Origin of the sequence: Variovorax sp. OV084 (assembly GCF_900111625.1) — a bacterium.
Lineage (GTDB): Bacteria > Pseudomonadota > Gammaproteobacteria > Burkholderiales > Burkholderiaceae_C > Variovorax.
The window spans coordinates 55,288-111,785 of the sequence record NZ_FOII01000014.1 but is presented as its reverse complement, the minus strand read 5'-3'; the positions used below and the strand labels follow the sequence as shown (position 1 = coordinate 111,785).

Annotated in this window: 50 protein-coding genes, 1 tRNA gene and 1 pseudogene (2 of these 52 only partly in view); 16 read left to right on the top strand and 36 right to left on the bottom strand. The window is 66.1% G+C overall.

The genetic code is table 11. From position 1 onward, the window contains the following. The 3 genes from BMW87_RS26540 to BMW87_RS26530 all read right to left on the bottom strand — a co-directional run. On the bottom strand, window positions 1–556 hold the 5' end (the start) of the coding sequence (locus tag BMW87_RS26540) for an ABC transporter substrate-binding protein (RefSeq protein ID WP_256216924.1). Its footprint begins 593 nt before the window's first position; only the first 556 of its 1,149 coding nucleotides appear in the window; its start codon is at window positions 554–556; the stop codon falls past the left edge of the window. Window positions 557–669: 113 nt separating this feature from the next. Beyond that, a complete protein-coding gene (locus BMW87_RS26535) occupies window positions 670–1,377 on the bottom strand; it encodes an ABC transporter ATP-binding protein (RefSeq protein WP_093079937.1) in 708 nt (235 codons plus the stop codon). Continuing rightward, window positions 1,377–2,147: an ABC transporter ATP-binding protein gene (locus BMW87_RS26530; RefSeq protein ID WP_093079935.1), complete on the bottom strand. Its 771-nt coding sequence runs from the start codon at window positions 2,145–2,147 to the stop codon at window positions 1,377–1,379. The genes BMW87_RS26535 and BMW87_RS26530 overlap by 1 nt, the downstream gene beginning before the upstream one ends. Window positions 2,148–2,403: 256 nt before the next feature. On the opposite strand from BMW87_RS26530, the gene BMW87_RS26525 reads away from it, so the two are divergent. Beyond that, window positions 2,404–3,603 (top strand): AGE family epimerase/isomerase, encoded by a 1,200-nt coding sequence (locus BMW87_RS26525; protein ID WP_093079932.1) that lies wholly within the window; start codon window positions 2,404–2,406, stop codon window positions 3,601–3,603. A 56-nt stretch (window positions 3,604–3,659) separates the two neighbouring features. Here BMW87_RS26525 and BMW87_RS26520 read toward each other — a convergent pair. From BMW87_RS26520 to BMW87_RS26505, 4 genes and pseudogenes are all read right to left on the bottom strand, one after another. Beyond that, window positions 3,660–5,225, bottom strand: a pseudogene (locus tag BMW87_RS26520) (DHA2 family efflux MFS transporter permease subunit); the annotation flags it as partial. A 47-nt stretch (window positions 5,226–5,272) separates the two neighbouring features. Beyond that, on the bottom strand, window positions 5,273–6,607 hold the full coding sequence (locus tag BMW87_RS26515; RefSeq protein WP_093079930.1) for an HlyD/EmrA/EmrK family protein: 1,335 nt from the start codon (window positions 6,605–6,607) through the stop codon (window positions 5,273–5,275). Window positions 6,608–6,661: 54 nt separating this feature from the next. Next, window positions 6,662–8,137 (bottom strand): efflux transporter outer membrane subunit, encoded by a 1,476-nt coding sequence (locus BMW87_RS26510; RefSeq protein ID WP_093079927.1) that lies wholly within the window; start codon window positions 8,135–8,137, stop codon window positions 6,662–6,664. Then, the gene (locus tag BMW87_RS26505) at window positions 8,130–8,666 is read right to left on the bottom strand and encodes a MarR family winged helix-turn-helix transcriptional regulator (protein ID WP_093057837.1); all 537 of its coding nucleotides are present in this window, start codon (window positions 8,664–8,666) and stop codon (window positions 8,130–8,132) included. The genes BMW87_RS26510 and BMW87_RS26505 overlap by 8 nt, the downstream gene beginning before the upstream one ends. Window positions 8,667–8,743: 77 nt before the next feature. Between BMW87_RS26505 and BMW87_RS26500 the strand changes: the two genes are divergently transcribed. Next, a complete protein-coding gene (locus BMW87_RS26500) occupies window positions 8,744–10,528 on the top strand; it encodes an ABC transporter transmembrane domain-containing protein (RefSeq protein ID WP_093079925.1) in 1,785 nt (594 codons plus the stop codon). A 22-nt stretch (window positions 10,529–10,550) separates the two neighbouring features. Here BMW87_RS26500 and BMW87_RS26495 read toward each other — a convergent pair whose 3' ends face one another. The 26 genes from BMW87_RS26495 to BMW87_RS26370 form a co-directional block, all read right to left on the bottom strand. Then, a complete protein-coding gene (locus BMW87_RS26495) occupies window positions 10,551–11,000 on the bottom strand; it encodes a DUF1178 family protein (RefSeq protein WP_093079922.1) in 450 nt (149 codons plus the stop codon). A gap of 7 nt (window positions 11,001–11,007) precedes the next feature. Further along, window positions 11,008–11,619 (bottom strand): NUDIX domain-containing protein, encoded by a 612-nt coding sequence (locus tag BMW87_RS26490; protein ID WP_093079920.1) that lies wholly within the window; start codon window positions 11,617–11,619, stop codon window positions 11,008–11,010. Window positions 11,620–11,629: 10 nt separating this feature from the next. Next, window positions 11,630–11,935, bottom strand: coding sequence for a DUF2818 family protein (locus BMW87_RS26485; protein ID WP_093079917.1), 306 nt, complete (start codon window positions 11,933–11,935; stop codon window positions 11,630–11,632). Between the two features lie 14 nt (window positions 11,936–11,949). Beyond that, a complete protein-coding gene (gene nuoN / locus BMW87_RS26480) occupies window positions 11,950–13,437 on the bottom strand; it encodes an NADH-quinone oxidoreductase subunit NuoN (RefSeq protein WP_093057842.1) in 1,488 nt (495 codons plus the stop codon). Between the two features lie 24 nt (window positions 13,438–13,461). Further along, the gene (locus tag BMW87_RS26475; protein ID WP_093079915.1) at window positions 13,462–14,940 is read right to left on the bottom strand and encodes an NADH-quinone oxidoreductase subunit M; all 1,479 of its coding nucleotides are present in this window, start codon (window positions 14,938–14,940) and stop codon (window positions 13,462–13,464) included. 24 nt (window positions 14,941–14,964) lie between these two features. Beyond that, a complete protein-coding gene (nuoL, locus tag BMW87_RS26470) occupies window positions 14,965–16,998 on the bottom strand; it encodes an NADH-quinone oxidoreductase subunit L (protein ID WP_093057844.1) in 2,034 nt (677 codons plus the stop codon). Between the two features lie 7 nt (window positions 16,999–17,005). After that, window positions 17,006–17,314 (bottom strand): NADH-quinone oxidoreductase subunit NuoK, encoded by a 309-nt coding sequence (nuoK, locus tag BMW87_RS26465; RefSeq protein WP_019653383.1) that lies wholly within the window; start codon window positions 17,312–17,314, stop codon window positions 17,006–17,008. Continuing rightward, a complete protein-coding gene (locus BMW87_RS26460; RefSeq protein WP_093057845.1) occupies window positions 17,311–17,961 on the bottom strand; it encodes an NADH-quinone oxidoreductase subunit J in 651 nt (216 codons plus the stop codon). Before BMW87_RS26460 ends, nuoK begins: the two co-directional genes overlap by 4 nt. 38 nt (window positions 17,962–17,999) lie before the next feature. Beyond that, window positions 18,000–18,521: an NADH-quinone oxidoreductase subunit NuoI gene (gene nuoI / locus BMW87_RS26455; RefSeq protein WP_042579825.1), complete on the bottom strand. Its 522-nt coding sequence runs from the start codon at window positions 18,519–18,521 to the stop codon at window positions 18,000–18,002. Window positions 18,522–18,538: 17 nt separating this feature from the next. Then, a complete protein-coding gene (gene nuoH / locus BMW87_RS26450) occupies window positions 18,539–19,618 on the bottom strand; it encodes an NADH-quinone oxidoreductase subunit NuoH (protein WP_371127400.1) in 1,080 nt (359 codons plus the stop codon). Next, window positions 19,615–21,786, bottom strand: a complete 2,172-nt coding sequence (nuoG, locus tag BMW87_RS26445; RefSeq protein ID WP_093079912.1) for an NADH-quinone oxidoreductase subunit NuoG — start codon at window positions 21,784–21,786, stop codon at window positions 19,615–19,617. Before nuoG ends, nuoH begins: the two co-directional genes overlap by 4 nt. Before the next feature lie 20 nt (window positions 21,787–21,806). Next, window positions 21,807–23,147: an NADH-quinone oxidoreductase subunit NuoF gene (nuoF, locus tag BMW87_RS26440; RefSeq protein WP_093057847.1), complete on the bottom strand. Its 1,341-nt coding sequence runs from the start codon at window positions 23,145–23,147 to the stop codon at window positions 21,807–21,809. After that, the gene (gene nuoE / locus BMW87_RS26435) at window positions 23,147–23,686 is read right to left on the bottom strand and encodes an NADH-quinone oxidoreductase subunit NuoE family protein (protein WP_093079910.1); all 540 of its coding nucleotides are present in this window, start codon (window positions 23,684–23,686) and stop codon (window positions 23,147–23,149) included. Before nuoE ends, nuoF begins: the two co-directional genes overlap by 1 nt. 10 nt (window positions 23,687–23,696) lie before the next feature. Then, window positions 23,697–24,950 carry an NADH-quinone oxidoreductase subunit D gene (locus tag BMW87_RS26430; protein WP_093057849.1) on the bottom strand — a complete coding sequence of 418 codons (1,254 nt, stop codon included), beginning with the start codon at window positions 24,948–24,950 and terminating at the stop codon, window positions 23,697–23,699. A 1-nt stretch (window position 24,951) separates the two neighbouring features. Further along, window positions 24,952–25,563, bottom strand: coding sequence for an NADH-quinone oxidoreductase subunit C (locus BMW87_RS26425; RefSeq protein WP_093057850.1), 612 nt, complete (start codon window positions 25,561–25,563; stop codon window positions 24,952–24,954). Between the two features lie 13 nt (window positions 25,564–25,576). Then, complete coding sequence (locus BMW87_RS26420; RefSeq protein ID WP_007837763.1) at window positions 25,577–26,056, bottom strand: NuoB/complex I 20 kDa subunit family protein; 480 nt, start codon at window positions 26,054–26,056, stop codon at window positions 25,577–25,579. Between the two features lie 12 nt (window positions 26,057–26,068). Next, entirely contained in the window at window positions 26,069–26,428 is a 360-nt protein-coding gene (locus BMW87_RS26415; RefSeq protein ID WP_012748607.1) for an NADH-quinone oxidoreductase subunit A, read from the bottom strand. Between the two features lie 67 nt (window positions 26,429–26,495). After that, window positions 26,496–26,580: transfer RNA gene (locus BMW87_RS26410), tRNA-Leu, on the bottom strand. A 119-nt stretch (window positions 26,581–26,699) separates the two neighbouring features. Next, window positions 26,700–27,101, bottom strand: coding sequence for a preprotein translocase subunit SecG (gene secG / locus BMW87_RS26405; protein WP_093079907.1), 402 nt, complete (start codon window positions 27,099–27,101; stop codon window positions 26,700–26,702). A gap of 36 nt (window positions 27,102–27,137) precedes the next feature. Continuing rightward, complete coding sequence (tpiA, locus tag BMW87_RS26400; protein WP_093079905.1) at window positions 27,138–27,926, bottom strand: triose-phosphate isomerase; 789 nt, start codon at window positions 27,924–27,926, stop codon at window positions 27,138–27,140. Continuing rightward, window positions 27,920–28,918 carry an NAD(P)H-quinone oxidoreductase gene (locus tag BMW87_RS26395; RefSeq protein ID WP_093079902.1) on the bottom strand — a complete coding sequence of 333 codons (999 nt, stop codon included), beginning with the start codon at window positions 28,916–28,918 and terminating at the stop codon, window positions 27,920–27,922. Before BMW87_RS26395 ends, tpiA begins: the two co-directional genes overlap by 7 nt. Window positions 28,919–29,008: 90 nt before the next feature. Continuing rightward, window positions 29,009–31,312 (bottom strand): polyribonucleotide nucleotidyltransferase, encoded by a 2,304-nt coding sequence (gene pnp, locus BMW87_RS26390; RefSeq protein WP_093057854.1) that lies wholly within the window; start codon window positions 31,310–31,312, stop codon window positions 29,009–29,011. Window positions 31,313–31,518: 206 nt separating this feature from the next. Further along, window positions 31,519–31,785: a 30S ribosomal protein S15 gene (rpsO, locus tag BMW87_RS26385; RefSeq protein WP_007837783.1), complete on the bottom strand. Its 267-nt coding sequence runs from the start codon at window positions 31,783–31,785 to the stop codon at window positions 31,519–31,521. A gap of 88 nt (window positions 31,786–31,873) precedes the next feature. Beyond that, window positions 31,874–32,809, bottom strand: a complete 936-nt coding sequence (locus tag BMW87_RS26380; RefSeq protein WP_371258859.1) for a DMT family transporter — start codon at window positions 32,807–32,809, stop codon at window positions 31,874–31,876. A gap of 81 nt (window positions 32,810–32,890) precedes the next feature. Next, window positions 32,891–34,063 (bottom strand): pyridoxal phosphate-dependent aminotransferase, encoded by a 1,173-nt coding sequence (locus BMW87_RS26375; protein WP_093079897.1) that lies wholly within the window; start codon window positions 34,061–34,063, stop codon window positions 32,891–32,893. A 30-nt stretch (window positions 34,064–34,093) separates the two neighbouring features. Further along, window positions 34,094–35,386, bottom strand: a complete 1,293-nt coding sequence (locus tag BMW87_RS26370) for a branched-chain amino acid ABC transporter substrate-binding protein (protein ID WP_093079895.1) — start codon at window positions 35,384–35,386, stop codon at window positions 34,094–34,096. Between the two features lie 124 nt (window positions 35,387–35,510). On the opposite strand from BMW87_RS26370, the gene BMW87_RS26365 reads away from it, so the two are divergent. Beyond that, window positions 35,511–35,882 carry an Hsp20/alpha crystallin family protein gene (locus BMW87_RS26365; RefSeq protein ID WP_093057925.1) on the top strand — a complete coding sequence of 124 codons (372 nt, stop codon included), beginning with the start codon at window positions 35,511–35,513 and terminating at the stop codon, window positions 35,880–35,882. 188 nt (window positions 35,883–36,070) lie between these two features. After that, window positions 36,071–36,805 (top strand): alpha/beta hydrolase-fold protein, encoded by a 735-nt coding sequence (locus BMW87_RS26360; protein WP_093057858.1) that lies wholly within the window; start codon window positions 36,071–36,073, stop codon window positions 36,803–36,805. Here BMW87_RS26360 and tsaD read toward each other — a convergent pair. Further along, the gene (gene tsaD / locus BMW87_RS26355; protein ID WP_093057859.1) at window positions 36,762–37,802 is read right to left on the bottom strand and encodes a tRNA (adenosine(37)-N6)-threonylcarbamoyltransferase complex transferase subunit TsaD; all 1,041 of its coding nucleotides are present in this window, start codon (window positions 37,800–37,802) and stop codon (window positions 36,762–36,764) included. The genes BMW87_RS26360 and tsaD overlap by 44 nt on opposite strands. 119 nt (window positions 37,803–37,921) lie before the next feature. On the opposite strand from tsaD, the gene BMW87_RS26350 reads away from it, so the two are divergent. From BMW87_RS26350 to BMW87_RS26335, 4 genes are all read left to right on the top strand, one after another. Further along, window positions 37,922–39,184, top strand: a complete 1,263-nt coding sequence (locus tag BMW87_RS26350) for a nitrate regulatory protein (RefSeq protein WP_093057860.1) — start codon at window positions 37,922–37,924, stop codon at window positions 39,182–39,184. 346 nt (window positions 39,185–39,530) lie between these two features. Further along, on the top strand, window positions 39,531–40,775 hold the full coding sequence (locus BMW87_RS26345; RefSeq protein WP_093079892.1) for a CmpA/NrtA family ABC transporter substrate-binding protein: 1,245 nt from the start codon (window positions 39,531–39,533) through the stop codon (window positions 40,773–40,775). Between the two features lie 10 nt (window positions 40,776–40,785). Then, complete coding sequence (ntrB, locus tag BMW87_RS26340) at window positions 40,786–41,709, top strand: nitrate ABC transporter permease (protein ID WP_093057862.1); 924 nt, start codon at window positions 40,786–40,788, stop codon at window positions 41,707–41,709. Next, window positions 41,706–42,515 carry an ABC transporter ATP-binding protein gene (locus BMW87_RS26335; RefSeq protein ID WP_093079890.1) on the top strand — a complete coding sequence of 270 codons (810 nt, stop codon included), beginning with the start codon at window positions 41,706–41,708 and terminating at the stop codon, window positions 42,513–42,515. The genes ntrB and BMW87_RS26335 overlap by 4 nt, the downstream gene beginning before the upstream one ends. Before the next feature lie 28 nt (window positions 42,516–42,543). Here the strand turns inward: BMW87_RS26335 and BMW87_RS26330 are convergent, their stop codons facing one another. Then, window positions 42,544–43,821: an ANTAR domain-containing protein gene (locus BMW87_RS26330; RefSeq protein WP_093080014.1), complete on the bottom strand. Its 1,278-nt coding sequence runs from the start codon at window positions 43,819–43,821 to the stop codon at window positions 42,544–42,546. Between the two features lie 266 nt (window positions 43,822–44,087). Here BMW87_RS26330 and BMW87_RS26325 point away from each other — a divergent pair, with 266 nt between their 5' ends. Next, a complete protein-coding gene (locus BMW87_RS26325; RefSeq protein WP_093057865.1) occupies window positions 44,088–45,347 on the top strand; it encodes an MFS transporter in 1,260 nt (419 codons plus the stop codon). Between the two features lie 20 nt (window positions 45,348–45,367). Here BMW87_RS26325 and BMW87_RS26320 read toward each other — a convergent pair whose 3' ends face one another. Beyond that, window positions 45,368–47,089: a bifunctional protein-serine/threonine kinase/phosphatase gene (locus tag BMW87_RS26320; protein WP_093079887.1), complete on the bottom strand. Its 1,722-nt coding sequence runs from the start codon at window positions 47,087–47,089 to the stop codon at window positions 45,368–45,370. A gap of 64 nt (window positions 47,090–47,153) precedes the next feature. Here BMW87_RS26320 and nirB point away from each other — a divergent pair, with 64 nt between their 5' ends. From nirB to BMW87_RS26285, 7 genes are all read left to right on the top strand, one after another. Next, entirely contained in the window at window positions 47,154–49,634 is a 2,481-nt protein-coding gene (nirB, locus tag BMW87_RS26315; protein WP_093079885.1) for a nitrite reductase large subunit NirB, read from the top strand. 11 nt (window positions 49,635–49,645) lie between these two features. Then, window positions 49,646–50,044 carry a nitrite reductase small subunit NirD gene (gene nirD / locus BMW87_RS26310; RefSeq protein ID WP_093057868.1) on the top strand — a complete coding sequence of 133 codons (399 nt, stop codon included), beginning with the start codon at window positions 49,646–49,648 and terminating at the stop codon, window positions 50,042–50,044. Between the two features lie 3 nt (window positions 50,045–50,047). Next, the gene (locus BMW87_RS26305) at window positions 50,048–52,846 is read left to right on the top strand and encodes a nitrate reductase (protein WP_093079882.1); all 2,799 of its coding nucleotides are present in this window, start codon (window positions 50,048–50,050) and stop codon (window positions 52,844–52,846) included. A gap of 62 nt (window positions 52,847–52,908) precedes the next feature. Continuing rightward, window positions 52,909–53,814 (top strand): DNA-binding protein YbiB, encoded by a 906-nt coding sequence (ybiB, locus tag BMW87_RS26300; RefSeq protein WP_093079881.1) that lies wholly within the window; start codon window positions 52,909–52,911, stop codon window positions 53,812–53,814. Next, window positions 53,811–54,620 carry a uroporphyrinogen-III C-methyltransferase gene (gene cobA / locus BMW87_RS26295; protein ID WP_093079878.1) on the top strand — a complete coding sequence of 270 codons (810 nt, stop codon included), beginning with the start codon at window positions 53,811–53,813 and terminating at the stop codon, window positions 54,618–54,620. The genes ybiB and cobA overlap by 4 nt, the downstream gene beginning before the upstream one ends. A gap of 86 nt (window positions 54,621–54,706) precedes the next feature. Beyond that, window positions 54,707–55,828: an ABC transporter ATP-binding protein gene (locus BMW87_RS26290; RefSeq protein WP_093057872.1), complete on the top strand. Its 1,122-nt coding sequence runs from the start codon at window positions 54,707–54,709 to the stop codon at window positions 55,826–55,828. 70 nt (window positions 55,829–55,898) lie between these two features. After that, window positions 55,899–56,498: the start of an ABC transporter substrate-binding protein gene (locus BMW87_RS26285; protein ID WP_093057873.1), read on the top strand. The gene runs 669 nt beyond the window's last position; only the first 600 of its 1,269 coding nucleotides appear in the window; the start codon lies at window positions 55,899–55,901; its stop codon lies off the right edge, out of view.

The following is a 56,498-nucleotide window of genomic DNA, read 5'->3' as shown; positions in this document are numbered from 1 at the left end:
GCGGATGGCGCACCGCGCCCACCACCGTGCCGCCCTTTTCCTTCACCACCTTGGTGGTGTCGGCTTCGAGCGCGTGGCCGAAGGCGTAGTCGGCCGTCAGGAAGAACCAGCTCTTGCCGCCGCGGTCTACAACCGCCGCGCCGGTGCCTTTGGCCAGCGCCACGGTGTCGTAGGCGTAGTGGATGGTATAGGGGCTGCACTGCTCGTTGGTGAGCACCGAGCTGCCTGCGCCGTTGTTGAAGTACACGCGCTTCTTCTCTTCCGCAACCTTGGCGGTGGCCAGCGCGGTACCGGAGTTGGTGCCGCCGAAGACCATGGTCACGCCGGCCGTGTCGATCCATTCGCGGGCCTTGGAGGCGGCGATGTCGGCCTTGTTCTGGTGGTCGGCAACCAGCAGCTCGATGGGCTGGCCCAGCGCCTTGCCGCCGAAGTCGTCGATGGCCATCTGGATGGCGGTGGCGCCGCCCTTGCCTTCGAGGTCGGCATACAGGCTCGACAGGTCGGTGACGAAGCCGATCTTCACTTTTTCCTGCGCCTGCGCGGCGCCTGCGCCCATGGCAAGGACAGCGACGGCGGTAGCGATGAGGCCGAGTTTTTTGTTCATGGTGTTGTCTCCTGAAGAAATCTTTGTGGGATGCGAGAAAAGGTCTTGTGGACGTGTCTTTTGCTTCAGACGCCGAGCAGCTCGGTGAGCACTGGCATCTTGGCTTCGAGCTCGGCAGCGCCGAACTTCTCGACGATGCGGCCGTGCTCCATCACGTAGAAGCGGTCGGCCAGCGGCGCGGCGAAGCGGAAGTTCTGCTCCACCATGACGATGGTGTAGCCCTTGGAGCGCAGCGTAGTGATCATGCGGGCCAGCGCCTGCACGATGACGGGCGCGAGGCCTTCGGAAATCTCGTCGAGCAAGAGCAGCTTGGCGCCCGTGCGCAGGATGCGCGCCACGGCCAGCATCTGCTGCTCGCCGCCCGACAGGCGCGTGCCCTGGCTGTTGCGGCGCTCGGCCAGGTTGGGGAACATGGCGTAGATCTCTTCGACCGACATGCCCTGCCCCGCGCCTTTGAGTTCGGGCGGCAGCAGGAGGTTTTCCTCGCACGAGAGGCTGGCGAAGATGCCGCGCTCTTCAGGGCAATAGCCGATGCCCAGGTGCGCAATGCGGTGCGTCGGCATGCCGATGGTCTCTTTGCCATTGACCTCGATGCTGCCCTTGCGTGCGCCGGTCAGGCCCATGATGGCGCGCAGCGTGGTGGTGCGGCCCGCGCCGTTGCGGCCCAGCAGCGTGACTACCTCACCGGGCTGCACGACCATGTCGACGCCGTGCAGCACGTGCGATTCGCCGTACCAGGCTTGAAGGCCCTTGATTTCCAATGCGGCGGTCATCAGTGGGCCCCTTGGAGTTGGCCGTCGGTGGTGCCCATGTAGGCTTCCATCACCTGCGGGTTCTTCGAGACTTCGGCGTACGGGCCTTCGGCCAGCACGGCGCCGCGCTGCAGCACGGTGATGGTGTCGGCAATGGTCGAGACCACGCTCATGTTGTGTTCGACCATCAGGATGGTGCGTCCGGCCGACACGCGCTTGATGAGTTCGGCCACGCGGTGCACGTCTTCATGGCCCATGCCCTGCGTAGGTTCGTCGAGCAGCATCAGCTCGGGTTCCATTGCGAGCGTGGTCGCGATCTCGAGCGCGCGCTTGCGGCCGTAGGGCAGGTTCACGGTCTGTTCGTCGGCGAGTTCTTCGAGGCCGACTTCAGCCAGCAGCTCGCGGGCTCTGGCATCCAATGGCTTGAGCGACTTCTCGCTCTTCCAGAAGTGGTACGAGGTGCCCAGCCTGCGTTGCAGGCCCAGCCGCACGTTCTCGAGCAGCGTGAGATGCGGGAACACGGCCGAGATCTGGAACGAGCGGATGATGCCGCGCCGCGCGATCTGCGCGGGCCGCTCGCCGGTGATGTCCTGCCCGTTGAACAGGATCGTACCGGTGGTCGGTTCGAGGAACTTGGTGAGCAGGTTGAAGCAGGTCGTCTTGCCGGCACCGTTCGGACCGATGAGCGCGTGGATGGATCCGCGCACCACCGACAGGTCGACCTTGCTGACCGCCGTGAACCCTTTGAATTCCTTGGTGAGCTGGCGTGTTTCGAGAATGACGTCGCTCATCTCGCGAAGTCGCCCGGGTACGGAAAAAGAATATCGGTCATGCGGTCCATCTCAATGCGCCACCATCGAGCGCGGACCGATTGTTCGTGGGCCTACCCCGCTTGCATACTGGGGCAAATGCCTATGCTGCAGTGCAACCTGCACGGACCGGCGCACATTCGAATCGGGGACTGTCGTTGTGACGACAAAGAAAGCTCCGGCGGCATCGGAAACCCCAAGCCGGTGCGCACTGGGGTCTGCGTAGACTGCAACCAACATGCCGGACTTCCGCTCTCCCGACTTCCTGACCGACCACATCCTGCACACGCTGGCTTTCTACGAGCCGCGCGACCTCGATGCCACGGGCGGCTTCTTTCATTTCTTCAAGGACGACGGCACGGTGTACGACCGGCGTACGCGCCATCTCGTGAGCAGCACGCGCTTCGTGTTCAACCATGCGATGGCGTATCGCCGCTTCGGCATTCCCGCGCATCTTGCAGCCGCGCGGCACGGCCTTGCGTTCGTCGAGCATGCGCATCGGCAGCCGGGTGGCGGCTATGCATGGCAGATCGACTGGCATCAGCAGCGCGCCACCGTGCAGGACGGCACCAATCACTGCTACGGCCTGGACTTCGTGCTGCTCGCGCAAGCGCATGCGCTGATGGCCGGCATCGAGGAAGCGTATGCGGGGCTGGAGCACACCTGGCAACTGATGGAGCAGCATTTCTGGGAGCCACGGCACCAGCTCTATGCCGACGAGGCCACCACCGACTGGCGCATCGGCGCCTATCGCGGACAGAACGCCAACATGCACGCCTGCGAGGCCCTGATGGCCGCATTCGAAGCCACGCAGCAAACGCGCTACCTCGACCGCGCGCTGGCAGTGGCCGAATCAGTGACCGGCAAGCAGGCCGCGCTGGCAGACGGACTGGTCTGGGAACACTACCGCGAAGACTGGTCGGTCGACTGGGACTACAACCGCGGAGACAAGAGCAACATCTTCAGGCCCTGGGGCTTCCAGACCGGCCACCTGACCGAATGGGCCAAGCTGCTGCTGCAGCTCGAAGGCCATCTCGCCACCAAGGACCGTACGGCCGACTGGATCGTGCCGCGCGCGCGCCATTTCTTCGACACCGCCATGTTCCGCGGCTGGGACGCCGACAACGGCGGGCTGGTCTACGGCTTCGGCCCCGACGGCAAAGTGAGCGACGACGACAAGTACTTCTGGGTACAGGCCGAGAGCTTCGCGGCGGCCGCCCTGCTCGCGGTGCGCACCGGCGAGGCCAGCTACTGGGACTGGTACGACAGCATCTGGGCCTACAGCTGGGAGCACTTCGTCGACCACCGGTACGGTGCCTGGTATCGCATCCTCACGCCGCAGAACCGGAAGATCAGCGACGAGAAGAGCCCCGCCGGCAAGACCGACTATCACACCATGGGCGCGTGCCACGACGTGCTCAGGGCGCTGCGCAAATAAGAACCCCCAGGCTCCTTGCGGAGGCTGGGGGTGAATGGTGTGAGGACGATGCGCGGTCAGTGTGCTCCGGCTGCGGCGTCGCCACCAGCGCCGCCCTTCTGCGGCCTTGCCAGCCACACCAGCGGAATCAGCAGCAGGAACAGGATCGCCGACGCGTAGAAGATGTCGTTCGTGGCCAGCATGTAGGCCTGCTGGTCGACGATGCGGTTGATCTGCCCCAGCACCTGGTCGGCGCTGAAGCCGCTGGCGTTGAGCCCAGACATCGCGCTCGTGGCTGCGTTGTTGCCCTGGTTGATCGTCTCGGCCAGTTGCGTATGGTGCAGCGTGGCACGGTTGTCCCACAGCGTGGTGGTGATCGACGTGCCCATCGCACCCGCAGTGATCCGCAGGAAGTTCGACAGCCCCGACGCGGCCGGGATCCGGTCTGGCGTGAGGCCCGACAGCGTGATGGTCACGAGCGGGATGAAGAAGAACGCCATCGCGATGCCCTGGATCACCGTCGGGATGATGATGGTGACGAAGTCGGCCTGCGTGTTGAAGTTCGACCGCATCCACAGCACCAGTGCGAACACCAGGAACGAGAAGGTCGCGTAGCGGCGCGGATCGATCTTGGCCACCGTGAGCCCCACCACCGGCGAGAAGAAGATCGCCAGCAGCCCCACGGGCGCCATGATCATCCCCGCCTGCGTGGCGGTGTAGCCCATCCACTGCTGCAGCCACAGCGGCAGCAGCACCACGTTGCCGAAGAACAGGCCGTAGGCCACGGCCGTTGCCACGGCGCCCGACCAGAAGTTGCGGCGCTTGAACAGCGACAGGTCGACCACCGGGTGCTTGTCGGTCAGCTCCCAGACCAGGAAGAACGCGAAGCCGACTACGGACACCACCGCCAGCGTGACGATCTGCGCCGAGTGGAACCAGTCGAGCTCCTTGCCCTTGTCGAGCATCAGTTGCAGCGAGCCCACCCACAGCACCAGCAGCGCGAGGCCGACGGCGTCGATAGGCACCTTGTGCGTGCTGCTCTCGCGCTTGCGGTACAGCGTCCAGGTGATGGCGGCCGCGACGATGCCCACGGGGATGTTGATGTAGAAGATCCACGGCCACGAGATGTTGTCGGTGATCCAGCCGCCCAGCAGCGGCCCCATCACCGGCGCGACCAGCGTGGTCATCGACCACATGGCCATCGCAAGGCCTGCCTTGGCGCGCGGATAGCTCGACAGCAGCAGCGTCTGCGACAGCGGAATCATCGGACCCGCAACGAAGCCCTGCAGCGCGCGGAAGGCGATCAGCGTCGTCATGTTCGGTGCCAGGCCGCACAGCAGCGAGGCGACCATGAACAGGATCACGCTGGCCATGAACAGGCGCACCTGTCCGAAGCGCTGCGTCATGAAGCCCGTGAGCGGCACCGCGATGGCGTTGGCCACCGCGAAGCTGGTGATGACCCAGGTGCCTTGCGTGGTACTCACGCCCAGGTCGCCCGAGATGGCGGGCAACGACACGTTCGCGATCGACGAATCGAGCACGTTCATGAAGGTTGCCGCAGACAGCGCTACCGTGCCCCAGACGCGGGCTGCGCCTTCGAGCGGTGGATGCGCAACGTAAGCAGGAGCAGCGGTGGCCATTGCGGTCGCGCGAACTGTTTGCCTGAATTACCCGAGGGAAGCGCGGGCGATCAGCCCGGCTGCCCCTGCACTGCCACCGATGCCGCGGCGGGCGCGCTCGACGGTGCCGCCGAGCCCTTCGACGGCGCGGTGGCCGTTGCCGGTGCGCTGCGGCCGAGGTTGGCCGCGACGATGCGGTCGACTTCGGCGTCGGCGCCGCGGTCGAGCTGGCTGTACACGGCCGTCTGCGTCAGCGCAGTGGCGCGCGGCGCGTCGGCGAGCATCTTGCCGCTCTTGGACGAGATGTCGACTTCGGCGTCCATCGACAGGCCGATGCGCAGCGGGTTGGCCTTGAGCTGCTCGGGGTCGAGCGCGATGCGCACGGGCACGCGCTGCACCACCTTGATCCAGTTGCCGGTGGCGTTCTGCGCGGGCAGCAGCGCGAACGCACTGCCGGTGCCGACGCCCAGGCCCGCAACCTTGCCGGTGTACTCGACCTTCTTGCCGTACACGTCGGCCGTGAGCTTCACGGGCTGGTCGATGCGGATGTTGCGCAGCTGCACTTCCTTGAAGTTGGCGTCGACCCACAGCTGGTTGAGCGGCACGATCGACATCATCGGCGTGCCGGCGGCCACGCGCTGGCCGAGCTGCACGGTGCGCTTGGCGACATAGCCGTCGACCGGTGCGGGCATGGCCACGCGCTGGGTGGCGAGGTAGGCCTCGCGCACCTTGGCGGCGGCGGCCAGCACGCTAGGGTGCTGGGCCACGCTGGTGCCGTCGGTCAGCGACTGGTTGCTGACCAGCGCTTCCTTCGCGGCGACCACGCCGGCCTGCGCCGCGGCGAGTGCGCTCTTGGCGGTGTCGAGCTGCGTCTCGGCGTGGTTGAGTTCTTCCTTCGACACGGCGCCGTTGCCCGACAGCGCGCGGCGGCGCTGCAGGTCGTCCTGCGCCTTGGCGATGTCGCTCTGCGCCTTCACGATGTCGGACTGGCGCAGCGTGACCTGCGCGGCCAGCGAGCCGTTGTTGGCGTACAGCGTGCGCACCTGGCGCACGGCCTGCGCGAGGGCGGCTTCGGCCTGTTCGAGCGACACCTTGGCATCGGCTGGGTCGAGCTGCACCAGGGGCTGGCCGGCCTTCACGAAGTCGGTGTCGTCGGCGCCGATGGCCATCACGGTGCCGCCGATCTGCGGCGTGATCTGGATGACGTTGCCCTGCACGTAGGCGTTGTCGGTGTCCTCGTAGTGGCTGGCAACCAGCCATTCGTAGAGGCCCCAGCCGCCGCCGACGACGATCACCACCGCGGCGAGCGCGGTGAGTGCGCGGCGGCGCTTGCCGCTGTTGGCGGGCGCCTCGGAGGCTGCAGGAGCTGCAGCTGCAGCGGGCGTCGGAGTGTTGTTGTCGCTCATGATGAAGTTCTTTCCGAAGACGAGGAAGTCGGGTCAGTTCTGGTCGGTTCTTGTTCAGTTCACTGCGGCCGCGGGGGCCGAGGCGGTGGCCGTGGCCGGGGGCTGCCAGCCGCCGCCCAGCGCGCGCGCCAGGCCCACCTGCGTGTCGAGCGCGCGGGCGGCGAGGTCGACGGCCAGCCGGCGCTGCGCCAGCACGGAGGTTTCCGCGGTCAGCACGTTGAGGTAGTTGCCGAGGCCCGCGCGGTAGCGCTGCACGGCGATGTCGTAGGCGCCTTCGGCAGCGGTCTGCGCTGCGCGTTGTTCGGTTTGCTGGCGCGTGATCGACTGCGCGCTCGTGACCTGGTCGGCCGCGTCGCGCACCGCGTCGAGCACGGTGGCGTTGTAGCTTTCGATGGCCACGTCGAGGTCGGCCGACTTGCCGCGCAGGTTTGCGCGCAGCTTGCCGCCTTCGAAGATCGGCAGGCTGATGGCCGGGCCCACGCCCCACTGCTCGCTGCCCGACTTCAGCAGCTTGCCGAAGCCCAGGCTCTGGAAGCCGACGAAGGCCGTGAGGTTCACGTTGGGATAGAAGAGCGTCTTGGCGTTGGCCACGTCGCTCGTGGCTGCCTCGACGCGCCAGCGCGCGGCGGCGATGTCGGCGCGGCGGCCGAGCAGGTCGGCCGGAATGCTCCCCTGCAGTGCCATCGGCTTGACGCCAGCAAGCACCGGCGGCTTGAGCGATGCCGACACATTCGGCTGGCCGACGAGCGCGTCGAGCGCGTGCTGTTGCAGCGCGATCTGCTCGTTGAGCGATTCGATCTGCTGGCGTGCCTCGGGCAGGCCGCCTTCGCTCTGGCGCAATTCAAGGCGGGTGTCGAGGCCGGCGGACACGCGGTCGCGCACGAGCTTGAGCGTTTCGTCGCGCTGCGCCAGCGTGCGCTGGGCGACGGTGAGCTGGTCGTTCAGGCGCGCCCATTGAAAGTAGCTGCGTGCCACGTTGCTCGCGAGCAGCACGCGGGCGGCATCCGCATCGGCAGCCGCGGCATTCGCCGAGCCGATGGCGGCGTCGAGCGCGGTGCGGTTCTTGCCGAAGAAGTCGAGCTCCCAGCTTGCGCCGAGCTGCAGCAGGCCGATGTTCTGCGTGGAGCCGCCCAGCGGTGCGGGGTAGATGTAGTTGCTGTTGAACTTCTGGCGATCCAGGTCGAGCTCGGCGTTGACCTTCGGCTTGAGGGCCGAGCCGGCGATGTCGGCGGAGGCCTGCGCGCGCGCGAGGCGGGCTTGCGCGACCTGCAGGTTGGGGTTGCCGGCCACGGCCTGGTCGATCAGCGAATTGAGCTGCGTGTCGCCGAAGGCGAGCCACCATTGGCTGTCGAGGCGGGACACAGGCGCCGCGGCGCTGTCGGGCGCGATGCCCAGCGACGAGGCGTCGCGCAGCTTGGCCTGCGAGCCGATGCCGGCCATGTCGGCACATCCGGCAAGTGCGACCACGAGCAATGCTGCGGCCACGACGGGGGTGCGACGCACAGCGCGCACGGCGAGGGAATCAGTCATTTTTATCTCCACGGGCCGCGAGGGCCTGGGCGTTGTCGAGGATGCGGCGCAAGTAACCCTTGAGCTGCTCCCATTCTTCGGCGCTGAAGCCAGCGAGGTGTTCGTTCTGCACACGGCTGAGCACGTAGGGCACTTCCTTGGCGGCGGCACGGCCTTCGTCGGTGAGTTCGATGTTGACCACGCGGCGGTCTTCGAGCGAGCGCACGCGGCGGCACAGGCCCTTGGCTTCGAGGCGGTCGAGCAGGCGCGTCATGGCGCCGGTGTCGAGCTCGCAGGCGCGGGCCAGTTCGGCCACGGTGGTGGCGGCGCCGGTGTGCAGCTTGTAGAGAGGCAACCATTGCGGATAGGTCGGGCCGCCGGGCTCGCACATGCGGGTTTCTACTGCCTGACCAACCAAAGTGATGATGCGGCGCATCAGATAACCGATGCTCTCTTCGGTCGAGTAGGTCTCCGCGCGATAGAAGACAGGCGGGCGACGCTCGGCGTCGGCAGGGACCGACGGGGCTACTGGAATGTTTGCATCGCTCATGGGGCAAAATATTAGCTGCCGCGGCAGTAATTGTCAAGGCCGCCTTTGTGGAGGCAAGGGATCGTTAGAATCGGCGCATGGCTTCTACCCCACCGTCTTCCATGGCCAAGGGCTCGCCCCGGTCGCTGTCGGGCCTGAGCCCTTTTCTTCGCCCCTACCGCGTGCAGATCGTGCTGGCAGCCCTCTTTCTGGTGCTGGCGGCGGTTACCACGCTGGTTTTCCCTATCGCTTTGCGCAATCTGATTGACGGCGGCTTGATCAGTACCGACAAAGGCGCCCAGACCATGGCGCTGCGCGAGCACTTCGGCGCCCTCTTCGCGGTGGCCGTGGCGCTGGGCGTTTTCTCGGCGGCGCGCTTCTATACGGTGAGCTGGCTGGGCGAGCGCGTGACGGCCGACATCCGCAACGCGGTCTACGGCCATGTGCTGAAACAGAGCCCCGTCTTCTTCGAAACCACGCAGACCGGCGAAGTGCTGTCGCGCCTGACGGCCGACACCACGCTGGTACAGACGGTCGTCGGCTCGTCGCTGAGCATGGGCCTGCGCAACGCGGTGATGGGCGTGGGCGCCCTGGCGGTGCTGATCTGGACCAATCCTTACGTGATGGTGCAGGTACTGGGCATCCTCGTGCTGGTGGTTCTACCGAGCATGTGGTTCGGCCGCCGCGTGCGCAAGCTGTCGCGCGCCAGCCAGGACCGCGTGGCCGATTCGAGCGCCATTGCCGCCGAGGTGCTGAACGCTATTCCCGTGGTGCAGAGCTACACGGCTGAAGGCCGCGAGGCCGCGCGCTTCAACGGCTCGACCGAGAACGCCTTTCGCACCGCCGTGCGCCGCACCAAGGCACGCTCGGTGCTGGTGGCGTTCATCATCATCGCGACCTCGGCAGCGCTGCTCTGGGGCCTTTATCAAGGCACGCAGGCGGTGCTGCGCGGCGACATCACGGCCGGCCACCTGGGCCAGACCGTCGTCTACGTCGCCATCCTGGCCAGCGCGACTGCGGTGCTCGGCGAGGTGTACGGCGACCTGCTGCGCGCCGCCGGCGCGACCGAGCGGCTGATGGAGTTGCTGCATGCGCCCGCCGCCATCTTTTCACCGCCGAGCCCGACGGTCACGCCCGTCCCCGTGGCGGGCAGCACGATCAAGTTCGATGCGGTGACCTTCCATTACCCATCCCGACCAGGCACACCGGCACTGCGCGACTTCAGCCTCGAAGTCGCGCCGGGCGAAACCGTGGCCCTGGTGGGATCGAGCGGCGCGGGCAAAAGCACAGTGTTCCAGTTGCTGCTGCGCTACTACGACCCGCAATCGGGCCGCCTGCTGCTCGACGGCGCGCCGCTGGCCTCGCTCGCCCTGCCCGACCTGCGCACCCGCATCGGCCTCGTGCCGCAGGACGCGGTGATCTTCTCGACCACCGCGTTCGAGAACATCCGCTACGGCCGTCCCGAGGCGACAACCGAGGAAGTGCATGCCGCAGCACGCGCCGCCTTTGCCCACGACTTCCTGCAGGCGCTGCCCGAGGGCTACGACACCTTCCTCGGCGAGCGCGGCGTGCGGCTGTCGGGCGGACAGCGCCAACGCATCGCGATTGCGCGCGCGATCCTGAAGAACCCGCCGCTGCTGCTGCTCGACGAAGCCACGAGCGCACTCGACGCGGAAAGCGAGCGCATGGTGCAGGCGGCACTGGAATCGGCAATGGAAAACCGGACCACGCTGGTCATCGCTCACCGGCTGGCAACGGTGCAGAAGGCCAATCGCATCGTGGTGCTGGACCACGGCGGAATCGTCGAGCAGGGAACGCATGCGACGCTGGTCGCGCAGGGCGGTGTATACGCGCGCCTGGCTGCGCTTCAGTTCACGGCCTGAGCAGCCGCGACCGGCTGGTCGATTACTGCAGGGTTTCTTTCAACGCCGCCGGAATCGGCAGCGCCATCACCGGAATGCCTTCGTCGAGCAGCGCTTCGGTCTGCTCCGGCGTCGCCTGGCCGCGAATGCCGCGCTCCTGGGCTTCGCCATAGTGCATCTTCCGGGCTTCGTCAGCAAAGCGGTCGCCGACGTCTTCGGTCTTTGCCAGCACCTCGCGCACGGCGCGCATCCAGCGGGCTTCGGGTGAGAGTTCGGCGGAAACGTTCGAGGCAGCAGTCGGTGCCGCAGCCTCAGGCGCCTTGGCATTGCCCAGATTGAGGCGCGGCGCGCTCAGCAGCTTGACGATGGCGGTGTCGCCACAGACCGGGCACTCGACCAGTCCGCTGGCCAACTGGCTATCGAAGGCCTCGTTGGACGCGAACCAGCCCTCGAAGCCGTGGCCGTGCGCGCAGCGGAGATTGAGAACCTTCATCCGCGGATTATCCCGCGTGACCTTCCGCAGGGGCAGCCTTCCAATCCAGTGTCCATGCGCCCGAAAGGACGTTCTGCAGCCAGAGCGTGCAGGTCAGGGTCTTGGCGTCGGTCACTTTGCCGTCGCGGCACCAGCCGGCCAGCTCATCGGGCGTGGCCGTGAACACGTCGAGAAACTCGCCATGATCGAGCTGCCGCTCACCGAGTGAAAGGCCGCGCGCGAAGTAGATGTGGATGATTTCGGTCGAGTACGCCACCGCCAGGTGCATGGCGCCCGCATGCGCCCATTCGCGCGCGGTGTAGCCGGTTTCCTCAATCAGTTCACGCCGGCCGCAATCGAAAGGGTCTTCGCCCGCATCGAGCTTGCCCGCCGGAAATTCGATCATCACGTGGCCGACCGGGTAGCGGAACTGCCGCTCCAGCACCACGCGGCCGTCGTCCAGCAGCGGAATCACCACCACGGCGCCCGGATGCACCACGTACTCGCGCGTGGCGCTGTGGCCATCGGGCAGCCGGATGGTGTCTCGCCTGGCCTCCAGGAACTTGCCCTTGAACAGCTCTTCGCGGCTCGTGAGCTCTTCCTTCAGATGGGAATCGGTGGTGTCGATGGGCGTGGTCATGTCGTCCTCGTCAATGCCTGTGCTTCATCAGATAGCGCCAGGTGAATCCTGGAAAGGCCAGCACGATGAACAGCGCGCCAGTCACCGCATAGAACTCCCAGCCCTGCGGGGCAATCTGCCCTGCCCTGCGCTCGAACAGCAGCCCGATACCGCCGGCCAGAAAGTACAAGACCACCAGTTCGGCGAGACGCACCGCGAGCGACTTGGGTTTCGTCACCAGCGGCACGACGCCGAACAGGCGGTCGTTGAAGAACGGCAGGTTGGCAGCCACCAGGGCCACCAGCAGAACGACCCAGACCGACGCGGTTTGCGACACCAGGTCGGGCCGCGTCAGTGGGCCAGGGTTGCCACGATCGCGTCGTAGCAAAGCGTCATCAGGCCGCCGGGCACGATGCCCAGGATCAGGATCAGCGCACCGTTGATCGTGAGCACCGTGCGCACGTCGCGCGGCGCCGACACGGTGGTGGCCGTGACGGGTGCGTCGAAGTACATGACCTTGACCACGCGCAGGTAGTAGAACGCGCCGATCAGCGACATCATCACCGCGAACACGGCCAGGCCGATGTAGATGGCGTGGCCCGATGCAATCAGCGCCTGCAGCACGGCCAGCTTCGCGTAGAAGCCGACCAGCGGCGGCAGACCGGCCAGCGAGAACATCGCAATGGCCATCACGCCGGCGTACAGCGGGCTGCGCTGGTTCAGGCCAGCCAGGTCGGTGATCTCTTCGCTTTCGAAGCCTTCGCGCGCCAGCAGCAGGATGATGCCGAAGCTGGCCAGCGTGGTCAGCACGTAGGTCACGATGTAGAACATCGAGGCGCTGTAGGCGTACTGGGCGTTGTAGGTGCCCTGCTGGTCCGAGCCGGCGACCAGGCCGAGGAGCATGAAGCCCATCTGCGAGATCGTCGAATAGGCCAGCATGCGCTTCAGGTTGCTCTGCGCAATGGCGGCCAGGTTGCCAACCAGCAGCGAGGCGATGGCGAGCACGGCCAGCATCTGCTGCCAGTCGATGGCAAGCGGCTGCAGAGCGTCGACCAGCAGGCGGATGATGATCGCGAAGGCAGCCAGCTCGGGCGCGGCGCCGATCAGCAGCGTGATCGCAGTCGGAGCGCCCTGGTAGACGTCAGGCACCCACATGTGGAACGGCGCAGCGCCCACCTTGAAGGCCAGGCCGGCGACGATGAACACCAGGCCGAACACCAGCACCTGGTGGTTCACCTTGCCGCTCGCGATGGTCTTGAACACTTCGTTGACGTCGAGCGAGCCGGTCGCGCCGTACATCATCGACAGGCCATACAGCAGGAAGCCGCTGGCCATGGCGCCGAGCACGAAGTACTTCATCGCCGCTTCGCTGGCCACCGCGTTGTCGCGGCGCAGCGCCACCAGCGCATAGCTCGACAGCGTGAGCAGTTCGAGGCCCAGGTAGATCAGCAGGAAGTTGCTGCCCGAGATCATCACGAACATGCCCAGCAGCGCGAACATGCTGACGGTGAACATCTCGCCGCCGCGCAGCATCTCGCGGTCGGCCGCATAGGGACGGCCGTAGACCAGCGTGACCATCAGGGCGACGGTGGCGAAGCACTTGAGCCAGTTGCCCATCGGGTCGCTGACGACCATGCCGCCGAAGCCGTAGATCGTCTTGGCGTCAAGGGCCTGCAGGCCCGACAGCACGGCGACCACGGCAAGCGTGGCCAGCGTCAACACATAGGTGCGGGTACGGCGCGGGCTCGTGTCCGACAGGTCGACCAGCGCAATGATGCAGGCCATGACCAGCAACACGATTTCGGGGTAGATCGTGACCCAGCTGAGTTTGTCAATCATCTCGTTCTCTTCTTCAGCGTGGCATCAGGAAGGCAGCTTCGAAACTGCCACGTGGCGCAGGAGCTCGGTCACCGAGGCGTTCATCGCGTCGGTGAACGGCTTCGGGAACAGGCCCATCCACAGCACAGCGATGGCCAGCAGTGCCAGCATCAGGAACTCGCGGGCGTTGATGTCGCTGAGTTCCTTGACGTGGTCGTTACCGACCGGACCCAGGTACACGCGCTTGTACATCCAGAGGGTGTAGGCCGCGCCGAAAATCAGCGCGGTGGCGGCGCCGAGGCCGATCCAGAAGTTGGCCTTCACGGCGCCCAGGATCACCATCCACTCGCCCACGAAACCGGCGGTGCCCGGCAGGCCGCAATTGGCCATGGCGAACAGCAGCGCGAACGCGGCGAACTTGGGCATGGTGTTGACCACGCCGCCGTAATCGGCGATCTGGCGCGAGTGCACGCGGTCGTACAGCACGCCGATGCCCAGGAACATGGCGCCCGACACGAAACCGTGCGCAATCATCTGCACGATGCCGCCGGACACGCCGAGCTCGTTGAAGATGAAGAAGCCGAGCGTCACGAAGCCCATGTGGGCGACCGACGAGTAGGCCACCAGCTTCTTCATGTCCTGCTGCACCAGCGCCACCAAGCCGACGTAGATCACGGCGATCAGCGACAGCGCGATCATGAGCCAGGCCCATTCGTGCGAGGCATCGGGCGCGATGGGCATCGAGAAGCGCAGGAAGCCATAGGCGCCCAGCTTCAGCATGATCGCGGCCAGCACGGCGGAGCCACCGGTGGGCGCCTCGACGTGCACGTCGGGCAGCCAGGTGTGCACCGGCCACATCGGCACCTTCACGGCGAAGGCCGCGAAGAAGGCGAAGAACAGGAAGGTCTGCGCGGTCGAACCCAGCGGCAGCTTGTGCCAGGCCAGGATGTCGAAGCTGCCGCCCGACTTGTTGTACAGGAAGATCAGCGCAACCAGCATCAGCAGCGAGCCGAGCAAGGTGTACAGGAAGAACTTGAACGCCGCGTAGATCTTGTTCGGGCCGCCCCAGATGCCGATGATCAGGTACATCGGGATCAGCGTGGCTTCGAAGAACACGTAGAACAGCACGCCGTCGAGCGCGGAGAACACGCCGATCATGAAGCCCGACAGGATCAGGAACGCGCCCATGTACTGGTTCACGCGCTCGGTGATCACTTCCCAGGCCGAGATCACGACGACGACCGTGATGAACGACGTCAGCAGCACCAGCCAGAGCGACAGGCCGTCGATCCCGAGGTGGTAGTTGACGTTGAAGCGTGCGATCCAGCCCGTCTTTTCGACGAACTGCATCGCGGCAGTGCCGTTCTGGAAACGCGTGAACAGCGGCACCGTGACCAGGAAGCTCACGATGGCACCGACTAGCGCGACCCAGCGCACGCCCTTGGCATGCTCGTCACGGCCAAACGCCAGCAGCACGGCGCCGAATGCGATCGGCACCCAGATGGCAAGGCTCAACAAACCCATTTTTCTTTTTCTCCAGCGCTAGGCTCAGCGTTTGAACCAGACGAAGTACGTCATCAGGATGAAGATGCCGAGCAGCATCGCGAAGGCGTAGTGGTAGATGTAGCCAGACTGCATCCAGCGCACCACACCCGAAATCCGGCCGATCACTTTCCACGAACCGTTGACGACGGCTCCGTCGATCAGGGCCTGGTCGCCACCCTTCCACAGGCCGGTGCCAAGCGCGCGCGTGGCGCGGGCAATGACGTTCTCGTTGAACCAGTCCATGTAGTACTTGTTCTCGAGCAGGCGGTAGATCGGGCCGCAGGCGCGCTTGATCGCAGCCGGCAGCGCCGGGTTGATCATGTACATGTACCAGGACAGGACCACGCCAGCCAGCGCCAGCCAGAACGGCGCAGCCTGCAGGCCGTGGATGGCCATGGCCACCGGGCCGTGGAAGGCTTCTTCCAGTTCCTTCATGGCGTGGTGCCTGGTGCCGTCCACGACGATCGCGTTCTTGAAGAACTCGCCGAACAGCATCGGCTCGATCGTCATGAAGCCGATCACCACCGAGGGGATGGCCAGCAGCACCAGCGGCAGCCAGACGACCCAAGGCGATTCGTGCGGCTTCTGGTCATGGCCGTGACCATGATCGTCATGACCGTGGCCATGGTCGTCATGGTGCGCATCGGGGTTCTGGTCGTAGCGTTCCTTGCCGTGGAAGACCAGGAAGTACATGCGGAACGAATAGAACGCCGTGATGAACACGCCGGCCAGCACCGCGTAGTACGCGAAGTTCGCGCCCCACAGGTGGCTTTCGTGCACCGCTTCGATGATGCTGTCCTTCGAGTAGAAGCCGGCAAAGAACGGCGTGCCGATCAGCGCGAGCGAACCCAGCAGCGAGGTGATCCAGGTGATCGGCATGTACTTGCGCACACCGCCCATCCAGCGGATGTCCTGGTTATGGTGCATGCCGATGATCACCGAGCCGGCGCCGAGGAACAGCAGCGCCTTGAAGAACGCGTGCGTCATCAGGTGGAACACCGCGACCGAGTAGGCCGAGGCACCGAGCGCCACCGTCATGTAGCCGAGCTGCGAGAGCGTCGAGTACGCGACCACGCGCTTGATGTCGTTCTGGATGATGCCCAGGAAGCCCATGAACAGCGCGGTGATGGCGCCGATCACGAGGATGAAGCTCAGTGCCGTGTCGCTCAGCTCGAACAGTGGCGACATGCGCGCCACCATGAAGATGCCGGCCGTCACCATCGTTGCCGCGTGGATCAGCGCGGAGATGGGCGTCGGGCCTTCCATCGAGTCGGGCAGCCACACGTGCAGCGGGAACTGGGCACTCTTGCCCATCGCGCCGATGAACAGGCAGATGCAGATCACGGTGATGAGCATCCACTCGGTGCCCGGGAACGTGATGCCGGCCAGCGTGCCGGCCTTGGCAAAGGCCTCGGTGTAGTTCAGCGTGCCGGCGTAGGCGGCGATCAGGCCGATGCCGAGGATGAAGCCGAAGTCGCCCACACGGTTGACCAGGAAGGCCTTCATGTTCGCGAAGATCGCGGTCGGCTTGTTGAACCAGAAACCGATCAGCAGGTACGACACCAGGCCCACCGCTTCCCAGCCGAAGAACAGCTGGAGCATGTTGTTGCTCATGACGAGCATCAGCATCGAGAAGGTGAACAGCGAGATGTACGCGAAGAAGCGGTTGTAGCCGTCGTCTTCTTCCATGTAGCCGATGGTGTAGATGTGGACCATCAGCGACACGAAGGTCACGACGCACATCATCATGGCGGTGAGGCCGTCGACCATGAAGCCGACTTCCATCTTCAGGCCGCCCACGACCATCCATTCATAGATGGTTTCGTTGAAGCGGGCGCCGTCGGCCACCACGCTCTTGAGCGTCATGGCCGAGATGATGAAGGCGACCAGCACGCCCAGGATGGTCAGCGAGTGCGTGACCTTGCGGCCGATGTGATTGCCGCCGAACTTGGTGCCGAACAGGCCGGCGACAGCGGCGCCGACCAGGGGTGCCAGCGGCACGGCCAGCAAGGTGGATGCGGAAAGGGTTGCGCTCATGTTGCTTTCAACCCTTGAGCGAGTTGAGTTCGTCGACGTTGATGTTCGACTTGTTGCGGAACAGCAGAACCAGCAGCGCCAGCCCGATGGCCGACTCGGCCGCGGCCACCGTCAGGATGAAGAACACGAAGATCTGGCCGTGCATGTCGCCCAGGAAGTGCGAGAACGCCACGAAGTTCATGTTGACCGCGAGCAGCATCAGCTCGATGGCCATCAGCAGGACGATCAGGTTCTTGCGGTTCAGGAAGATGCCGATCACGGACAGCGCGAAGAGCATCGCGCCGAGCGAAAGAAAGTGTCCGAGCGTGAGCGTCATGCCTTGTTTTCCTTTGCAGCGTCCGCAGCTTCAACCACAGGCTCGGCAGCACGCGTTGCCGGCATCTGCACGATGCGCACGCGGTCGCGCGCCTTCACGCGCACCTGGTCGGCCGGGTTGACGTACTTGCTGTCCTTGCGGGTGCGCAGCGTCAACGCGATGGCGGCCACGATGGCCACGAGCAGGATGACCGCGGCAATTTCCAGCGGGTAGAGGTATTCGGAGTAGAGCAGCTTGCCGAGTTCGAGCGTATTGGAAGTGTTGGCCCCCAACGCACCGGCAGCAGCGCGCGGCTCGCCGAGGCGGAAGCCGCCCATGAGCACGGCCGCCATTTCGAGCGCAATCAGCGCGCCCACGCCTGCCGCCAGCGGAAAGTGCTTCCAGAAGCCCTCCCGCAAGCCGTCGACGTTGATGTCCAGCATCATCACCACGAACAGGAAGAGCACCATCACGGCGCCGACATACACCAGCACGAGCGAGATCGCGAGGAACTCGGCGCGCAGCAGCAGCCAGATGGCCGATGCCTGGAAGAAGGCCAGAACCAGGTACAGAGCGGCGTACACGGGGTTGCGGGCGGTGATGACGCGGAACGCTGCAAACAGCAGCACCACGGCAAACAGATAGAACAGACCGGTCTTGACGTCCATTGGAATTCGAATTGGTACGGGGTTCGGGCTGGTCGGAATCAGCGGTACTTGGCGTCAGCCGCCTTGTTCGCTGCGATTTCTTTTTCGTAGCGATCGCCCACGGCCAGCAGCATGTCCTTGGTGAAGTACAGGTCGCCGCGCTTTTCGCCGTGGTATTCGAAGATGTGCGTCTCGACGATCGAGTCGACCGGGCAGCTCTCTTCGCAGAAGCCGCAGAAGATGCACTTGGTCAGGTCGATGTCGTAGCGCGTGGTGCGGCGCGAGCCGTCGTCGCGCACATCCGATTCGATGGTGATGGCCAGCGCCGGGCAGACAGCCTCGCAGAGCTTACAGGCAATGCAGCGCTCTTCGCCGTTTTCATAGCGGCGCAGCGCGTGCAGGCCGCGGAATCGCGGCGACAGCGGCGTCTTCTCTTCGGGGAACTGCACCGTGATCTTGCGGGCAAAGGCGTACTTGCCGGTAATGGCCAGGCCCTTGAACAGCTCGAACAGCATGAAGCTGCCCAGGAAGTCCTTGAGCGAGAACGGCGCGGACGGTGTTGCGGTGTGCGCAGCAGACATGATGTTGGCGCTTCCTGTTATTTCCAGATGTTGAACGGCGTCTGCATCCAGCCACCGACCACGACCAGCCACACGAGGGTGACGGGAATGAAGATCTTCCAGCCCAGACGCATGATCTGGTCATAGCGGAAGCGCGGGAACGTCGAACGCACCCACAGGAACATGGTGACCACGCAGAAGGTCTTGAGGCCCAGCCAGATCCAGCCCGGAATGATGCTCAGGAATTCGAACGGCGGCAGCCATCCGCCGAGGAACAGCACGACGGTCAGGATCGAGACGAGCCACATGTTGGCGTACTCGGCCAGGAAGAACATCGCGAAGCTCATGCCCGAGTACTCGATCATGTGGCCGGCAACGATTTCGGACTCGCCTTCCACCACGTCGAACGGGTGGCGGTTGGTCTCGGCCAGGCCCGAGATGAAGTACACGACGAAGATCGGCAGCAGCGGCAGCCAGTTCCACGACAGGAAGCCGACGCCCATGTTGGCGAACATGCCCTTGCCTTGGACGTTCACGATCTCGCTCATGTTCAGGCTGCCGGTGACCATCAGCACCACGACGAAGCAGAAGCCCATCGCGATTTCGTAGCTCACCATCTGTGCCGAGGCACGCAGCGCGCCCAGGAAGGCGTACTTCGAATTCGAGGCCCAGCCGGCGATGATCACGCCGTACACCTCGAGGGAGGTGATGGCCATAACGAACAGCAGGCCGGCGTTGATGTTGGCCAGCGCCACGTCGGGGCCGAAGGGAATCACGGCCCATGCGGCGAGCGCCGGCATGATGGTCATGATCGGGCCCAGCAGGAACAGGCCCTTGTTGGCGACCGTCGGAAGAATGATTTCCTTGGTCATCAGCTTGAGCGCGTCGGCGATCGGCTGGAGCAGGCCCAGCGGTCCGATGCGGTTCGGGCCGATGCGGATCTGCGTGAAGCCGATGGCCTTGCGCTCCCACAGCGTGAGGTACGCCACAGCCAGCATCAGCGGGATCACGACCACGATGATCTTGATCAGCGTCCAGATAAGGGGCCAGACCACAGCGGTCCACCAGCCTGCGGCAACCAGCCCCTGGCCGAAGCCATGAATGGTGTCGACGATCATGCCAGTGCCTCCTCGGCACGCGCCGACACGTTCGATCCAGCCGATGCATTGCGCGCGTCGGCAGTCAGTTGCAGCGACGGTGCGCGGCGCACGATCGAGTCGAGCTGGTAGATGCTCGCGACCACGGGTGCAGCAGTTGCACCGCTGGAAGCGACGGCATTGGCGGAGGTGGCATTGTTCAGCGCATTCGCCGGCACCGCGCCCTTGTCACCGATGGTGGCCAGCACCTCGGTGGTCGATTCGAACGCGAAGCCGGGCAGGCCCAGCAGGTTGGCCAGCACGCGCAGCACCTTCCACGCCGGGCGCGTTTCGCCTTGCGGCTTCACGACGGCATGGAAACCTTGCAGGCGGCCTTCGGCATTGACGAAGGTACCGGGGGTTTCGGTGAAAGGAGCGATCGGGAGCAGCACGTCGCTGAACTCGAGGTTGGCCTTGAAGGGGCTCAGCGTGACGACCATTTGCGCATTGCCGATGACATCGGCAGCGGCGGCGCCAGCGGCCGAGTCGAACACCGGCTCGGTGTTCAGCAGCATCACAGCCTTCAGGCCGGAACCGGCGGCGAGCATGCGGCCGGCATCGAGGCCGCCGTTCTTCGGGAAAGCGCCGACGATCTGCGCGCCAACGGTGTTGGCGGCTTCGGTCAGGTAGCCGACGGTGGCGCCAGTCTGCGCACCGATCCAGTTCGCCAGGGCCAGCAGGCTGCTGGCTTGTGCGTGGTGGGCAGCTGCATTGCCGAGCAGGATGGCCTTGCGTTCACCGCTCAGCAGCGAAGCTGCGATGGCTTGCGCGGCGGCGTCAGGCGCGTTCTTCGGTGCCAGGGGCGCGGCTGCGCCATTGGTCTGGCCGATGGCGGCAGCAACTGCGGCCAGCGCCTCGACCCATTGGTCGGCTTCAACGATGGACGACTGCGCCACGTCGATGGCCCAGGCGTCGCGAGCAGCCATCAGGCTGGCCGAGGTGATCACCGACAGCGCGGCGCCCTTGCGCACGGCCTGGCGGATGCGCTGTGCAAACAGCGGATGTTCCTTGCGCAGGTTCGAGCCGACGACCAGCGCGCGCTGCACTTGCGTGAGCGAAGCGATCGAGGTGCCGAGCCAGCGCACGCCTTCGAAGGCCGTGAATTCGGCGTTGCGCAGGCGGTAGTCGATGTTGTCGCTGCCGAGTTCACGCGTGAGCAAGGCTGCGAGCTGCAGCTCCTCGAGCGTGCTGTGCGGGCTGACCAGCGTGCCGATGCTTTGCGCGCCGTGGTCGGCCTTGATCTGCTTGAGGCCATTGGCAACGTACTCGAGCGCCGTCTGCCAGTCGACCTGCTGCCACTGGCCGCCCTGCTTCAGCATGGGCTGCGTCAGGCGTTCCGGGCCATTGAGCGCTTCATACGAGAAGCGGTCGCGGTCGGCAATCCAGCATTCGTTGACGTCTTCGTTCTCGAGCGGCACCACGCGCATCACGCGGTTGTTCTTGACCTGGACGATCAGGTTGGCGCCGGTGGAGTCGTGCGGGCTCACCGACTTGCGGCGCGACAGTTCCCAGGTGCGGGCGCTGTAGCGGAAGGGCTTGCTCGTGAGCGCGCCGACCGGACAGATGTCGATCATGTTGCCCGACAGTTCGGAGTCGACCGAGTCGCCGAGGAAGGTTTCGATTTCGGAGTGCTCGCCGCGGTGCGACATGCCGAGCTCCATCACGCCGGCCACTTCCTGGCCAAAGCGGACGCAGCGCGTGCAATGGATGCAGCGGCTCATTTCTTCCATGCTGATCAGCGGGCCCACGTCCTTGTGGAACACGACGCGCTTTTCTTCTTCGTAGCGCGAAGAAGAACCGCCGTAGCCAACGGCCAGGTCCTGCAGCTGGCATTCGCCGCCCTGGTCGCAGATGGGGCAATCCAGCGGATGGTTGATCAGGAGGAACTCCATGACCGACTGCTGCGCCTTGATGGCCTTTTCGCTCTTGGTGCGGACGATCATGCCCTGCGTGACGGGCGTGGCACAGGCCGGCATCGGCTTGGGCGCTTTTTCCACGTCGACGAGGCACATGCGGCAGTTGGCCGCGATGCTGAGTTTCTTGTGATAGCAGAAGTGCGGGATGTACGTGCCCGCCTTGTCGGCCGCATGCATCACCATGCTGCCTTCGGTCACTTCGACCTTCTTGCCGTCGAGTTCGATTTCGATCATGAGTATGTTTCTTCTCGCGCTCAGGCCTTGACGGGCGCCGTCGGAACGTAGCCCGGGATCAGGGCTTCGAACTCGTGACGGAAGTGCTTGATCATGGCGCGCACCGGCATCGCTGCCGCATCGCCGAGCGCACAGATGGTGCGGCCCATGATGTCGCCGGCGACGGAGTCCAGCAGTTGCAGGTCGCTGGGCTTGCCCTGGCCGTTGTGGATGCGGTCCACCACGCGGTAGAGCCAGCCCGTGCCTTCGCGGCACGGCGTGCACTGGCCGCAGGACTCGTGCATGTAGAAGTACGAGAGGCGCTTGAGCGACTCGACCATCGAGCGGCTGTCGTCCATGACGATCACCGCGCCCGAACCGAGCATGGAGCCGGCCTTGGCGATGGAGTCGTAGTCCATGGTGCAGGCCATCATGATGTCGGCCGGCAGCACCGGCGCCGACGATCCGCCGGGAATCACGGCCTTCAGCGTGCGGCCCTTGCGCACGCCGCCGGCCAGCTCGAGGAGCTTGGAGAACGGCGTGCCCATGGGCACTTCGTAGTTGCCGGGCAGCTCGACGTCACCGCTCACCGAGTAGATCTTGGTACCGCCGTTGTTGGGCTTGCCGCATTCGAGGTAAGCCGGACCACCGTTGCGGATGATCCAGGGCACCGCCGCGAAGGTCTCGGTGTTGTTGATGGTGGTCGGCTTGCCGTACAGGCCGAAGCTGGCCGGGAACGGCGGCTTGAAGCGCGGCTGGCCCTTCTTGCCTTCGAGCGATTCGAGCAGCGCGGTTTCTTCGCCGCAGATGTAGGCGCCGAAGCCGTGGGCGGCGTGCAACTGGAAGTTGTACGTGCTGCCCATGATCTTGTCGCCGAGGTAGCCGGCGGCGCGCGCTTCTTCGAGGGCTTCCTCGAAACGGTCGTAGCTCTGGAAGATCTCGCCGTGGATGTAGTTGTAGCCCACGCTGATGCCCATCGCATACGCGGCGATGGCCATGCCTTCGATCACGATGTGCGGGTTGAACTGCAGGATGTCGCGGTCCTTGCACGTGCCCGGTTCGCCTTCGTCCGAATTGCAGACGAGGTACTTCTGGCCCGGGAACTGGCGGGGCATGAAGCTCCACTTCAGGCCGGTCGGGAAACCGGCGCCGCCACGGCCGCGCAGGCCCGAGGCCTTGACTTCGGCGATCACCTGGTCGGGCGTGAGGCCCTCGGTGAGGATCTTGCGCAGCGCCTGGTAGCCGCCGCGCGCCTCGTAGTCGGCCAGACGCCAGTTGGTGCCGTCAAGGCCCGCATAGATCTGCGGCTCGATGTGACGGTCATGGAAGCAGGTCTGGACGCCCGTCGCCTGGAACTGCTGGAGCACTTGTTCGGGTGACATCAGGCAGCCTCCCCTTTGGTGGAACCGCGCAGGCCTTCGATGAGCTGGTCGAGCTTCTCGTTGCTCATGAAGCTGCACATGGTACGGTCGTTGACCAGCATCACGGGCGAATCGGCGCAGGCGCCCAGGCATTCGCTCTGCTGCAGCGTGAACAGGCCGTCGGCCGTAGTCTCGCCCATCTTGATGCCGAGCTTCTTCTCGAGGTGCACGAGGGCGGTGACGCCATCGCGCAGCTGGCAAGGCAGGTTGGTGCACACGTTGAGCTTGAACTTGCCCACCGGATGCTGGTTGTACATGTTGTAGAAGGTCGTCACTTCATGCACGGCGATGGGCGCCATGCCGAGGTACTCGGCAATCTCGCGCTCGCGCTGCAGGCTGACGTAGCCCTCGTCCTGCTGGACGATGGCGAGGCAGGCCATCACGGCGGATTGCTTGCCTGCTTCGGGGTACTTGGCGACCTCGCGCGCAAAGCGCTCGAGGATCGTAGTCTTCAACGGCGCCGAGGGCGCCGCGTCATGGTGGGTCGAGGAAGTCGTCATTCGCTCTTTCTCACCTGTCGATCTCGCCGAACACGATGTCCATCGTGCCGATCACCGCGACAGCGTCGGCGATCATGTGACCGCGCGACATTTCGTCGAGGGCGGCGAGGTGCGGGAAACCAGGGGCGCGGATCTTCAGGCGGTACGGCTTGTTGGCGCCGTCGCTCACGAGATAGATGCCGAACTCGCCCTTCGGATGCTCGACGGCGGCATACGCTTCGCCTTCGGGCACGTGGAAGCCTTCGGTGAAGAGCTTGAAATGGTGGATCAGCTCCTCCATGTTCGCCTTCATCGATTCGCGCGCGGGCGCGGCGACCTTGTGGTTGTCAGTGATGACAGGGCCGGGGTTGGCACGCAGCCAGGCCGAGCACTGCTGGATGATCTTGTTGGCCTGGCGCATCTCTTCGACGCGGACCAGGTAGCGGTCGTAGCAGTCGCCGGTCTTGCCGACGGGCACGTCGAACTGCATCTGGTCGTAGACGTCGTAGGGCTGCTTCTTGCGCAGGTCCCATTCGATGCCCGAGCCGCGCAGCATGGGGCCGGTAAAGCCGAGGTTCAGCGCGCGCTCCGGCGTGACCACGCCGATGCCCACGGTGCGCTGCTTCCAGATGCGGTTGTCGGTGAGCAGCGTCTCGTACTCGTCGACCATCTTCGGGAAGCGCTTGCAGAAGTCGTCGACGAAGTCGAGCAACGAGCCCTGGCGGTTCTCGTTGAGCTTCTCGATAGCCTTCGCGTTCTTGATCTTGCTGACCTTGTACTGCGGCATTGCATCCGGCAGGTCGCGGTAGACGCCACCCGGACGGAAGTACGCCGCGTGCATGCGCGCACCGGACACGGCCTCGTACATGTCGAACAGGTCTTCGCGCTCGCGGAAGCAGTAGATGAGCATGTTCATCGCACCGCAATCCAGACCGTGCGCACCGAGCCACAGCAGGTGGTTCAGCAGGCGGGTGATCTCGGCGAACATCACGCGGATGTACTGCGCGCGGATCGGCACTTCGAGGCCCATCATCCGCTCGATGGCAAGGCAGTACGCGTGCTCGTTGCTCATCATCGACACGTAGTCGAGACGGTCCATGTACGGCAGCGACTGGATGAAGGTGCGCGATTCGGCAAGCTTCTCGGTCGCGCGGTGCAGCAGGCCGATGTGAGGGTCGGCGCGCTGGATCACTTCGCCGTCCAGCTCGAGCACCAGGCGCAGCACGCCGTGTGCCGCAGGGTGCTGGGGACCGAAGTTGAGTGTGTAGTTCTTGATTTCGGCCATATCAGTGCAAACCGCCGCCGTAGTTGTCTTCGCGGATCACGCGCGGGGTGATTTCGCGCGGCTCGATGGAAACCGGCTGGTAGACCACGCGCTTCTGTTCTTCGTCGTAACGCATCTCGACGTGACCCGACACCGGGAAGTCCTTGCGGAACGGATGGCCGATGAAGCCGTAGTCGGTCAAGATGCGGCGCAGGTCGTCGTGACCGTCGAACACGATGCCGTAGAGGTCGAAGGCTTCGCGCTCGAACCAGGTGGCGGCATTCCAGACGGGCTGCAGCGAATCGACCACAGGCAGGTCTTCATTCGGCGCGAACACCTTCAGGCGCACGCGCTGGTTGAGGCTTACCGACAGCAGGTGCGTGACGACGCAGTAGCGTTCGCCCTGCCACTCACCTTCGCGGTAGTCGGAGTAGTCCATGCCGCAGAGGTCGATCAGCTGCTCGAAGCGGCAGCCGGGCGCATCGCGCAGCAGCAAGGCGGCTTCTATGTAGTCGGCAGCGCCGACCACCACGGTCACCTCTTCCAGGGCGAGCGTCACGCTCTTGGCCTTGGCGCCGAGCGTCTCGGCGATGGTGGCGCGCAGCACCTCCGGCGAAATTGCAAAGTCAGTCATCGTCGGCAATCCCTCAGGCGCGGGCAATGGTGTTGGTGCGGCGAATCTTCTGCTGCAACTGGATCACGCCGTAGAGCAAAGCCTCGGCGGTGGGCGGGCAACCCGGAACGTAGACATCGACCGGCACGATGCGGTCGCAGCCGCGCACGACGGAATAGCTGTAGTGGTAGTAACCACCGCCATTCGCGCACGAACCCATCGACAGCACCCAGCGCGGCTCGGGCATCTGGTCATAGACCTTGCGCAAGGCCGGAGCCATCTTGTTGCACAGCGTGCCGGCCACGATCATCAGATCGGACTGACGCGGGCTGGGGCGAAACAGCATGCCGAAACGATCGATGTCGTAGCGGGCGGCGCCCGCGTGCATCATTTCCACCGCACAGCATGCGAGGCCGAAGGTCATCGGCCAGAGAGATCCGGTCTTCGCCCAATTCACCACCGAGTCGTAGGTGGTGGTGACGAAACCTTCTTTGAGAACGCCTTCAATGGCCATCGTGATTCCTTGTCATTCCCAGTCGAGCGCGCCTTTTTTCCACTCGTAGGCGAAGCCCACGACGAGGATGGCGAGAAAGATCATCATGGCCCAGAAGCCGACAGCACCGATCTCCTTGAGCGCAATGGCCCACGGAAAGAGAAAGGCAATTTCGAGGTCGAACAGGATGAAGAGAATCGCAACGAGGTAGTAGCGCACGTCGAACTTCATGCGTGCGTCCTCGAAGGCTTCAAAGCCACACTCGTAGGGAGCGTTCTTTGCGGCGTCGGGCCTGTTGGGGCCGAGAATGTATCCGATGACCTGAGGGGCGACGCCTACGCCGACTCCGACCAGAATGAACAAAAGGACGGGGAGGTAGGAGTCGAGATTCATCGAGAGTTTTTCACCGCTTGCCACCGGCAAGAGAAGCCCCTGGATGAGGCTTTCTGCCGATGAGATTTGGTGCGGTCGGCGAGACTCGAACTCGCACAGCTTTCGCCACTACCCCCTCAAGATAGCGTGTCTACCAATTTCACCACGACCGCGGTTTTTGCTGCTCGGATGGCATGAGGTACCTGCAAGAGGCATTTGGCTTTCCGAACAGATTTAGAGTTTACCCTGAAATGAAGCCATTTCTCACAGGCAACTCATGAAAACGAGTTGATTACTTGCTCGGAATCTGACCCGCGCCCGAAACCGGGGCAGCAGGAGCCGAAGCAGGCGTACTGGGAGCCGCCGCACCAGGAATTTCACTCGCTGCACCAGAAGCCGGCGTGGCCGGCGCACCCACTGCAGCGCGCTCCAGAAGACTGCCGCCGCCCGCAGGACGCGCGTGGCTGAAATAGGCCAGCAGCAGCGTGCATGCGAAGAACACCGCAGCAAGCACAGCCGTGGTGCGCGAGAGGAAGTTGGCACTGCCGCTGGCACCGAACAGGCTGCCGGCACTTCCGCTGCCGAAGGCCGCGCCCATGTCGGCGCCCTTGCCGTGCTGGATCAGGATCAGGCCGATCATTGCGAGGGCCGTCAGCATCTGCACACCGACCAGTAGATTGAGGACCAGGTTCATTCGTTCTTACTCCTAAGTGATACAGCCGTTGCGCGTTCAGCGCGCAGCGGCGGAAATGATCTGCAGAAAATCGGGCGCCTTGAGCGAAGCGCCACCGATGAGGCCGCCATCGATGTCGGCCTGCGCCAGCAGTTCTGCGGCGTTGGCGGCATTCATGCTGCCGCCATAAAGAATCTGGATGCCGGCGGCATGCTCGCTCGCTGCGTGATGCAACTGCGCGCGCAGCACCGCGTGCACCGCTTGCGCCTGCTCCGGCGTGGCCGTCTTGCCCGTACCGATGGCCCAGACAGGCTCGTACGCCACGACGATCTCGCTGATGCAATGACCGTTCACATGAATGACCGCTGCCAACTGACGCTTGACGACTTCTTCGGTCTGCCCTGCTTCGCGCTGTGCCAGCGTTTCGCCGACACAGACGATCGGCGTGATGCCATTGGCCAGCGCTGCCGCCGTCTTGGCCGCGACCGCTTCATCGGTCTCGCCATGGTATTGCCGACGCTCGGAGTGACCGACGATGGCATAGCGCACGCCGAAGTCCTTCAGCATCGCCGCCGATTGCTCGCCGGTGAAGGCGCCTTGCAGATGAGCCGAAATGTCCTGCGCGCCCAGTGCCAGTGCCGGCGAACCCGCCAGCAGCGACTGCAGTTGCGCGAAGTACGGCGCGGGCGCGCACAGCGCCACATCGCAAGCCGCCGGACTTGCGGCCAGGCCTTGTTGCAAGGCCTTCACCAGCGCCTCGTTGGCAGCCAGGCTGCCGTTCATCTTCCAGTTGCCAGCGATCAGTTTCTTCTTGGTCGTCATCGCGTTCTTCTTGTCACTCACCATGTCAGCACGATCTTGCCGATGTGCTGGTTCGATTCCATCAGCGCGTGAGCCTGGGCTGCGCCGCTGGGCTCGCCCGCCGCCGCAAAGATGCTGTGGATCACGGGCTTGATTGCGCCGCTTTCCAGCAGCGGCCACACCTTCTCGCGCAGGGCCTTGGCAATGGCGCCCTTGAACGCCACCGGCCGCGGACGCAGCGTCGAGCCGGTGATCGTGAGCCGCCTGCGCAGCACGAGGCCCGCATTGATCTCGCTCTTCACGCCGCCCTGCACCGCGATGATCACGAGCCGGCCATCTTCGGCCAGGCACTCGATCTCGCGCGCCACGTAGTCGCCGGCAACCATGTCGAGCACCACGTCCACACCCTTGCCACCAGTGAGCTTCTTCGCCTCTTCGACGAAGTCGCTCGTGCGGTAGTTGATGGCATGGTCGGCGCCGAGCTTCAGGCAGGCTTCGCACTTGTCGTCGCTGCCGGCCGTGACGATCACGGTCGCACCGAGCGCCTTGGCGATCTGGATCGCCGTGACGCCGATGCCGCTCGAGCCGCCCTGGATCAGCAGCGTCTCGCCCTTTTGCAGGCGGCCGCGGTCAAACACATTGCTCCAGACGGTGAAGAAGGTTTCGGGCAGCGAAGCTGCATCGATGTCGCTCCAGCCCTTGGGCACCGGCAGGCATTGCGCCACGGGCGCCACGCACAGCTCGGCATAGCCGCCACCGGCGATCAGCGCACAGACACGGTCACCAACCTTGAAGCCCGCCTCGGCCAGCGCCGCAGCGTCACCCGAGACGATCTCGCCGGCCACTTCGAGGCCCGGCAGATCGGAAGCGCCCGGCGGCACGGGGTAGTGCCCCTTGCGCTGCAGCACGTCCGGGCGATTGACGCCACTTGCCGCCACACGGATCAGCAGTTCGCCCACGCCCGCCACCGGGTCGGGACGCTGCGCAACGCGCAGCACCTCGGGGGCACCGTACGAAGTGATTTCAATGGCTTTCATGGTCTTTCGGCCTCCAACGCCCGCAGATGGGGCGAAGCTTGATGTTCAAAAGATAGCAACGGCAGCCGGAGGACCGCCGTTGCGCCCTTCTTACTCCTGAGGCTCGCGCGGGGCTTGTTGCTGCTGCTCGCCGGCCGGAGCCTGCGGCTGCTCGTTGCGCGGCTGCTGTTGCTCGTTGTTGAAGCGCGGTGCGCGCTCGCCACGGTCACCACCGCGGTCGCCGCGATCGCCACGGTCACGGCGCTCGCCACGGTCACCGCGGTCTTCGCGCGGCGGGCGCTCGCTGTATTCCATGCCGGCCGGACGCTCGGTCAAGGCCTTCATGGACAGCTTGACGCGGCCCTTCTCGTCCGTTTCCAGAACCTTGACCTTGACGATCTGGCCTTCGCTCAGATAGTCGGTCACCTTCTCGACGCGTTCGTGCGCAATCTGGCTGATGTGCAGCAGGCCGTCCTTGCCGGGCAGCAGGTTGATGAGCGCACCGAAGTCCAGGATCTTGGTGACCGGGCCTTCGTAGACCTTGCCGATTTCGACTTCGGCCGTGATCTGCTCGATGCGCTTCTTGGCCAGCTCGGCCTTTTCCGGATCGGTCGAAGCGATGGTGATGGTGCCGTCTTCGTCGATGTTGATCGTCGTGCCGGTTTCTTCCTGCAGGCCACGGATGACCGAGCCGCCCTTGCCGATCACGTCGCGGATCTTCTCGGGGTTGATCTTCAGCGTGGTCAGGCGCGGTGCGAAGCTGGAGACTTCGGCCTTGGCCTCGCCCATGGCTTCCTGCATCTTGCCCAGGATGTGCATGCGCGCTTCCTTGGCCTGTGCCAGTGCGACCTGCATGATTTCCTTGGTGATGCCCTGGATCTTGATGTCCATCTGCAGCGCGGTGATACCGTTGGTGGTACCCGCAACCTTGAAGTCCATGTCGCCCAGGTGATCTTCGTCGCCCAGGATGTCGGTCAGCACCGCGAAGCGGTTGTCTTCCTTGATCAGGCCCATGGCGATGCCGGCCACGTGCGCCTTCATGGGCACGCCGGCGTCCATCATCGAGAGGCAGCCGCCGCAGACCGAAGCCATCGACGACGAGCCGTTCGACTCGGTGATTTCCGACACCACGCGAACCGTGTACGGGAATTCTTCCTTGTTCGGCAACACGGCGACGAGCGCGCGCTTGGCCAGGCGGCCGTGGCCGATTTCGCGGCGCTTGGTCGAGCCCATGCGGCCCACTTCGCCGGTGGCAAAGGGAGGCATGTTGTAGTGGAACAGGAAACGGTCTTCGTATTCGCCGGCCAGCGCGTCGATGCGCTGTGCGTCGCGTTCGGTGCCGAGCGTGGTGATGACCAGCGCCTGGGTTTCACCGCGCGTGAACAGCGCCGAACCGTGGGTGCGGGGCAGCACCGAGTTGCGGATTTCGATGGGACGCACGGTGCGCGTGTCGCGGCCGTCGATGCGGGGCTCGCCCGACAGGATCTGGCTGCGCACGATCTTCGATTCGATGGCGAACAGCAGGTCACTGACCTTGCCGGAGTCGAACTCGGCGCCTTCGGCCTTCAGTGCCTCGAGCACGCTGGCGTTGGCTTCGCGCAGGGCTTGCGTACGGGCTTGCTTGCTGCGAATTTGATAGACGGCGCGCAGCTTGTCTTCGGCCAGGCCCTTGACCTTGGCGACGAAGGCTTCGTCTTCGGCGGGAGCCTTCCAGTCCCACACCGGCTTGCCGGCGTCACGCACGAGTTCATGGATCGCGTTGATGGCGATGTTGGCTTGCTCGTGGCCGAACACCACGCCGCCCAACATGATTTCTTCGCTGAGCTGCAGGGCTTCGGATTCGACCATCAGCACGGCGGATTGCGTGCCGGCAACGACGAGGTCCATCTGCGAATCCTTGCGAGCCGTCTGGCCCGGATTCAGCACGTACTGGCCGTTGATGTAGCCCACGCGGGCTGCACCGATCGGGCCGTTGAACGGCACGCCGGAGATCGACAGCGCAGCGCTCACGCCGATCATGGCGGCGATGTCGGCATCGACTTCGGGGTTGAGCGACACGGTGTGGATGACCACATGTACTTCGTTCAGGAAGCCTTCGGGGAACAGCGGGCGGATCGGGCGGTCGATCAGGCGGCTGGTCAGCGTTTCGTGTTCGCTGGGCTTGGCTTCGCGCTTGAAGAAGCTGCCGGGGATCTTGCCCGCGGCGTAGGTCTTCTCGATGTAGTCGACGGTCAGCGGGAAGAAGTCCTGGCCGGCCTTGGCCGACTTGGAGGCAACCACGGTCGCGAGGATGACGGTGCCGTCGATGTCGACGAGCACGGCGCCGCTGGCCTGGCGGGCGATTTCACCCGTTTCCATGACGACGGTCTTGTCGCCCCATTGGAACGACTTGGTGACTTTGTTGAAGAGGCTCATGTTTTGCTCCTGTTTTGATAGCGGACTACACAGAGCCCGCAAGAGACGGAGGCTTCTCAGAACACGATGCCATTCCAGCGAAGCTCGGGGCGAACTTCATTGGAATGACACAGCTTCGCTCTGTTTGGGCACTCCGAAAGTGGATCGCGAAGTAAAAAACGCCTGAGCTAGCGGACTAACCCAGGCGTTTTTTCATGCGATTCGATTTACTTGCGCAGACCCAGCTTGGCGATCAGCGCGGTGTAACGGTCGGCGTCCTTGGACTTGAGGTAGTCGAGGAGCTTGCGGCGGCGGCTCACCATGCGCAGCAGGCCGCGACGGCCGTGGTGGTCCTTGGCGTGCGTCTTGAAGTGGGGGGTGAGCTCGTTGATGCGGGCGGTCAGCAGTGCGACTTGCACTTCGGGGCTGCCGGTGTCGTTGGCGGCGCGGGCGTTGTCCTTGACAACTTCTGCCTTGATGGAGGCTGCGATCATGTTGATTTCCTTGTTCCGGGATGTTTGACTTGCGGTGTGCGCTGGAACTGCACCCACCGTGCGCCTTGCGGCATGCAAAGCCTTGGAATTATAGCCCGACCGTCCTGATCGGGCTTTCAGGCCTCTTTGGGGGCCTTCCATCGAGCGAAGCCAGCCCCACGGCGCCCAGCACGCAGGCTGCCCCGCCGATCTGCGCCAGGCTGATGCTTTCGCCCAGCCAGAGCGCGGCCAGCGCCAGCGCCGAGACCGGCAAAACGGCGGTAAAAAGCGCTGCTTCAGCCCCGCGCAGCCGGGACGATCCGGCAAACCACAGCACGAAGCCCAGCACCGTTGGCACCAACGCGTAGTAGGCGACGCCGGCCAGCGCCTCCGCCGGCAAGGGGTGCTCCCAGGCTCGCTCGAACAGCGCTGGTACCAGTGACAGGAGCAACCCGAAGGCCGTCATCAGCGTCGACAGCGCCAGCGGACGCACCGGCACCCGCAGGCGTTTGTTGAGCAGGATGAACATCGCCTCGCAAACCACCGCGCCCAAAACCAGCAGGTTGCCGATCAGCGCCGCCGGGGATTTTGAGTCCCCCGCCGAAGCCTGGCCCGCCCCGGGCCAGCTGATCGCCAGCACCCCCGCCGTCGCCAGCACGATGCTGCCCACCAGAAACCGCCCCGGCCGCTCGCGCAGCGCAATCACCGCCACCAGCGCCGCCACAGCAGGCAAGGTGCCCGCCACCACGCCCGCACTGGCCGCCGGTGCCCAGCGCACGCCAAGGATCAGCAGCACGGTGTAGCCCACGCTCCCCAGCCCCGCCTGGCACACCAGCAGCGCCAGATCCTGCCGGCCGGGCCGCGGCCACGGCGTGCGGGTCAGCCGCAGCAGCACCAGGAACACCGGCAGCGCCATCGCGAACCGCAGCGCGGTCGCGGTGAACGGCGGCAGCCCGCCCGCGATGACCTTGCTGGCCACCACCGTGCTGCCGACCGTGACCATCGCCAGCGCGCACAGTGCCATCCCCTTCAACCGTTGCGACAACATGCCGGACCTTTCGCTTTCGAGAAAAGCCCGAGCTTCGCGGCCCCGGCGCGCCGCGTATTGAACGAAATTGCAGCCGGCTCAGCCCTTGCCGGGTTGTTGTTCCGCCAGCCAGTTGCGCAACCGCTCCACGCCCTTCACCAGCCGCTGCGGGTCTTTCGACGCAAAGCACCAGCGCAGCCAGCCCTGCGCTTCAGGTGCGAAGGCGTTGCCCGGCGCGAGCCCCAGGCCCGCCTCTGCCACCAGCCGCTTGGCCACTTCGAGCGAATCGCCGAAGCCTTCGAGCCGGAAGAAGGCGTACATGCCGCCCTTGGCCGAGGCCACCTGCACGCCCGGCAGCGCCGCCAGCAGCGGCACCAGCGTGTCGCGGCATTGCTTCAGGTGCGCCACCACGCGCGGCGTGATCTCGCTCGTGTGCTCGATGGCGGTGATGGCGGCGCGCTGAGTGAACACGCTGGCGCATGAGGTGTTGAACTCGATCAGCTTGCCGATGCCGTCCACCATCGAAGGCGGCAGCACCAGCCAGCCGAGGCGCCAGCCCGTCATCAGGAAGCTCTTCGAGAAGCTGTGCGTGACGACGAGGCGGTCGTCAGGCTTCGAGATGTCGAGGAAGCTCGGCGCGCAGCCATTGGGCGTCGGCTCGTAGTACAGCCGCTCGTACACCTCGTCGGCAAGGATCCACGTGCCGGTCTTGCGGCAATGGTCGAGCACGGCCTGCTGCTCGTCGCGCGTCATGGTCCAGCCCGTGGGGTTGTTCGGCGCGTTGACGATCAGCAGCTTCGTCTTCGACGTGACCGCTGCGCGCAGCGCGGGCAGGTCGAGCGTCCATTGGCCGTTCACCGGCACCAGCGGGAGCGTGCGCACGTGCGCGCCCATGATCGCGGGCTGCGCCGTCAGGTTGGGCCACACCGGCGTCACGGCGACCACTTCGTCGCCCGCGTCGACCAGCGCCTGCACCGCGAGCATCAACGCGCTCACGCCGCCCGAGGTGACGGCGATGCGCGAGGCATCGACCGCCGGATGCAGCCCGCTGGTATAGCGCGCGATGGCTTCGCGCAGTTCGGGCAGGCCGAGGTTGTGGGCGTAGAAGGTTTCGCCCCGCTGCAGCGACTCGATGGCCGACTGGCGGATCACCTCGGGAGTGACTTCGTCGCTTTCGCCGAACCAGAAGGCCAGCACGTCGTCGCGGCCCATGCCGGCATTGGCGACTTCGCGGATCTTCGATGCTTCGAGGTTGTGGATGGCTTCACGCATGTCTGGTTGTCCTGTTCATCATCGTCATCATCAAGGTCTCTTCATCTTGCACGAGGTCGGCAGCTCGGCGCGCTCGGGGGCGATGGTCTTGACCACCCGAAAGCCGTAGCCGGAGCCTTCGACGTCGAACTGCACGCCCGGCCTGCCCTGCCTGTCCATCACGCCGACCACGAGCTGCTGCTGGAACTGGTGGTCCGCAGCGCGCATGCGCCCGCGCTGGCCGTACAGGCTCACGTCGGCCTGCTCCAGCGCGCGTGCCACAGGCACCGCGTCGACACCGCCCGCGCGTTCGATGGCCTGTACGAGCGCTTCGATCATCAGCGCCAGCCGCATGTGCACATAGTCTTCGGCCGGCTTCGGAAAGCGCGCGCGGAAGGCGCGGTAGAAGGCTTCGGACTGCGTCGTCTGCACGTTGGGCAGCCAGTCGGCCACCGCGATCACGCGTCCGATGCCCGCATCGCCGATGGCTGCGGGCGCACCGAGCGCATTGCCGTAGAAGGTATAGAAGGTGCCGTTGAAGCCCGCTTCGCGCGCCGCCTTCACCAGCAGCGTGAGGTCGTTGCCCCAGTTGCCCGTGACCACGGCCTGCGCACCGCTCGCGATGATCTTGGTGGCATAGGGCGCAAAGTCTTTCACCTTGCCCATCGGGTGCAGTTCGTCGCCGACGATCTCCACGTCGGGCCGCTGTGCGCCGAGCTGCCGGCGCGCCTCGCGCAGCACGGCCTGGCCGAAGCTGTAGTCCTGTCCGATCAGATAGACGCGCTTGAGCGCTGCGTCGTCCTTCACCACGTCCATCAGCGCGGCCACGCGCATGTCGGCATGGGCGTCGAAGCGAAAGTGCCAGAAGCTGCAGCGCTCGTTCGTGAGCACAGGGTCGACCGCCGCGTAGTTGAGGAAGATCACGCGTCGCGACGGGTCGCGCTCGTTGTTCTTGTCGATGGCATCGACCAGCGCCGCGGCCGTGGCCGACGAGTTGCCCTGCAGCACGATGCGCGCGCCGTCGTCCATCGCGGCGCGCAGCGCGGAGAGCGCTTCTTCGTTCTGCCCCTTGCTGTCGTAGCGGTCGAGCTGCAGGGGCCGCGCGCCGCCGGGCAGCTTGATGCCGCCGCGCGCATTCACGCGCTCCACCGCCCACAACAGATTGCGGAACACGGCCTCGCCGGTGTTGGCGAAGGGGCCGCTCATGCTTTCGATGAGTGCCAGGCGAATGGGCGCAGGTGGCGATGAAACCGATGCTTGTGCCAGCGCGGCGAAGGGCCTCGCGCATAGCGCCAGCGCCGCGAATTTCAAGGCCTCGCGACGCCAAATAAAGGGGGGATTCATTGTCTTGAAACGCGTGCCGCGGGGCCTAGATGAGGTCTCAAGCGGCACTCACGATTGAACGGCCGCGCAGTGTAAGGGACACACATTCCTTGTCCCCATTGTGTTGATTCAGGAGTTCTTCATCATGTTTTTCGCCCCCACCCTTCGCACCGCCCGCTTCGCTCCCCGCGCCTATGACCGCTCGTTCGAACGCTTCGTGAACGATGCCTTCGCCGGTGCCCGCCGCTCGCCGCTGGTCGAGCAGGACGACAAGAGCTGGACCCTCTCGCTCGACGTGCCGGGTTTCACGCGCGAAGACCTCGCGATCAGCATCGAAGGCGCCGTGCTGCGCATCGACAGCAAGGCCGAAGCCAAGCGCCAGTTCAAGGCGGCCTACGAGCTGCCGCAGGACATCGACGTAGCCACCAGCGAAGCAAAGCTCGAGAACGGCGTGCTCACGCTGAAGCTCGGCAAGCTGGTCCCCGTGAGCCAGGCCACTCAGTTACAAATCAACTAATTTGGCCTATGCCCACAAGAGGAAAATGTTAGTTAAGGCCTCGTTTTGACTTTAAACGAGCACCTTATTCACAATAGCGCTAGATAACGTCACATGATGTGACGTTTTCTTAGAACTTTCTTCTTCGTGGGCGTCTCGTAAACGCACCGAACTCGCTACGGTGCGGTTCGGGTGCCCCCAAAGGCACCATGAAAACGCACCTTCAATCCGCCAACCCCAACGAACAATCCGACACGCTCCTGGTGTTCCTGCCCGGGGCGTACCTGAAGCCCGACGAGTTCGAGCGCGAAGGGTTCATCGCAGCCGTGCGCGAACGCCATCTGGCGGCCGACTCCCTGCTGGTGGACGCGGATGTTTCCTACTACTACGAACAGACGCTGAGCGATCGCCTCCACACCGAGGTCATCGAGCCGCAGCGCGCCAAGGGCTACAAGTCGATCTGGCTCGTGGGCATTTCCATCGGCGGCTTCGGCGCGCTCATTCACGAACTGGCGCGGCCGGGCTCGGTGGACGGCATCGTGGCGCTCGCGCCCTACCTGGGACGCCGGGTGCTCGGCGCGGAGATCAAGAAGGCCGGCGGCCTGCGCACCTGGCAGGCGCCTACCGGGCCGCAGCCCGACGAAGAGCCCGACCGCAAGCTCTGGCCCTTCTTCCAGCAGTACCTGGAAGCCCAGCCGTCGCAGAACCTGCCGCCGCTCTACCTGGGCTTCGGGCTCGACGACCGCTTTGCCAGCAACCACAAGCTGCTGGCCGACGCCCTGCCGCCGGGGCGCGTCTTCACGACCGAGGGTGGCCACGACTGGCCGCAGTGGCGCCAGCTGTGGCGCAATGTGCTGGACGTGCTGCCGCTGCCGGCAATCGGCCGATCAAAGCAACTGCTTACGCAGTCTCCGGTAGCGAAGCCATGGGCCATCGCGGCCTGACGTCGAAGGCATAGCGCTCGCTCGCCTGCGACAGCCCTGACTGCAGCCGCATTGCCGCAGCCATGGCGATCATCGCGCCGTTGTCGGTGCACAGGTGCAGCTCCGGGTAGTGCACGCGCACCTTGCGCTTCGCGCACGCAGCGTTCAGCTGTTCGCGCAGATTCCTGTTGGCTCCCACTCCTCCCGCCACCACCAAGCGCTTGAGCCCGGTCTGGTCGAGCGCGGCAAGCGACTTCTTAAGCAGCACCTCGACGATGGCCGCCTGCGTGGACGCGGCCAAGTCGGCCTTGTTCGCTTCGAGCTGGTCGCCGAGCTTCTTGGCCTGCGTGAGCACGGCCGTCTTCAGGCCGGCAAAAGAAAAATCGAGATCGCCGCTGTGCAGCAGCGGCCGCGGCAGCTTGAAGGCCGTGGCACTGCCGCCTTCGGCCAGCTTCGCGAGCCACGGCCCACCCGGGTACGGCAAGCCCATGAGCTTGGCGCTCTTGTCGAAGGCCTCGCCGGCCGCGTCGTCGATGGTTTCGCCGAGCAGCTCGTAGCGGCCCACGCCGTCCACCCGCATCAGCTGGGTGTGGCCGCCCGACACCAGCAGCGCGACGAACGGAAACTCCGGCGGATCGGCGCTCAGGAACGGCGACAGCAGATGCCCTTCAAGGTGATGCACGCCCAGCACCGGCTTACCCAGCGCCACGCCCAGCGCACAGGCCACGCCGGCGCCCACCAGCAGCGCGCCCGCCAGGCCCGGCCCGCGCGTGTAGGCCACCACGTCGATCTCGCCCAGCGTGCGGCCGGCTTCGGCCATGACGGCTTCGGTCAGCGGCAGCACGCGGCGAATGTGGTCGCGGCTGGCCAGTTCGGGCACCACGCCGCCGTAGGCCTGGTGCATGGCGATCTGGCTGTGCAGCGCGTGCGAAAGCAGCAGCGGCAGCGCGTCGCCGTGCGACTCGACCAGCGCCACGCCGGTTTCATCGCAAGATGATTCGATTCCCAACAAGAGCATGCCGCCGAGTGTAGGCGGCGCCCTCCCCCGGCACCCGCGAAGGGGCAAACGGCGGCGCTCTCCACTCCCCGAGGCACGGATGTTGCGTTGACCATGCCAGAGCCCCGCGCCCTCCCACCATGAAATCCGGACTGAGTTTTCTGATCGCTGCCCGTCGCTGCGAAATCGACGAGCTGGATCAACTCGCCCGCACCAGCGAACTGGTGAGCCTGATCGGCCGCCTCGTCCACGCGCTGCAGCGCGAGCGGGGCATGTCGAACATGTTCCTCACCTCTCGCGGCGCCCGCTTCGCCGACCAGCGCGGCCCGCAGATCGCCGAATGCATCGCGCTGGAGCAAGAGGTGCGCGCCGGCTTCGACCAGCTCGAGGCCGACAACCACCGCGGCGCGGGCACCGGCAACAGCGCGCGCCTGTTCAGCCGCATCGCATGGGTGCTCCCCGGGCTGGACGCCCTGCCCGGCCTGCGCCGCCGCATCGATGCGCTCGAGCTGAAGCCGGCGCAATCCACCGCCGCGTTCGCCAAGCTCGTCGCCGGCCTGCTGTCGGTGGTGTTCGAGGCGGCCGACGGCGCCACCGACCCCGAGATCTCGCGCCTGCTGGTCGCGATGTTCAACTTCATGCAGGGCAAGGAATTCGCCGGCCAGGAGCGCGCCTTCGGCTCCGCAGCGCTGGCGCTGGGCCGCAGCGACGAGGCGCAGCGCCTGCAGTGGCTGCACCTGATCGAATCGCAGGAACGCTGCTTCCAGGTGTTCACCGATTTCTCCGGCGAGGCGGTGCTCGCGCTGTGGCGCAACAGCCAGCCCGATGCCGAAGTGGCCGAGCTCGAACGCATCCGCCGGCGCGGCGCCGCCTCCACGCCGGCTGACGTGCCGCTCAGCCAGGCCTGGTTCGACTGCTGCACCCGCCGCATCGACGCCATGAAGATCGTCGAGGACCGCCTGGCCGCCGACCTGCGCGCGCTGTGCGAGCGAAAAACCGTGCAGGCGCGCAGCGAGCTGCAGGAATACCGGCAGCTGCTCGACACGCTGGCCCCGCAGGCCGGTGCCCTGTTCTTCGATGACGCCGACGCGCAGTCGGCCGCTCCCGCGCAGTTCGGCCGCCATCTCGAACGCTCGGTGCTCGACATGGTCCAGGAACAGTCGCACCGCCTGCAGGCCATGAGCGACGAGCTCGAAACCGTGCGCGCCTCGCTCAACGAACGCAAGATCGTCGAACGCGCCAAGGGCCTGCTGATGGCGCACCGCCGACTCAGCGAAGAAGACGCGCACAAGATGCTGCGCCAGACCGCCATGAACCAGAAACGGCGGCTGGTCGACGTGGCCGAGTCGATGCTGGCAATGGCCGACTACCTGCCCATGCTCGACCGCGCGCCGCCGCGTTGAAGCGGTCCGGACCGTTCAACTTGGTGCAGTGCACAACAACCGTGCCATCCGGCGCTTCCCGGCCTGATCGGGCCCTCTCCCATGCTGTGCGGCCGCACCCCGCTACTTTCTTGATAGCAGCTCATGGCACCTGAAGGCTGGCACACCGCTTGCAAGCAATAAGTTCGTAGGCCCCTCAATGGGTCTTCAGGCAGGTGGCACCCAACGGCGGGTGTCTCCCACCGAACCGGACAAAGGCGTCCCCATCCCGCAAGGGCTCGTTTTCGAGCAGCCCCTGCGCGGTGCGGACGCCTTTTCGTTTTTGTCTTTCTTGTTTGTTGTTTGTCTTCAACCGGAGCCCCGCCCCATGACCGACCTGCTCAAAACCCGCCTCAGCCGACGCCGCGTATTGCAAGCCGCTGCCATCGGCGCCGTCGGCATCGACCCGGCGCTGCGCGCCGCCGTCTGGGCCCAGGGCTCGGACAAGCCCGAGAAGGAAGAAGTGAAGATCGGCTTCATCCCGCTGACCGACTGCGCCAGCGTGGTGATGGCCTCGGTGCTCGGCATCGACAAGAAGTACGGCGTGAAGATCGTGCCCAGCAAGGAAGCCAGTTGGGCCGGCGTGCGCGACAAGCTGGTCAACGGCGAGCTCGACATGGCGCACGTGCTCTACGGCCTCGTCTACGGCGTGCACCTCGGCGTCAGCGGCCCCAAGAAGGACATGGCCGTGCTCATGACCCTCAACAACAACGGCCAGGCCATCACGCTGTCGAAGAAGCTCTCGGACAAGGGCGCGGTCGATGCGGCCTCGCTCGCCAAGCTCATCGCCAGCGAGAAGCGCGAATACACCTTCGCGCAGACCTTCCCCACCGGCACGCACGCCATGTGGCTCTACTACTGGCTCGCCTCCGCCGGCATCGACCCGTTCAAGGACGTGAAGAACATCACCGTGCCGCCGCCGCAGATGGTGGCCAACATGCGCGTGGGCAACATGGACGGCTACTGCGTGGGCGAACCCTGGGGCCAGCGCGCGATCATGGACGGCATCGGCATCACGGCCATCACCACGCAGGACATCTGGAAGGACCACCCCGAGAAGGTGCTCGGCACCACGGCCGAGTTCACCAAGAAGTACCCGAACACCGCGCGCGCCGTGACCGCCGCCATCCTCGAGGCCGGCAAGTGGATCGACACCGGCCTGCAGAACAAGAACAAGATGGCCGAGACCATCGCCGACAAGAGCTACGTCAACACCAGCGTGGACGCCATCAACCAGCGCATCCTGGGCCGCTACACCAACGGCCTGGGCAAGAGCTGGGACGACCCCAACCACATGAAGTTCTACAACGGCGGCGCCGTGAACTTCCCGTACCTGTCGGACGGCATGTGGTTCCTCACGCAGCACAAGCGCTGGGGCCTGCTGAAGGAACACCCCGACTACCTGAAGGTGGCCACCGAGATCAACCGCATCGACATCTACAAGCAGGCTGCCGCAGCCACGCAGACACCGGTGCCCAAGGAAACGATGCGCACCAGCAAGCTGTTCGACGGCTCGGTCTGGGACGGCAAGGACCCGAAGAAGTACGCCGAGTCGTTCAAGCTTCATGCATAGGGAGAACAACATGGTCAGCGCAGTCTTTCACTCGCCGCTCGAAGCGACCACCGCGCAGGTGACGCAAGTGGCCCCTTCCGTCGCCGCCAGGCCGGCAGCCCCCAAGCCCGCACCCGCCCCGGCGCCCGAGCCCCGGGTGCGCACGCCCATCGACCTGCGCGCCTTCTGGATGCGCGTGCTGCCGCCGCTGGCGGGCTTCGGCCTGCTGCTGCTGATCTGGGAAGTAGTGGCCATGAAAAGCACCACCGGCTTCCCCACGCCCGCAGCCACCTGGCAGCAGGCCGTGACGGTGTTCAGCGATCCGTTCTACAGCAAGGGCCCGAACGACCAGGGCGTGGGCTGGAACGTGCTCTCGTCGCTGCAGCGCGTGGCGCTGGGCTTCGGGCTGGCGGCGCTGGTCGGCATTCCGGCCGGCTTCGCGATCGGGCGCTTCGAATTTCTCGCGCGCATGTTCAACCCGCTGATCAGCCTGCTGCGCCCGGTGTCGCCGCTGGCCTGGCTGCCCATCGGCCTCTTGGTGTTCAAGGGCGCCAACCCGGCGGCCATCTGGACCATCTTCATCTGCTCGATCTGGCCGATGGTCATCAACACCGCCGTGGGCGTGCAGCGCGTGCCCAGCGACTACATGAACGTGGCCAAGGTGCTGAACCTCAGCGAATGGAAGATCCTCACCAAGATCCTGTTCCCCGCCGTGCTGCCCTACATGCTGACCGGCGTGCGCCTGGCCGTGGGCACTGCGTGGCTGGTGATCGTGGCGGCCGAGATGCTCACCGGCGGCGTCGGCATCGGCTTCTGGGTGTGGGACGAGTGGAACAACCTCAACGTCGCCAACATCATCATCGCGATCTTCGTGATCGGCATCGTCGGCCTGGTGCTGGAGTTCGCGCTCATCAAGCTCGCAACCGCGTTCACGTTCGAAGAGGTGAAGTCATGATCGACGACAGCAAGTACATCGAGATCCACGGGGTCGAGCAGGCGTTCAAGACGCCCAAGGGCCGCTTCGTCGCGCTGCGCGACGTGAACCTGAACGTGGCCAAGGGCGAGTTCATCACGCTCATCGGCCACTCGGGCTGCGGCAAGTCGACGCTGCTGAACCTGATTGCCGGGCTCACCACGCCCACCGAGGGTTCGCTGCTGTGCGCCAACAAGGAAATCAAGGGCCCCGGCCCCGAGCGCGCGGTGGTGTTCCAGAACCACTCTCTGCTGCCCTGGCTCACCTGCTTCGAGAACGTGTACCTCGCGGTCGAGCGCGTGTTCGCAGCCACCGAAAACAAGGCGCAGCTGCGCGCGCGCACCGATGCGGCGCTGGCGCTGGTGGGCCTCACGCCCGCCGCGCAGAAGCGGCCCGGCGAAATCTCCGGCGGCATGAAGCAGCGCGTGGGCATTGCGCGCGCTCTGTCGATGGAGCCCAAGGTGCTGCTGATGGACGAGCCCTTCGGCGCGCTCGACGCCCTCACCCGCGCCAAGCTGCAGGACGAGCTGCTGGCCATCGTGCAGAAGACGCACAGCACCGTCGTCATGGTGACGCACGACGTCGACGAGGCAGTGCTGCTGAGCGACCGCATCGTGATGCTGACCAACGGCCCTGCCGCCACCATCGGCGACGTGCTCGCAGTGAACCTTCCGCGCCCGCGCAACCGCGTCGAACTGGCCGAAGACCCGGCCTATGTGCACGCACGCAAGGCGGTGATCGATTTCCTCTACACGCGCCAGGCGCACGTGGAGAAGGTCGCGGCCTGACGCTGCGCCCGCGCCAGCACAACCGGCGTCAGGACATGATCACTTGCAGGCTGTGCTCGTACGACGCCGTGAGGCGCTCGAAGGTGTCGACCAGCGCGTCGCTGGAACGCACCAGCGTGGCGCGGCCGTCGGCGCTGTCGAGCGTGCGCACGCCACCGACCAGCCGCAGCCATTCGTCGCGGGCGCTGGCCAGCGCGGCGCGGATCTCGGTGGTGCTGAGCGGCGCGTGCTCCAGCTCGAGCAATGCGGCCTCGAACTCGGCCATGGTCGGCACCAGCCGCGCGTTCGCGGCCTTCTCTTTCAGCGCGGCGGCCAGCAGCGCGTCCTTGGCCAGCCGCTGCGCACGCATGCGCTGCCGCCCGCAGATGTTGACGATGCGCAGCGCGCGCCGCGCGCCCGAGGTTTCGAGCGCCTCAGTCAAGGCCTCGGCGGCGCAGAGCAGCACTTCGGCGCGCTGGTCGATGTCGGCCAGCCCTGCTGCCGTCGGCCGTGCGGTCAAGGCAGTGGCCAGCCCGCTCCACGCGGCTTGCGCATCCCCCAGCGCCTGCGCGCCAACCGCGCCGAGCCCGAGGGCCGCCAGATGATCGAGGTTCTGCTGCACCCGTTCGGCCGACTGCGTGCGCAGCACCCGCGCCCGCTGCGCGTCGATGCTGCCCAGCAACTGCGCCGCCACGCGCACCAGCCGCTGCGAAAGCATGCGCAGTTGCCCGGCGCGGTTGATCGCGTCGGCCCACTGCGCCGCCTCGATGACCGAGCGCGACACCTCGCCCAGACGCAGGTTGGCGTGCATCGCAGCGCCGCGCAGCAGGCCGAAGGCCTCGTCCTCGCCGATACCGCGCGCGGACATCAGCAGGCCCTTGGCGCGGTCGACCCACTTGCGCTCGTCCATGCGGGTGCGCAAGCTCTCCAGTTCGGTGCGCAAAGTGGCCTCGCGCTGCCAGCGCGACTGGGCGCGGGCGGCCAATGCGGCGAGCGATTCGGCATCAATGGCATCGGCCTGCATCCATGCGTGCACGCCGAGCGCGACCAGTTCTTCATGTTGAGCACCGCTCAACGGCGCGCTGACAAGGCTCAACGCACACGGTGGCAGGCCGGCCCACGTGCGCAATGCGTCGAGCAGCGCGGGCGTGGGCAAAGGCAGGCAGATCAAGGCCTGCCGGGGGGCCAGCGCCTCGACCTGCCGCGCGAAGCTGCCGCAATCCACGCAGCCGAGCACGTCGAGACCGGCGCCGGACAGCGCCCGCGCAAGCGCCTCGGGCAACACAAGGCCGGCGGGTTCATCGGGCAGGACAACGAGAAGGGACATCTTGGGGAAGCGGTGTGGGAACGCACCGCGAGCATAGGCCACGCCCGCGCGAACTCGCAGGCACGCCTCTTGCATGAAACGGAGCGCGGTGTAACGAAGCACCGCTTTGGTGATGAGGCTGCAGGCTCCTGCAGCCGGCCCGGCAATTCACACGCCGTGCACACCCCCACGCCGACAGCGTCCGCTGCCGGCATTCCGACCCCAACCCCGTCCGTCGACACGACCTCTCCAGGGTCGCGCCGCGGCTTTTCGCATCTTTGAACGCCATGTCCAGCTTCAGGAATTTCTTGCAATCAGGCCACAGCCCGACACTGTTCGCGGCCTTCCTGTACTTCTCGTTTTCCTGCTGCATCTGGGTGCTCAACGGCGCCATGGCGCCCTTCATCGGCGAAACCTTCAATCTCTCGCCCGCCCAGAAGGGCCTGATGCTGTCGGTGCCGATCATCGCGGGCGCGCTGATGCGCTTTCCGCTGGGCATCCTCTCGCAGTACATCGGCCGCAAGAAGGCCACGCTGGTCGAGATGGCGCTGATCGCGGTGGCGATGCTGTTCGGCTTCTTCTTCGTCAAGAGCTTCAACGACCTGCTCGCCATGGGCGTGCTGCTGGGCATCGCTGGCGCGAGCTTCGGCGTGGCGCTGTCACTGGGCTCGGGCTGGTTCCCGCCGCAGCACAAGGGCCTGGCCATGGGCCTTGTGGGCGCGGGCAACGTGGGCACGGCGGTGTCGGTGCTGGTGGCGCCGCCGCTGGCGAACTGGCTGGGCTGGCAGGCGGTGTACGGTGTGGCCGCCGTCGCCATCCTCATTCCGATGGTCGTGATGGTGGTGTTCGCCAAGGAGCCGCCGGACGTGAACGCCCATTCGAGCTTCCGCGAGCACATTGCCTGCCTGTTCGAGAAAGACGGCTGGGTGTTCAGCCTGATCTACGGCGTGACCTTCGGCGGCTTCATCGGCCTCACGACCTTCCTGCCCTCGTACTACTACGACCAGTTCGGCGTGAGCAAGGTGCAGGCCGGCCAGCTGACCATGCTCGCGGCCTTCATGGGCGCGGCCGTGCGCGTCGTGGGCGGCTGGATCTCCGACCGCTGGGGCGGCGTGAACACGCTGACGGTGGTGCTGCTGGTGGTGGCCGTGAGCCTCGTGCTGGTGGGCTTCTCTTCAGGCTCGCTGGCCGTCACCACGCTGGTGCTGATCGTCTGCTTCGCCGCACTGGGCGCGGGCAACGGCGCGCTGTTCCAGCTGGTGCCGCTGCGCTGGCCTACGAGCACGGCGGTGGCCGGCTCGATGATCGGCGAGATCGGCGCACTGGGCGGTGGCCTCGTGCCCAACGCCATGGGCCTGTCGAAGCAATACCTGGGCAGCTATATCTGGGGCTTCGTGTTCTTCGCGGCGCTGTCGCTGGTGATGCTGGGCGTGATGCGCGTGATGCAGATCCGCTGGACGCGCACCTGGGCCGAAAAGGGCGGCCGTGCGCGCGTCACGACGCCGCACGCAGCTGCCCCCCACATTCGAAAGACGGCACGCTCATGACACGCCCCGCCGTCTTCCGCTCAACGTGGCAAGAACAGCAGCCACACGATGAGCAGCACGTTGAACAGGACCGACACGCCGAGCGCGAGCTGGTAGAGCGCGAGCGGGTCGCGGCGGATCAGCGGCGTGGCGGCGGGCGCGTTCACAGGGCGGGAGGCGCCGCGCTCCAGCGCGAGCAGCAGCTCCTCGGCGGTTTCGAAGCGCTCGCGCGGATCGCGGGCGACAGCCTTGCGCACCAGGTGATCGAGCCAGATCGGCACGTCGGGGCGGATGCGCGAGAGCGCGACCGGATCGCGCCGGTAGCGCGCCACCTGGTAGGGCTCGATTTCGCCGTAGGGCAAATGGCCGGTGAGCCACTGGTACAGCGTGACGCCGAGCGCGAACAGGTCGCTGGCCGCGTCGGCGGTGCCGCCCTCCTCCCACTGCTCGGGGTTGATGTAGCTGGGCGTGCCGGCATGCAGCTCGCGCTGGGCCGTGCCTTCTCTTCCGGACAGGGCTACGCCGAGGTCGATGATGCGCCAGCGCCCGTCGTCGCCCAGGTGCAGGTTGCCGGGCTTGATGTCGCGATGGATCACGCCCTGCCGGTGCAGCCGGCCGAGCGCACGGCTCAGCTCGACGCCGGCGGTCACCACCTCGGCCACCGCACCGCGCGCGTTCGCCTTGCGCAACTGCTCCAGCGTGCGCCCGCCATGCCAGTCGAACACGATGTACAGCGCGCTCGCGTTCTCGGCGCGCTCGTGCACACGAACGAAACCGCCGCCTCCAATACCTCCGACGCGCAGCCCCAGCCACGCCTCGTGCGCCAGCATCGCGCGTTCCTGCGGATCGCCGGCACGCGAGGGATGCAGCGTCTTCAGCGCGACCAGCTCGCGCGTCTGCGGATGCCGCGCCTGGTACAGCAGGTGCACGCCGGTGTCGGCCACCAGCGCGGTGATGGCGTAGCCGTCGAGCACGTCGCCCACCTTCAGCGCGGGCGGCGGTGCGAGCCGGCGGCCGTCGCCGAGCTCGTCGTCGAGCTGGCGCGCATCGAGCCCCACCACGCGGATGACCAGCGCGGTCGCGTTGTCGCGCGTGCCGGCGTCGAGCGCCGCGTGCACCAGCGCCTCGCTGGCCGCTTCGGCATCGCCCTGCAGGGCCAGCGCGGCCACCTTCTGCGGCTTGAGCACGCCGTGCACGCCGTCGGAGCTCAGCACGAAGCAGTCGCCCACGCGCACGTCGCCCTGGGCGTAGTCGACGCGCACCTGGTCGTCGAGGCCGATGGCGCGCGTGAGCCGGCTGCGCATGTCGGGGTGGTCGAAGGCGTGGTCCTGCGTGAGCGGCACGGCCGGCCCGCCGCCGGCGCGCACGCGCCAGGCGCGCGTGTCGCCCACGTGCGCCAGCGTGTAGCTCTGGCCGTGCAGCACCAGTGCGGTGAGCGTGGTGAGCGCCGTGCCGCCGTCCTGCTTGCTCTGGCGCCGGCGGTTGTGGTCGGCCAGCCAGCCGTTCTGCGCGCCGATCAGCCGGTCGAGCGCGGCGGTCGGCTCCCAGGTGGCGGGCGTGGCGAAGTAGTCGGCCAGCAGGCCCATCACCGTGGTCTGCGCCGCCTCGCGGCCGTGCCCGCCGCTCGACACCCCATCGGCAATGGCTGCGATGAGGCCGCGGGCCTCGTCGCCCGGCGGCGCATGCACTGCACCGGCGAAGTCTTCGTTCAGCTCGCGCGGTCCGCGCTGGCTGCTGTAGCCGATGTCCACTTCAAAGCTCATGGCGCGATTCTGAACGCGCGCCGCGGGCGCTCCTTTGCTTGATTTCCCTGAAAGGTCCAGCCCCATGAAGAAAATGAAACTCGTAATGGTCGGCAACGGCATGGCCGGCGTGCGCACGCTCGAAGAGCTGCTGAAGATCGCGCCCGAGCTGTACGACATCACCGTCTTCGGCGCGGAGCCGCATCCCAACTACAACCGCATCCTGCTGTCGCCGGTGCTGGCGGGCGAGCAGACGGTCGACGAGATCGTGCTCAACAGCTGGGAGTGGTACACGGACAACAACATCACGCTGCACGCCGGCAAGAAGGTGGTGGAAGTCGACCGCGTCAAGCGCGTCGTGCGCGCCGTGGATTCGCAAGGCGATGTCACCGAGGCCGCTTACGACCGCCTGCTGATGTGCACCGGCTCCAACCCCTTCATGCTGCCGGTGCCCGGCAAGGACCTGAAGGGCGTGATCGCCTACCGCGACATCGCCGACACCGACTACATGATCGAGACCGCGCGCACGCACAAGAACGCGGTGGTCATCGGCGGCGGCCTGCTGGGCCTCGAAGCCGCCAACGGCCTGATGCTGCGCGGCATGAACGTGACTGTGGTGCACGTGATGCCCTGGCTGATGGAGCGCCAGCTCGACGACATGGCGGGCAAGCTGCTGCAGAAGTCGCTGGAAGACCGGGGCCTGAAGTTCCGGATCGGTGCGCAGACGCAAGACCTCGTCGGCGACAGCGACGACGGCAAGGGCGGCCGCGTCAAGACCATCCGCTTCAAGGACGGCACCGAGGTGGCGGCCGACCTGGTGGTGATGGCCGTAGGCATCCGCCCCAACGTGGAGCTGGCCGAGAAGATGCGCCTGCACTGCAACCGCGGCATCGTCGTCACCGACACCATGCAGACCGTGACCGATGCACGCATCTACTCGGTGGGCGAGTGCGCGGCGCACCGCGGCATTGCCTACGGCCTGGTCGCGCCGCTGTTCGAGCAGGCCAAGGTGGCGGCCAACCACCTGGCGCAATTCGGCATCGGCCGCTACCTGGGCTCGCTCACCTCCACCAAGCTGAAGGTGACGGGCATCGACCTGTTCTCGGCCGGCGAGTTCATGGGCGGCGAAGGCACTGAAGAGATCGTCATGAGCGACCCCTTCGGCGGCGTCTACAAGAAGCTGGTGATCAAGGACGACAAGCTGGTGGGCGCCTGCCTCTACGGCGACACGGTGGACGGCAGCTGGTACTTCAAGCTGCTGCGCGACGGCCGCAGCGTGCACGACATCCGCGACAAGCTCATGTTCGGCGAATCGAACATCGGCGACACCGGCCACGAGGGCCACAACAAGGCCGCGACCATGCCCGACGACGCCGAGGTCTGCGGCTGCAACGGCGTGAGCAAGGGCACCATCTGCAAGGCCATCAAGGAAAAGGGCCTGTTCACGCTCGACGAGGTGAAGAAGCACACCAAGGCCAGTGCCAGCTGCGGCTCGTGCACCGGGCTGGTCGAGCAGATTTTGATGTTCACCGCCGGCGGCGACTACTCGGCCACGCCCAAGAAGAAGGCCGTGTGCGGCTGCACCGACGCGAGCCACCAGGACGTGCGCGACGCGATCCGCAAGGAGCACTACCTGACGCACGACGAGGTGTATCGCAACCTCGGCTGGCGCACGCCCAACGGCTGCGCCACCTGCCGCCCGGCCATCAACTACTACCTGATCAGCACCTGGCCGAAGGAGGCCAAGGACGATCCGCAGAGCCGCTTCATCAACGAGCGCAGCCACGCCAACATCCAGAAGGACGGCACCTACTCCGTCATTCCGCGCATGTGGGGCGGCCACACCACGCCCGACGAACTGCGCCGCATTGCCGACGCAGCCGACAAGTACAAGATTCCGACCGTCAAGGTCACGGGCGGCCAGCGCATCGACCTGCTGGGCGTGAAGAAGGAAGACCTGGAAAACGTCTGGAAGGACATCGGCATGCCCAGCGGCTTTGCCTACGCCAAGTCGCTGCGCACGGTGAAGACCTGCGTGGGCAGCGAGTGGTGCCGCTTCGGCACGCAAGACTCCACGCAGATGGGCAAGGACCTGGAACGCGCCCTGTGGGCCATGTACTCGCCGCACAAGGTCAAGCTGGCGGTGTCGGGCTGCCCGCGCAACTGTGCGGAAGCCGGCATCAAGGACGTGGGCGTGATCGGCGTCGACTCGGGCTGGGAACTCTACGTGGGCGGCAACGGCGGCATCAAGACCGAGGTTGCGCAGTTCCTCGTGAAGGTGAAGACGGCCGAGGAAGTGATGGAGTACTCGGGCGCCTTCCTGCAGCTGTACCGCGAAGAGGGCTGGTACCTGGAGCGCACGGTGCACTACATCGGCCGCGTGGGGCTGGACTACGTGAAGAAGAAGATCCTCGACGACGCCGAAGGCCGCAAGGCGCTGTGGGAACGCCTGCAGTTCGCGCTCGACGGCGAGCCCGATCCGTGGTTCGAGTCAGCGCAGGCTTCGGTCGATGTGCGGCAGTTCACGCCGCTGACGGCGCCGATCGACACCCACCAGACCGCCTGAAAGGAGACACCATGAGCGATTGGAAAGTCATCTGCCGCATCGACGACATCCCCGTGCTCGGCGCCCGCCGCGTGGCGCGGCCTGCCGGCGTGGACGTTGCCGTGTTCCGCAACGCCGAGAACGAGGTGTTCGCGCTGCTCGACCGCTGCCCGCACAAGGGTGGCCCGCTGAGCCAGGGCATCGTGTTCGGCACCAGCGTGGCCTGCCCGCTGCACAACTGGGCCATCGGGCTGGACGACGGCTGCGCCAGGTCGCCCGACGAAGGCTGCACGCCGAAGTTCGCCGTGAAGGTGGAAGACGGCGTGGTGCACCTGGACGCGGGCGAACTGGCCACGCACGCCATCGACCTGGAACGCCCGGTCGCCGGCCCGAAGCCGTTCGCGGTGCTGACGGTTCTGCCGCTGGAATAACCCATGACGCTTGAGACCCGCTCCACCTGCCCCTACTGCGGCGTCGGTTGCGGCGTCATCATCGAATCGCAGGGCAGCGAAATCACCGGCGTGCGCGGCGACCCTGACCACCCGGCGAACTTCGGCCGGCTGTGCACCAAGGGCTCGACGCTGCACCTCACGGCCAGCGCCACGGTCACGCGGCAGACGCGGCTGCTGCAGCCCATGCAACGCCTCGCGCGCGCAGAAGCGCCCACCGCGGTGACGTGGGACACCGCGCTCGACAACGCCGCCGGCAAGTTCGCGCAGGTGATCCGCGACCACGGCCCGGACTCGGTCGGCTTCTATGTGTCCGGCCAGTTGCTCACCGAGGACTACTACGTCTTCAACAAGCTCGCCAAGGGCCTGATCGGCACCAACAACGTCGACACCAACTCGCGCCTGTGCATGAGCAGCGCCGTGGCCGGCTACAAGCAGACGCTGGGCGCCGACGCGCCGCCGGCCTGCTACGACGACCTGAAGCACGCCGACTGCCTGTTCATCGTGGGCAGCAACACGGCGTGGGCGCACCCCATTCTTTTTCGCCGCATCGAGGACGCGAAGGCCGCGAACCCGGCGCTGAAGATCATCGTGGCCGACCCGCGCCGCACCGACACGGTCGAGATCGCCGACCTGTTCCTGCCCATCCAGCCCGGCACCGACGTGATGCTGTTCAACGGCATGCTGCACCTGATGCTGTGGGAAGGCTGGATCGACGCGAAGTACATCGCGGCGCACACCAACGGCTTCGACGCATTGAAGGCGACGGTGCGCGAGTGCACGCCGGACAAGGTCGCGCAGGTGTGCGGCATCCCGAAGGAAGACCTGCTCGAGGCGGCGCGGCTGTTCGCCACCTCGCCCGCCACGCTGAGCCTGTACTGCCAGGGCCTGAACCAGTCGTCGAGCGGCACGGCGAAGAACGCTGCGCTCATCAACCTGCACCTGGCGACCGCGCAGATCGGCCGCGCCGGCGCGGGTCCGTTCTCGCTGACCGGCCAGCCCAATGCAATGGGCGGGCGCGAAGTCGGCGGCCTCGCCAACCTGCTGAGCGCGCACCGCGACCTGGCGAACCCCGATCACCGCGCCGAAGTGGCCGCGCTGTGGGGCGTGCCCTCGGTGCCCGAGAAGCCGGGCAAGACGGCCGTAGAGATGTTCCAGGCCGCGGCCGACGGCGAGATCCGCGCGCTGTGGATCGCCTGCACCAACCCGGCGCAGTCGATGCCCGACCAGGCCACGGTGCGCCGCGCGCTGGAACGCGCCGAGTTCGTCGTGGTGCAGGAAGCCTTTGCCACTACCGCCACCTGCGCCTTTGCCGACCTGCTGCTGCCAGCCACCACCTGGGGCGAGAAGGAAGGCACCGTGACCAACAGCGAGCGCCGCATCTCGCGCGTGCGCCCGGCCGTGCCGGCGCCCGGCGAGGCGCGCAACGACTGGTCGATAGCCGTGGCCTTCGCGCACCGGCTCGAAAGGCAGCTGGGTCGCGCGTTCACGCTGTTTCCGTACGAGACCGCCGAATCGGTCTGGAACGAGCATCGCGAGTCCACGCGCGGGCGCGACCTCGACATCACCGGCCTGAGCTACGTGATGCTGGAAACCACCGGCCCGCAGCAGTGGCCGCTGAAGGAAGGCGAAAGCACCGGCCGCGTGCGCCTCTACGAAGACGGCGTGTTCCCCACGACCGATGGCCGCGCCCGCTTCGTCGACACGGCCTACAAGCCGGTGGCCGAAGCCCGCGAGGCCCGCTACCCTTTCTCGCTGAACACCGGCCGCCTGCGCGACCAGTGGCACGGAATGAGCCGCACCGGCACCGTCGGGCGCCTGTTCGGCCATGTGTCTGAGCCGGTGGTGCAGATGAACGCGCAGGACATGGCGCGCCGCCAGATCCGCGAAGGCGACCTGGTGCACCTGACCTCCAGGCGCGGCTCGATCATGCTGCCCGCGCGCGCCAGCGCCGAGGTGGGGCTGAGCCAGGCGTTCGTCGCCATGCACTGGGGCGAGGAGTACCTGAGCGGCTGCTCGTCGAACGGCACACGGCTCGCGGGCATCAACGCGCTGACCACGCCGGCCTACTGTCCGACCTCGAAGCAGCCCGAGCTGAAGCACACGCCGGTGAAGATCCTCAAGGCCGAGCTGCCGTGGTCGCTGCTGGCCATGGCCTGGCTGCCCGATGGCGACGCGCTGGCCGCGCACCGCGCGCTGCAGCCGATGATGGCGCTGTTTCCTTTTGCGACCTGCGTGCCGTTTGCCGGCAACACGCAGGGCGCCGAACGCAGCGGCCTGCTCTTTCGCGCCGCCGCGCACGACGCACCCGACGACGCGCTGGTCGAGAAGATCGAAGCCCTGCTCGGCCTGCAGACCGCCGATACCCTGCGCTACGCCGACCGCCGCCGGGGCCAGCGCCGCTCGGCCCGGCTGGTGCGCCGTGCCGACGGCAGCGCGGGCCTCGAAGCCTTCCTGCTGGGCGGCGACACCAGCGCCGAAACCTGGATCTCCACGCTGCTGCGCGAGGAACTGCCGGCGCAAAGCTACGGCCGCCTGCTGCTGTCGCCGGGCTCGAAAGCGCCGGTGGCGGTGCAGTCGCGCGGCAAGACGGTGTGCACCTGCTTCAACGTGGCGGACGTGGCGATCCAGACCGAACTGGGCCGCTGCACCGGCACCGCCGACGAGCGGCTGGCCAAGCTGCAGGGCGCGCTGAAGTGCGGCACCAACTGCGGCTCGTGCATTCCGGAGCTCAGGCGCATGGTGCGGGCTACGCCGGCCGAAGCGATGGTGGAAGCCCCATGACAGCCCTGTGCATAAGCCGAATGACATTCCGGCATAAGCGTTGCAGGACAATCCGCCTACCCATGGGAATCAGCCAATACATCAAGGAAATCGGCCGCGGCGCGCGAGGCGCCAAGCCGCTCACGCGTGAACAGGCCACCGACCTGTTCGGCCAGGTGCTGGACGGCACCGTCACCGACCTCGAAATCGGCGGCTTCTGCCTGGCCATGCGCATCAAGGGCGAAACGCCTGAGGAAATGGCCGGTTTTCTCGATGCCACCCATGCGCGGCTGAACCGCATTCCGGCGGGCGACCGGGCGCTGGTCGTGCTGCCCAGCTACAACGGCGCGCGCAAGCTGCCGGTGCTCACGCCGCTGCTGGCGCTGCTGCTGGCGCGCGAAGGCCTGCCGGTGCTGGTGCACGGCAGTGCGAGCGAAACCTCGCGCGTGCTGGCGTCGAACGTGCTCTCGGCGCTCGATGTTCCGCCCATGACCGCCATCCGCCCCATCGCCAACGGCGAAGCGGCCTTTGCGCCCACCGAACTGCTGAACCCCGCGCTCAAGCGCCTCCTCGATGTGCGCCGCGTGGTCGGCCTGCGCAACCCGGGCCACAGCGTAGTGAAGCTGATGCAGCCCACCGCCGGCCCCTGCGTGGTGGTGGCCAGCTACACACACCCCGAATACGCCCGCACCATGGGCGAGACCTTCGAACTCACGGGCATGACCGCCCTGCTCTCGCGCGGCCTCGAAGGCGAAGTGGTGTCCGACCCGCGCCGCACCGCGCAGATCGACGGCTTCGTGCGCGGCGTGCGCACCGAACTGCAGGCGCAGCAGGCCGGCACCACCGCCGAAGTGCCGGGCCTGCCGAAGGAAATCGACGTCGCCACCACCGCCGACTACATGCGCCGCGTGCTGGCCGGCGAGCTTCCCGTGCCCGAAGCCATTGCGGCGCAAGTCAGGCACATCACGCAACTGGCATCCCACGCATGAACAACGACACCCCCACCTCCCTCATCACCGGCCGCTGCACGCTGGTGGGCGCCGGCCCCGGCGACCCGGAGCTGCTGACCGTCAAGGCCGTGAAGGCAATCCAGGCCGCGACGGTGCTGCTGGTCGACGACCTCGTGAACGACGAGATCGTGCAGGCCTACGCCCGCCCCGGAGCGCGCATCGTGCACGTGGGCAAGCGCGGCGGCTGCAAGAGCACGCCGCAGGCATTCATCGAGCGGCTGATGATCACCGCGGTGCGCGAAGGCGAGACCGTGGTCCGCCTCAAGGGCGGCGACCCGTTCATCTTCGGCCGCGGCGGCGAAGAAGTGGAGCACCTGCGCGAAGCCGGCATCGAATGCACTGTGGTCAACGGCATCACCGCCGGCCTGGCGGCCGTGACCGCGCTGGGCGTGCCGCTCACGCACCGCGACCATGCGCAGGGCGTGGTGTTCGTCACCGGCCATGCCAAGACAGGGGCCGGCGCAGCCGAGGACCCGACCGACTGGCGCGCGCTGGCCGCGACGGCGTACAACGCGCGGCTCACGCTCGTTATCTACATGGGCGTGTCGGGCGCCGGGCACATCGAACGCGAACTGCTGCAAGGCCTGCCGGGCGACACGCCGGTGGCCGTCATCCAGCATGCGAGCCTGCCGCACCAGCGGCACATCGCGACCACGCTGGGCAACCTGCAGAACGGCATCGCCGAGGCCGGGCTGGCCAGCCCGGCTGTGATCGTGGTGGGCGACGTGCTGCGCGGACTGGCAGCCGCCGAGGTACCGGTGGACGCGGACAAGTTCGGTACCTGATCGGCACCTGACCAGGGCGAGGACAGCACGAGCGGCACGGGCGCCGCGCACCACAACGTGGCATGGATCGTGCTGAGCCATCGGCAATGAATGCCGTCGCCACGCCCGAACCCGCCGCAGTCGAGATCGTCGCGCTCACCAAGCGCTATGCCCCCGGCACACCGGCCGCCGTCGACCAGATAGACCTGCGCATTGCCAGCGGCAGCTACTGCTGCCTGCTCGGCCCGTCGGGCTGCGGCAAGAGCACCACGCTGCGCATGATCGCGGGCCACGAGTCCGTCACCAGCGGCGACATCCTGCTGGACAACCGCAACATCACCGACCTGCCCGCGGCAGCGCGCGGCACGGCGATGATGTTCCAGAGCTTCGCCCTGTTCCCGCACCTCTCGGCCACCGACAACGTGGCCTTCAGCCTCAAGATGAAGGGCGTCGGCAAGGCCGAGCGCCACAAGCGCGCCAACGACCTGCTCGAACGCGTCGCGATGGGCCACCTGGCCAACCGCAAGCCCGGTGAGCTTTCTGGCGGCCAGCAGCAGCGCGTGGCGCTGGCGCGAGCACTCATCACCGAGCCGCGCGTGCTGCTGCTCGACGAGCCGCTGTCGGCGCTCGACCCCTTCCTGCGCATCCAGATGCGCGCCGAGCTGCGACGCTGGCAGAAGGAACTGGGCCTGACCTTCGTGCACGTGACGCACTCGCAGGAAGAGGCGATGGCGCTGGCCGACACCATGGTGGTGATGAACCACGGGGTGATCGAGCAGGTCGGCTCGCCGCACGCGGTCTACAACCACCCGGCGAGCGAGTTCGTGGCGCGCTTCATGGGCGGCCACAACGTGTTCGACACGCCAGCCGGCCCGATCGCGGTGCGCAACGACCGCATGCGGATCGCCGCGGCTTCGGAGGGCGACGCGGCTGGCACTGCCCTTGCCGCCACCGTTACCGACGTCGAATACCAGGGCACCTACGTGCTGCTCGGCCTGGCGCTCGAAGGCGCTGCCGCCGGGCGCCAGAACGTCTCTGTGCTGCTCGGCGAAGCCGCTTTCCTCGCGCGCCCCTATGCGCACGGCGAGGCGGTGCGCCTCTCATGGGCCGAAGCCGACGCGCGCGTGCTCGGCCCCGGCGTCAAGCCACCGGGCGAGCGGGCTTCGGCGCCCGCCAACGCCGGGGCTCGCCAGCGCGACGACACGGCCGCGCTCGCAATGACCCTGTGAGCGCATCCGCAACCTGCTTCCCTTTTTCCTGCGTTCGTTTCTTTCCACTTTTTTCTCTGGAGACTCAGCCATGACCGATTCCATCGACTCGTCCAACGGCGTCAAGCGCCGCACCCTCCTGCAAGGCACGGCCGGCATCCTGGCCACGGGCATCGCGCCCTTCGTGCATGCGCAGGAAAAGATCGTGCTGCGCTACCTCGGCACCGCGGTGAACCAGGACAAGGCGATTGCCGAAAAATTCAAAGCCGACACCGGCATCGAGATCCAGTACGTGGCCGTGACCACCGACGACGTGACCAAGCGCGCCGTGACCGCCCCCAACAGCTTCGACCTGATCGATACCGAGTTCTTCTCGCTCAAGAAGATCGTGCCGACCGGCAACCTGAAGGGCATCGACACCAAGCGCGTGAAGAACGCCGACAAGATCACCTCGCTCTTCACCAAGGGCGAAGTTGCGGGCAAGAAGGTCGGCAGCCAGGGCACGGCGCCGGTCAAGGTGATCTATCTCGAGGGCGAGAAGAGCAAGGTCTTCGCGAAGTCGGCCACGCAGTTCATGTCGCTGATCCCGACCACCTACAACGCCGACACCCTGGGCATCCGGCCCGACCTGATCAAGCGTCCGATCTCTTCGTGGGCCGAGCTGCTGAACCCCGAGTTCAAGGGCAAGACC

Coding starts and splice junctions, on each gene's coding strand:
- BMW87_RS26530 (WP_093079935.1), bottom strand. CDS start 2,147: ATGAGCGACGTCATTCTCGAAACACGCCAGCTCACCAAGGAATTCAAA.
- BMW87_RS26495 (WP_093079922.1), bottom strand. CDS start 11,000: ATGAAGGTTCTCAATCTCCGCTGCGCGCACGGCCACGGCTTCGAGGGC.
- tsaD (WP_093057859.1), bottom strand. CDS start 37,802: ATGCTCTTGTTGGGAATCGAATCATCTTGCGATGAAACCGGCGTGGCG.
- BMW87_RS26500 (WP_093079925.1), top strand. CDS start 8,744: ATGGCTTCTACCCCACCGTCTTCCATGGCCAAGGGCTCGCCCCGGTCG.
- BMW87_RS26420 (WP_007837763.1), bottom strand. CDS start 26,056: ATGGCCATTGAAGGCGTTCTCAAAGAAGGTTTCGTCACCACCACCTAC.
- BMW87_RS26290 (WP_093057872.1), top strand. CDS start 54,707: ATGAATGCCGTCGCCACGCCCGAACCCGCCGCAGTCGAGATCGTCGCG.
- BMW87_RS26505 (WP_093057837.1), bottom strand. CDS start 8,666: ATGAGCGATGCAAACATTCCAGTAGCCCCGTCGGTCCCTGCCGACGCC.
- ybiB (WP_093079881.1), top strand. CDS start 52,909: ATGGGAATCAGCCAATACATCAAGGAAATCGGCCGCGGCGCGCGAGGC.
- BMW87_RS26345 (WP_093079892.1), top strand. CDS start 39,531: ATGACCGACCTGCTCAAAACCCGCCTCAGCCGACGCCGCGTATTGCAA.
- BMW87_RS26320 (WP_093079887.1), bottom strand. CDS start 47,089: ATGAGCTTTGAAGTGGACATCGGCTACAGCAGCCAGCGCGGACCGCGC.
- BMW87_RS26510 (WP_093079927.1), bottom strand. CDS start 8,137: ATGACTGATTCCCTCGCCGTGCGCGCTGTGCGTCGCACCCCCGTCGTG.
- BMW87_RS26490 (WP_093079920.1), bottom strand. CDS start 11,619: ATGACCACGCCCATCGACACCACCGATTCCCATCTGAAGGAAGAGCTC.
- BMW87_RS26415 (WP_012748607.1), bottom strand. CDS start 26,428: ATGAATCTCGACTCCTACCTCCCCGTCCTTTTGTTCATTCTGGTCGGA.
- nuoI (WP_042579825.1), bottom strand. CDS start 18,521: ATGTCTGCTGCGCACACCGCAACACCGTCCGCGCCGTTCTCGCTCAAG.
- BMW87_RS26535 (WP_093079937.1), bottom strand. CDS start 1,377: ATGACCGCCGCATTGGAAATCAAGGGCCTTCAAGCCTGGTACGGCGAA.
- nirB (WP_093079885.1), top strand. CDS start 47,154: ATGAAGAAAATGAAACTCGTAATGGTCGGCAACGGCATGGCCGGCGTG.
- BMW87_RS26330 (WP_093080014.1), bottom strand. CDS start 43,821: ATGTCCCTTCTCGTTGTCCTGCCCGATGAACCCGCCGGCCTTGTGTTG.
- nuoF (WP_093057847.1), bottom strand. CDS start 23,147: ATGTCACCCGAACAAGTGCTCCAGCAGTTCCAGGCGACGGGCGTCCAG.
- nuoK (WP_019653383.1), bottom strand. CDS start 17,314: ATGACGCTCACGCTCGGACACTTTCTTTCGCTCGGCGCGATGCTCTTC.
- nirD (WP_093057868.1), top strand. CDS start 49,646: ATGAGCGATTGGAAAGTCATCTGCCGCATCGACGACATCCCCGTGCTC.
- BMW87_RS26365 (WP_093057925.1), top strand. CDS start 35,511: ATGTTTTTCGCCCCCACCCTTCGCACCGCCCGCTTCGCTCCCCGCGCC.
- nuoN (WP_093057842.1), bottom strand. CDS start 13,437: ATGATTGACAAACTCAGCTGGGTCACGATCTACCCCGAAATCGTGTTG.
- pnp (WP_093057854.1), bottom strand. CDS start 31,312: ATGAGCCTCTTCAACAAAGTCACCAAGTCGTTCCAATGGGGCGACAAG.
- ntrB (WP_093057862.1), top strand. CDS start 40,786: ATGGTCAGCGCAGTCTTTCACTCGCCGCTCGAAGCGACCACCGCGCAG.
- BMW87_RS26395 (WP_093079902.1), bottom strand. CDS start 28,918: ATGAAAGCCATTGAAATCACTTCGTACGGTGCCCCCGAGGTGCTGCGC.
- BMW87_RS26350 (WP_093057860.1), top strand. CDS start 37,922: ATGAAATCCGGACTGAGTTTTCTGATCGCTGCCCGTCGCTGCGAAATC.
- BMW87_RS26460 (WP_093057845.1), bottom strand. CDS start 17,961: ATGGACGTCAAGACCGGTCTGTTCTATCTGTTTGCCGTGGTGCTGCTG.
- nuoL (WP_093057844.1), bottom strand. CDS start 16,998: ATGAGCGCAACCCTTTCCGCATCCACCTTGCTGGCCGTGCCGCTGGCA.
- BMW87_RS26325 (WP_093057865.1), top strand. CDS start 44,088: ATGTCCAGCTTCAGGAATTTCTTGCAATCAGGCCACAGCCCGACACTG.
- BMW87_RS26335 (WP_093079890.1), top strand. CDS start 41,706: ATGATCGACGACAGCAAGTACATCGAGATCCACGGGGTCGAGCAGGCG.
- BMW87_RS26305 (WP_093079882.1), top strand. CDS start 50,048: ATGACGCTTGAGACCCGCTCCACCTGCCCCTACTGCGGCGTCGGTTGC.
- BMW87_RS26375 (WP_093079897.1), bottom strand. CDS start 34,063: ATGCGTGAAGCCATCCACAACCTCGAAGCATCGAAGATCCGCGAAGTC.
- BMW87_RS26370 (WP_093079895.1), bottom strand. CDS start 35,386: ATGAATCCCCCCTTTATTTGGCGTCGCGAGGCCTTGAAATTCGCGGCG.
- nuoH (WP_371127400.1), bottom strand. CDS start 19,618: ATGATCGTCGACACCATTCATGGCTTCGGCCAGGGGCTGGTTGCCGCA.
- secG (WP_093079907.1), bottom strand. CDS start 27,101: ATGAACCTGGTCCTCAATCTACTGGTCGGTGTGCAGATGCTGACGGCC.
- BMW87_RS26360 (WP_093057858.1), top strand. CDS start 36,071: ATGAAAACGCACCTTCAATCCGCCAACCCCAACGAACAATCCGACACG.
- BMW87_RS26515 (WP_093079930.1), bottom strand. CDS start 6,607: ATGAGCGACAACAACACTCCGACGCCCGCTGCAGCTGCAGCTCCTGCA.
- BMW87_RS26430 (WP_093057849.1), bottom strand. CDS start 24,950: ATGGCCGAAATCAAGAACTACACACTCAACTTCGGTCCCCAGCACCCT.
- nuoE (WP_093079910.1), bottom strand. CDS start 23,686: ATGACGACTTCCTCGACCCACCATGACGCGGCGCCCTCGGCGCCGTTG.
- rpsO (WP_007837783.1), bottom strand. CDS start 31,785: ATGATCGCAGCCTCCATCAAGGCAGAAGTTGTCAAGGACAACGCCCGC.
- BMW87_RS26425 (WP_093057850.1), bottom strand. CDS start 25,563: ATGACTGACTTTGCAATTTCGCCGGAGGTGCTGCGCGCCACCATCGCC.
- cobA (WP_093079878.1), top strand. CDS start 53,811: ATGAACAACGACACCCCCACCTCCCTCATCACCGGCCGCTGCACGCTG.
- BMW87_RS26525 (WP_093079932.1), top strand. CDS start 2,404: ATGCCGGACTTCCGCTCTCCCGACTTCCTGACCGACCACATCCTGCAC.
- nuoG (WP_093079912.1), bottom strand. CDS start 21,786: ATGATCGAAATCGAACTCGACGGCAAGAAGGTCGAAGTGACCGAAGGC.
- tpiA (WP_093079905.1), bottom strand. CDS start 27,926: ATGGTGAGTGACAAGAAGAACGCGATGACGACCAAGAAGAAACTGATC.
- BMW87_RS26475 (WP_093079915.1), bottom strand. CDS start 14,940: ATGGGTTTGTTGAGCCTTGCCATCTGGGTGCCGATCGCATTCGGCGCC.